At 63.2% G+C, this 54,685-nt stretch carries 57 protein-coding genes and 1 pseudogene (1 of these 58 cut by a window edge); 28 read left to right on the top strand and 30 right to left on the bottom strand.

The features are described from left to right. The 15 genes from ACF8FG_RS23360 to ACF8FG_RS23290 form a co-directional block, all read left to right on the top strand. Positions 1-652 carry the 3' portion of an MFS transporter gene (locus ACF8FG_RS23360; RefSeq protein ID WP_318077826.1) on the top strand. It extends 647 nt beyond the left edge of the window, so the window shows 652 of its 1,299 coding nt (coding positions 648-1,299); its start codon lies beyond the left edge, outside the window; it ends in the stop codon at positions 650-652. Between the two features lie 81 nt (positions 653-733). Beyond that, entirely contained in the window at positions 734-1,042 is a 309-nt protein-coding gene (locus tag ACF8FG_RS23355; protein WP_019438461.1) for a hypothetical protein, read from the top strand. Between the two features lie 48 nt (positions 1,043-1,090). Then, positions 1,091-1,642 carry a YbhB/YbcL family Raf kinase inhibitor-like protein gene (locus ACF8FG_RS23350; protein ID WP_081384700.1) on the top strand — a complete coding sequence of 184 codons (552 nt, stop codon included), beginning with the start codon at positions 1,091-1,093 and terminating at the stop codon, positions 1,640-1,642. Positions 1,643-2,196: 554 nt separating this feature from the next. After that, the gene (locus tag ACF8FG_RS23345; protein ID WP_014591068.1) at positions 2,197-3,258 is read left to right on the top strand and encodes a 3-deoxy-7-phosphoheptulonate synthase; all 1,062 of its coding nucleotides are present in this window, start codon (positions 2,197-2,199) and stop codon (positions 3,256-3,258) included. 80 nt (positions 3,259-3,338) lie between these two features. Further along, positions 3,339-3,620, top strand: coding sequence for a peptidylprolyl isomerase (locus ACF8FG_RS23340; protein WP_003248318.1), 282 nt, complete (start codon positions 3,339-3,341; stop codon positions 3,618-3,620). Positions 3,621-3,762: 142 nt separating this feature from the next. After that, on the top strand, positions 3,763-5,562 hold the full coding sequence (locus tag ACF8FG_RS23335) for an extracellular solute-binding protein (protein ID WP_318077829.1): 1,800 nt from the start codon (positions 3,763-3,765) through the stop codon (positions 5,560-5,562). After that, positions 5,559-6,617, top strand: coding sequence for a microcin C ABC transporter permease YejB (locus ACF8FG_RS23330; protein WP_318077830.1), 1,059 nt, complete (start codon positions 5,559-5,561; stop codon positions 6,615-6,617). The genes ACF8FG_RS23335 and ACF8FG_RS23330 overlap by 4 nt, the downstream gene beginning before the upstream one ends. After that, positions 6,617-7,633: an ABC transporter permease gene (locus ACF8FG_RS23325; RefSeq protein WP_010953975.1), complete on the top strand. Its 1,017-nt coding sequence runs from the start codon at positions 6,617-6,619 to the stop codon at positions 7,631-7,633. The genes ACF8FG_RS23330 and ACF8FG_RS23325 overlap by 1 nt, the downstream gene beginning before the upstream one ends. Before the next feature lie 59 nt (positions 7,634-7,692). Next, on the top strand, positions 7,693-9,075 hold the full coding sequence (locus ACF8FG_RS23320) for a sigma-54-dependent Fis family transcriptional regulator (RefSeq protein ID WP_081384699.1): 1,383 nt from the start codon (positions 7,693-7,695) through the stop codon (positions 9,073-9,075). Between the two features lie 224 nt (positions 9,076-9,299). Beyond that, positions 9,300-10,691, top strand: a complete 1,392-nt coding sequence (locus ACF8FG_RS23315; RefSeq protein ID WP_392519248.1) for a GntP family permease — start codon at positions 9,300-9,302, stop codon at positions 10,689-10,691. 10 nt (positions 10,692-10,701) lie between these two features. Continuing rightward, a complete protein-coding gene (gene hbdH / locus ACF8FG_RS23310) occupies positions 10,702-11,472 on the top strand; it encodes a 3-hydroxybutyrate dehydrogenase (RefSeq protein WP_019438467.1) in 771 nt (256 codons plus the stop codon). A 55-nt stretch (positions 11,473-11,527) separates the two neighbouring features. After that, on the top strand, positions 11,528-12,007 hold the full coding sequence (gene eco / locus ACF8FG_RS23305; RefSeq protein WP_014591074.1) for a serine protease inhibitor ecotin: 480 nt from the start codon (positions 11,528-11,530) through the stop codon (positions 12,005-12,007). A gap of 91 nt (positions 12,008-12,098) precedes the next feature. Beyond that, positions 12,099-14,051: an acetoacetate--CoA ligase gene (locus ACF8FG_RS23300; RefSeq protein WP_318081641.1), complete on the top strand. Its 1,953-nt coding sequence runs from the start codon at positions 12,099-12,101 to the stop codon at positions 14,049-14,051. Positions 14,052-14,139: 88 nt separating this feature from the next. Next, positions 14,140-14,415 carry a peptidylprolyl isomerase gene (locus ACF8FG_RS23295; protein ID WP_004576651.1) on the top strand — a complete coding sequence of 92 codons (276 nt, stop codon included), beginning with the start codon at positions 14,140-14,142 and terminating at the stop codon, positions 14,413-14,415. Positions 14,416-14,527: 112 nt separating this feature from the next. After that, entirely contained in the window at positions 14,528-17,002 is a 2,475-nt protein-coding gene (locus tag ACF8FG_RS23290; protein WP_318081642.1) for an autotransporter outer membrane beta-barrel domain-containing protein, read from the top strand. Here ACF8FG_RS23290 and ACF8FG_RS23285 read toward each other — a convergent pair. Beyond that, positions 16,999-17,622, bottom strand: a complete 624-nt coding sequence (locus tag ACF8FG_RS23285) for a LysE family translocator (protein WP_019438470.1) — start codon at positions 17,620-17,622, stop codon at positions 16,999-17,001. The two genes, ACF8FG_RS23290 and ACF8FG_RS23285, sit on opposite strands and share 4 nt — an antisense overlap. 131 nt (positions 17,623-17,753) lie before the next feature. Here ACF8FG_RS23285 and ACF8FG_RS23280 point away from each other — a divergent pair, with 131 nt between their 5' ends. Further along, positions 17,754-18,563, top strand: coding sequence for an AraC family transcriptional regulator (locus ACF8FG_RS23280; RefSeq protein WP_019438471.1), 810 nt, complete (start codon positions 17,754-17,756; stop codon positions 18,561-18,563). Positions 18,564-18,646: 83 nt separating this feature from the next. Beyond that, complete coding sequence (locus tag ACF8FG_RS23275) at positions 18,647-19,261, top strand: LysE family translocator (protein WP_014591078.1); 615 nt, start codon at positions 18,647-18,649, stop codon at positions 19,259-19,261. On the opposite strand, the gene ACF8FG_RS23270 is transcribed toward ACF8FG_RS23275, so the two are convergent. Next, positions 19,209-19,934, bottom strand: a complete 726-nt coding sequence (locus ACF8FG_RS23270; RefSeq protein WP_318081643.1) for a serine/threonine protein phosphatase — start codon at positions 19,932-19,934, stop codon at positions 19,209-19,211. The genes ACF8FG_RS23275 and ACF8FG_RS23270 overlap by 53 nt on opposite strands. 214 nt (positions 19,935-20,148) lie before the next feature. Between ACF8FG_RS23270 and ACF8FG_RS23265 the strand changes: the two genes are divergently transcribed. After that, positions 20,149-20,892 carry a carbon-nitrogen hydrolase family protein gene (locus tag ACF8FG_RS23265; RefSeq protein ID WP_318081645.1) on the top strand — a complete coding sequence of 248 codons (744 nt, stop codon included), beginning with the start codon at positions 20,149-20,151 and terminating at the stop codon, positions 20,890-20,892. Continuing rightward, complete coding sequence (locus tag ACF8FG_RS23260) at positions 20,889-21,131, top strand: hypothetical protein (RefSeq protein ID WP_014591082.1); 243 nt, start codon at positions 20,889-20,891, stop codon at positions 21,129-21,131. The genes ACF8FG_RS23265 and ACF8FG_RS23260 overlap by 4 nt, the downstream gene beginning before the upstream one ends. A 4-nt stretch (positions 21,132-21,135) precedes the next feature. On the opposite strand, the gene ACF8FG_RS23255 is transcribed toward ACF8FG_RS23260, so the two are convergent. From ACF8FG_RS23255 to ACF8FG_RS23215, 9 genes are all read right to left on the bottom strand, one after another. Next, complete coding sequence (locus tag ACF8FG_RS23255; RefSeq protein WP_019438474.1) at positions 21,136-21,636, bottom strand: methylated-DNA--[protein]-cysteine S-methyltransferase; 501 nt, start codon at positions 21,634-21,636, stop codon at positions 21,136-21,138. A 70-nt stretch (positions 21,637-21,706) separates the two neighbouring features. Then, complete coding sequence (locus ACF8FG_RS23250; protein WP_119713805.1) at positions 21,707-22,507, bottom strand: lipopolysaccharide biosynthesis protein; 801 nt, start codon at positions 22,505-22,507, stop codon at positions 21,707-21,709. 200 nt (positions 22,508-22,707) lie between these two features. Further along, positions 22,708-24,348, bottom strand: coding sequence for a fatty acid--CoA ligase (locus ACF8FG_RS23245; protein ID WP_026031935.1), 1,641 nt, complete (start codon positions 24,346-24,348; stop codon positions 22,708-22,710). A gap of 11 nt (positions 24,349-24,359) precedes the next feature. Further along, positions 24,360-26,138 (bottom strand): acyl-CoA dehydrogenase C-terminal domain-containing protein, encoded by a 1,779-nt coding sequence (locus ACF8FG_RS23240; RefSeq protein WP_318081647.1) that lies wholly within the window; start codon positions 26,136-26,138, stop codon positions 24,360-24,362. Beyond that, positions 26,131-28,596: an MMPL family transporter gene (locus ACF8FG_RS23235; RefSeq protein WP_318081648.1), complete on the bottom strand. Its 2,466-nt coding sequence runs from the start codon at positions 28,594-28,596 to the stop codon at positions 26,131-26,133. Before ACF8FG_RS23235 ends, ACF8FG_RS23240 begins: the two co-directional genes overlap by 8 nt. Beyond that, positions 28,596-29,606, bottom strand: coding sequence for a WD40/YVTN/BNR-like repeat-containing protein (locus ACF8FG_RS23230; RefSeq protein ID WP_392519247.1), 1,011 nt, complete (start codon positions 29,604-29,606; stop codon positions 28,596-28,598). Before ACF8FG_RS23230 ends, ACF8FG_RS23235 begins: the two co-directional genes overlap by 1 nt. A 21-nt stretch (positions 29,607-29,627) precedes the next feature. Continuing rightward, a complete protein-coding gene (locus ACF8FG_RS23225; protein ID WP_019438480.1) occupies positions 29,628-30,986 on the bottom strand; it encodes a DUF1329 domain-containing protein in 1,359 nt (452 codons plus the stop codon). A 38-nt stretch (positions 30,987-31,024) separates the two neighbouring features. Beyond that, a complete protein-coding gene (locus ACF8FG_RS23220) occupies positions 31,025-32,980 on the bottom strand; it encodes a DUF1302 domain-containing protein (RefSeq protein WP_134698465.1) in 1,956 nt (651 codons plus the stop codon). Positions 32,981-33,057: 77 nt separating this feature from the next. Beyond that, on the bottom strand, positions 33,058-33,633 hold the full coding sequence (locus ACF8FG_RS23215) for an alpha/beta hydrolase (RefSeq protein WP_318081974.1): 576 nt from the start codon (positions 33,631-33,633) through the stop codon (positions 33,058-33,060). A gap of 246 nt (positions 33,634-33,879) precedes the next feature. On the opposite strand from ACF8FG_RS23215, the gene ACF8FG_RS23210 reads away from it, so the two are divergent. Next, a complete protein-coding gene (locus tag ACF8FG_RS23210; RefSeq protein WP_064490590.1) occupies positions 33,880-34,911 on the top strand; it encodes an AraC family transcriptional regulator in 1,032 nt (343 codons plus the stop codon). Here ACF8FG_RS23210 and ACF8FG_RS23205 read toward each other — a convergent pair. From ACF8FG_RS23205 to ACF8FG_RS23180, 6 genes are all read right to left on the bottom strand, one after another. Next, positions 34,874-35,206: a Rieske 2Fe-2S domain-containing protein gene (locus ACF8FG_RS23205; RefSeq protein WP_020191133.1), complete on the bottom strand. Its 333-nt coding sequence runs from the start codon at positions 35,204-35,206 to the stop codon at positions 34,874-34,876. The genes ACF8FG_RS23210 and ACF8FG_RS23205 overlap by 38 nt on opposite strands. After that, positions 35,203-35,856: a DsbA family protein gene (locus ACF8FG_RS23200; protein ID WP_014591092.1), complete on the bottom strand. Its 654-nt coding sequence runs from the start codon at positions 35,854-35,856 to the stop codon at positions 35,203-35,205. The genes ACF8FG_RS23205 and ACF8FG_RS23200 overlap by 4 nt, the downstream gene beginning before the upstream one ends. Before the next feature lie 4 nt (positions 35,857-35,860). Further along, positions 35,861-37,141, bottom strand: coding sequence for an MFS transporter (locus ACF8FG_RS23195; RefSeq protein ID WP_119713811.1), 1,281 nt, complete (start codon positions 37,139-37,141; stop codon positions 35,861-35,863). A 127-nt stretch (positions 37,142-37,268) separates the two neighbouring features. Next, entirely contained in the window at positions 37,269-38,321 is a 1,053-nt protein-coding gene (locus ACF8FG_RS23190; RefSeq protein WP_135198982.1) for a 3-keto-5-aminohexanoate cleavage protein, read from the bottom strand. Between the two features lie 54 nt (positions 38,322-38,375). Further along, entirely contained in the window at positions 38,376-39,224 is an 849-nt protein-coding gene (locus ACF8FG_RS23185) for a TauD/TfdA family dioxygenase (protein ID WP_012052451.1), read from the bottom strand. A 13-nt stretch (positions 39,225-39,237) separates the two neighbouring features. Further along, a complete protein-coding gene (locus ACF8FG_RS23180; RefSeq protein WP_392519246.1) occupies positions 39,238-40,218 on the bottom strand; it encodes a quinone oxidoreductase family protein in 981 nt (326 codons plus the stop codon). A 226-nt stretch (positions 40,219-40,444) separates the two neighbouring features. On the opposite strand from ACF8FG_RS23180, the gene ACF8FG_RS23175 reads away from it, so the two are divergent. Beyond that, the gene (locus ACF8FG_RS23175; RefSeq protein ID WP_019438487.1) at positions 40,445-40,651 is read left to right on the top strand and encodes a hypothetical protein; all 207 of its coding nucleotides are present in this window, start codon (positions 40,445-40,447) and stop codon (positions 40,649-40,651) included. 42 nt (positions 40,652-40,693) lie between these two features. On the opposite strand, the gene ACF8FG_RS23170 is transcribed toward ACF8FG_RS23175, so the two are convergent. Beyond that, positions 40,694-41,053, bottom strand: a complete 360-nt coding sequence (locus ACF8FG_RS23170; RefSeq protein ID WP_318082233.1) for a hypothetical protein — start codon at positions 41,051-41,053, stop codon at positions 40,694-40,696. A gap of 169 nt (positions 41,054-41,222) precedes the next feature. On the opposite strand from ACF8FG_RS23170, the gene ACF8FG_RS23165 reads away from it, so the two are divergent. Continuing rightward, positions 41,223-41,423 carry a hypothetical protein gene (locus ACF8FG_RS23165; RefSeq protein ID WP_014591097.1) on the top strand — a complete coding sequence of 67 codons (201 nt, stop codon included), beginning with the start codon at positions 41,223-41,225 and terminating at the stop codon, positions 41,421-41,423. Positions 41,424-41,648: 225 nt separating this feature from the next. On the opposite strand, the gene ACF8FG_RS23160 is transcribed toward ACF8FG_RS23165, so the two are convergent. The 3 genes from ACF8FG_RS23160 to ACF8FG_RS23150 form a co-directional block, all read right to left on the bottom strand. Then, positions 41,649-41,957 carry a hypothetical protein gene (locus tag ACF8FG_RS23160; RefSeq protein ID WP_019438490.1) on the bottom strand — a complete coding sequence of 103 codons (309 nt, stop codon included), beginning with the start codon at positions 41,955-41,957 and terminating at the stop codon, positions 41,649-41,651. Between the two features lie 200 nt (positions 41,958-42,157). Beyond that, positions 42,158-42,526 (bottom strand): hypothetical protein, encoded by a 369-nt coding sequence (locus ACF8FG_RS23155; RefSeq protein WP_014591100.1) that lies wholly within the window; start codon positions 42,524-42,526, stop codon positions 42,158-42,160. 403 nt (positions 42,527-42,929) lie between these two features. Next, a complete protein-coding gene (locus tag ACF8FG_RS23150; RefSeq protein ID WP_012052457.1) occupies positions 42,930-43,217 on the bottom strand; it encodes a hypothetical protein in 288 nt (95 codons plus the stop codon). A gap of 215 nt (positions 43,218-43,432) precedes the next feature. Between ACF8FG_RS23150 and ACF8FG_RS23145 the strand changes: the two genes are divergently transcribed. The 3 genes from ACF8FG_RS23145 to ACF8FG_RS23135 all read left to right on the top strand — a co-directional run bounded on the left by ACF8FG_RS23145 (position 43,433) and on the right by ACF8FG_RS23135 (position 45,301). Further along, the gene (locus ACF8FG_RS23145; RefSeq protein ID WP_014591101.1) at positions 43,433-43,960 is read left to right on the top strand and encodes a DUF3455 domain-containing protein; all 528 of its coding nucleotides are present in this window, start codon (positions 43,433-43,435) and stop codon (positions 43,958-43,960) included. A 103-nt stretch (positions 43,961-44,063) separates the two neighbouring features. Further along, positions 44,064-44,612, top strand: coding sequence for a sigma-70 family RNA polymerase sigma factor (locus tag ACF8FG_RS23140; RefSeq protein WP_010953906.1), 549 nt, complete (start codon positions 44,064-44,066; stop codon positions 44,610-44,612). Next, on the top strand, positions 44,609-45,301 hold the full coding sequence (locus ACF8FG_RS23135) for an anti-sigma factor domain-containing protein (protein ID WP_014591102.1): 693 nt from the start codon (positions 44,609-44,611) through the stop codon (positions 45,299-45,301). The genes ACF8FG_RS23140 and ACF8FG_RS23135 overlap by 4 nt, the downstream gene beginning before the upstream one ends. A 51-nt stretch (positions 45,302-45,352) precedes the next feature. Here ACF8FG_RS23135 and ACF8FG_RS23130 read toward each other — a convergent pair whose 3' ends face one another. The 7 genes from ACF8FG_RS23130 to ACF8FG_RS23100 all read right to left on the bottom strand — a co-directional run bounded on the left by ACF8FG_RS23130 (position 45,353) and on the right by ACF8FG_RS23100 (position 50,132). Further along, positions 45,353-45,610, bottom strand: coding sequence for a hypothetical protein (locus tag ACF8FG_RS23130; protein WP_014591103.1), 258 nt, complete (start codon positions 45,608-45,610; stop codon positions 45,353-45,355). Between the two features lie 241 nt (positions 45,611-45,851). Continuing rightward, the gene (gene aroQ / locus ACF8FG_RS23125) at positions 45,852-46,289 is read right to left on the bottom strand and encodes a type II 3-dehydroquinate dehydratase (RefSeq protein ID WP_318081819.1); all 438 of its coding nucleotides are present in this window, start codon (positions 46,287-46,289) and stop codon (positions 45,852-45,854) included. A 4-nt stretch (positions 46,290-46,293) separates the two neighbouring features. Continuing rightward, positions 46,294-47,112: a shikimate dehydrogenase gene (gene aroE / locus ACF8FG_RS23120; RefSeq protein ID WP_318081818.1), complete on the bottom strand. Its 819-nt coding sequence runs from the start codon at positions 47,110-47,112 to the stop codon at positions 46,294-46,296. Further along, a complete protein-coding gene (locus tag ACF8FG_RS23115; RefSeq protein ID WP_014591106.1) occupies positions 47,109-48,341 on the bottom strand; it encodes a CaiB/BaiF CoA-transferase family protein in 1,233 nt (410 codons plus the stop codon). Before ACF8FG_RS23115 ends, aroE begins: the two co-directional genes overlap by 4 nt. After that, positions 48,338-48,793 carry a MaoC family dehydratase gene (locus tag ACF8FG_RS23110; RefSeq protein WP_060537967.1) on the bottom strand — a complete coding sequence of 152 codons (456 nt, stop codon included), beginning with the start codon at positions 48,791-48,793 and terminating at the stop codon, positions 48,338-48,340. The genes ACF8FG_RS23115 and ACF8FG_RS23110 overlap by 4 nt, the downstream gene beginning before the upstream one ends. Next, positions 48,790-49,188 carry a VOC family protein gene (locus tag ACF8FG_RS23105; protein WP_010953899.1) on the bottom strand — a complete coding sequence of 133 codons (399 nt, stop codon included), beginning with the start codon at positions 49,186-49,188 and terminating at the stop codon, positions 48,790-48,792. The genes ACF8FG_RS23110 and ACF8FG_RS23105 overlap by 4 nt, the downstream gene beginning before the upstream one ends. After that, complete coding sequence (locus ACF8FG_RS23100) at positions 49,185-50,132, bottom strand: ketopantoate reductase family protein (protein ID WP_134698456.1); 948 nt, start codon at positions 50,130-50,132, stop codon at positions 49,185-49,187. The genes ACF8FG_RS23105 and ACF8FG_RS23100 overlap by 4 nt, the downstream gene beginning before the upstream one ends. Before the next feature lie 93 nt (positions 50,133-50,225). Here ACF8FG_RS23100 and ACF8FG_RS23095 point away from each other — a divergent pair, with 93 nt between their 5' ends. Continuing rightward, positions 50,226-51,125: a LysR family transcriptional regulator gene (locus ACF8FG_RS23095; protein ID WP_070383903.1), complete on the top strand. Its 900-nt coding sequence runs from the start codon at positions 50,226-50,228 to the stop codon at positions 51,123-51,125. A 371-nt stretch (positions 51,126-51,496) separates the two neighbouring features. Here the strand turns inward: ACF8FG_RS23095 and ACF8FG_RS23090 are convergent, their stop codons facing one another. Beyond that, positions 51,497-51,928, bottom strand: a complete 432-nt coding sequence (locus ACF8FG_RS23090; protein ID WP_014591111.1) for a GFA family protein — start codon at positions 51,926-51,928, stop codon at positions 51,497-51,499. A 41-nt stretch (positions 51,929-51,969) separates the two neighbouring features. On the opposite strand from ACF8FG_RS23090, the gene ACF8FG_RS23085 reads away from it, so the two are divergent. Continuing rightward, positions 51,970-52,926, top strand: coding sequence for a LysR family transcriptional regulator (locus ACF8FG_RS23085; protein WP_134698454.1), 957 nt, complete (start codon positions 51,970-51,972; stop codon positions 52,924-52,926). Positions 52,927-53,036: 110 nt separating this feature from the next. Then, positions 53,037-53,656 (top strand): annotated as a pseudogene (locus ACF8FG_RS23080) (tyrosine-type recombinase/integrase). 92 nt (positions 53,657-53,748) lie between these two features. Here the strand turns inward: ACF8FG_RS23080 and ACF8FG_RS23075 are convergent. Further along, complete coding sequence (locus ACF8FG_RS23075; RefSeq protein ID WP_318081821.1) at positions 53,749-54,639, bottom strand: serine hydrolase domain-containing protein; 891 nt, start codon at positions 54,637-54,639, stop codon at positions 53,749-53,751. Positions 54,640-54,685 lie beyond the last annotated feature (46 nt).

Raw genomic sequence — 54,685 nt, 5'->3', positions numbered from 1 at the left:
TGCCGGCATCTATGCCCTGCTGCCACTGTACTTGCAGCGCATCGGCCTGGAGGTGGGTGAGGTCGGCAACATGATGGCCTGGGTGATCCTTGGCGCGATGCTGCTGCAATACCCGGTCGGGCGCTGGTCCGACCGCAAGGACCGCCTCGATGTGCTGCTCGCGCTGGCCGCGTTGTGCGTTGTCCTGTCGCTTGTAACGGTGTTCCTGCCATCGGACTCGTTCCTGTTGCCGGCCATGCTGTTCCTGCTGGGTGGTGGCGTGTTCACCCTGTACCCGGTGGCGGTCAGCCATGCGGCCGACCGCGCGCCGTCCGATGCGCTGGTACCGATGATCCAGGGCCTGCTGCTGATCAACTCGCTGGGCTCGGCCATGGCACCGGTGGCCATTTCGCCGATGATGACCGAGTTTGGCGAGGCTGGGCTGTTCTGGGCGTTTGCCGTGGTCAACCTGGCCATGGTGTGCTTCTTCATGTGGCGCCGCGGCAAGCGCCCGGCGGCAGAGCACCCGGCGCCGTTCACCGCTTCTACCACCTTCTCGCCAACCGGTGCCGAGTTGCGGGTGACCGAAGACCTGATGCATGCGGCGCAGGAGCATCCGCCGCTGGAGCCGGTCGAAACCCCGGCAACCGCACAGCGCTCGGAATCCTGTTGATTGCCACTCGTCGCCCAGAAGGCACCCCGCCAGCAGCTGCCAGCCAAACGAATGACAGATCTTGCACAAAGGAGAAGTCCCATGATCCGCATTCGCCCGCTGTCCCTGAGCCTGGCGCTGGCCCTGACCAGCCTCACCGGCGCTGCCTTCGCCGCCACCGACACCCATACCGACAGCCATCCGCAAACTGACCAATCCGGCGGCAAGACCGCCGGTGAAGGCAGCAGCGTCAACAGCCCCGGTAGCAGCAAAGGTAACGACAGCAGTGACACCGGCAGCAACGCCGATGCCGCCGACGGTGCCTCTGGCGGCTCCAACAGCACCGGCGAAGCCACCGGCTCTGGTGCCGGAGCCAGCGGAGGCACTGCCGAGGACCAGGACAGCCGCTGAAGCAGACCTGGACTAGACTGAGCCCTGACGCCCTGCCAAGGATTGACCATGCACCTCAGACACTGGCTGTTCGCTGCTTTGCTGCCCTGCACAGCGTCAGCCGCCGCAGGCGGCCAAGGCGCGATGTCGGTCAGTTCCTCGTCTTTCACCGATGGCGGCGTCATTGCCCTGCAACAGGTCGGCCAGGACCCGGCATGCGGTGCCGGTGAAGAGCGGACCCCGCAACTGAGCTGGGACAACCTGCCCGCAGGTACGCGGTCGCTGGCCCTGATCATGTTCGACCCGGACGGTGGCAAGGGTGTGGGTGTGGTGCACTGGGTGGCCTACAACATCGATCCGGAACAGGATGGGCTCAAGGAAGGCATGGCGGGCTTGAGCGGGCCCTACGTAACAGTGGGCCGCAACTCCCGTGGCACCCAGAGCTACCGCGGCCCCTGTCCACCCGCCGGCGACAACCCCCATCATTACGCACTGACCCTGATTGCCACCGACCTGCCCTTGGGTACCTTGCCCGAGGGGCTGGACCGCAGCGGCCTGCTGCAACTGCTGCAAGGCCACGCCCTGGGGGCGCAGAGCCTGGTCGGGCGCTACGGCCATTGAACCAGTCAGTACAAAAACAAATGATCGGCCCCATAGCATTTATCCATTGAATGGCCCGCACGAACTGAAGTAAGCTCGGGCTCATTCACTGGAGAGCAACATGCCGAAACACACCCGCAACCACGCCAACCACACCGGTCGCAGCCTGCGCCCTGTGCTGGCCGTTGCCGGCTGCGTGGCACCTGCCAGCTATTACTTTGGGTATTGGTTTAGCCACTAGGCGCCGATACCCACCCGGCGTCCACCTTCGAGGGGCCGCCGAACATGAGAATACTCAAACCCCCGGTCGGCTTCCCGACCGGGGGTTTTGCTTTTCAGGCCTTTGACCAACACCGATTCACCTTGAGGACAGATTCATGAACTACGCCACTTATTACTACGCAAACACCTGCGCCTGGCGATTTAGCCAATTCCGTTCGGGCCAGCCAGCCGCCTCCGATCGGTCTTCTACAGGTGGCAATGCAGCAGCCAATACGAATTCAACGATCTGTCGAACACCTCGATAGGGCCGACCATGCGGGCTTGAACCCGCTGTCCGCCCAGGGAAAAACGCCATGCACGCTTCCAGCCTCGCCCTGCCCCTGACCCAGCCGCAAGCGGCCAACACCACTGTCAGCAAACGCCTGCCCAGCCCACACCTGCTCAAGCAACAGATGCCACTGCCCAGCGAACTGGCCCAGCAAGTCCAGGCCCATCGCCAGGCCATCCGCAACATCCTCGAAGGCCGCGACCCGCGCCTGCTGGTCATCGTCGGCCCCTGCTCGATTCATGACCCGCGCTCGGCCCTGGAATACGCCGACCGCCTGGCCGCCCTTGGCCGCGAAGTCAACGACAAGCTGCTGCTGGTGATGCGCGCCTACGTCGAAAAACCGCGTACTACAGTGGGCTGGAAAGGCCTGGCCTACGACCCGCACCTCGATGGCAGTGACGACATGCACTCGGGTATCGCCTTGTCTCGCGGGCTGATGCTGAGCATGATTGAACGCGGCCTGCCGATCGCTACCGAGTTGCTGCAACCGATGGCCGCCGGCTACTTCGACGACCTGTTGGCCTGGGCCGCGATTGGCGCTCGCACCACCGAATCGCAAATCCACCGCGAAATGGTCAGTGGCCTGGAACTGCCGGTCGGCTTCAAGAACGGTACGGACGGCGGCATCGCCATCGCCAGCGACGCCATGCGCAGCGCTGCCCACCCCCACCGCCACTTCGGTATGGATGCACAGGGCCACCCGGCGATCATCGAGACCTTGGGCAACCCGGACACACACCTTGTACTGCGTGGCGGCCACAAAGGCCCGAACCACGATGCCAACAGCATCGCCATGGCCCGTCAGGCGTTGGCCAAGGCCGGTCTGCAGGCACGGATCATGGTCGATTGCAGCCACGCCAACAGCGGCAAGGACCCGGCGCGCCAGCCAGCGGTCTTCAATGATGTGCTGGAACAGCGCCTGGCCGGCGACCGTTCGCTGGTCGGCGTCATGATCGAAGGGCACTTGTTCGATGGCTGCCAGGCGCTGGGCAAGGGCACGCTGAAATACGGTGTGTCGATTACCGACGGCTGCCTGGGCTGGGCCTCGACCGAAACCCTGTTGCGTGAGGCGGCACAAAAACTGTAGGCCGAAGGTTGTAAGCCTGGCGAGACATACCCCGGACAAGTGCGCTAGGCTTGCCTTTTTACCCCCAAGGAGCAGTACCCATGGCCCGTGCAACCGCCCGCCACATTCTGGTCAGCAGCGAAGACAAGTGCAACGAACTCAAAGCCCAGATCGAAGCAGGCGCCGACTTCGCTGAAATCGCCAAAGCCAACTCCACCTGCCCGTCCAGCCGTCAGGGCGGTGACCTGGGCTCGTTCGGCCCAGGCCAGATGGTAAAGGAATTCGACACTGTGGTCTTCAGCGCCCCGGTCAACACCGTGCAAGGCCCGGTGAAGACCCAGTTCGGCTACCACCTGCTGGAAGTGACCAGCCGCCAGGACTGATTCACCCCTCCCGGTGATCAGCCCCCCTGTGGGAGCGGGTTTACCCGCGAAGAGGCCAGACCAGACAACCTCGTTGCCTGCTCCGACGCATTCGCGGGTAAACCCGCTCCCACAAGTATTGTGGGGGCTTGTATTTTCGTGCATGGGCTTTACGGTCCAGGCCGCTCCCACCCACGCCCTCACGGTCTACGGTGAAGCCCCCCGCTACGCCGCCAGCTTCCGGCATTTCGACTATGTAAACCCCTCCGCCCCCAAGGGCGGCATCTTGCGCCGCTCGGCCATCGAGATCGGCCAGTTCGACCACATCCTCCCCTACATCGACAAAGGCATCGGTGTCAGCGAAGTCGATGGCCTGCTGTACGCGCCACTGGCGGTACGCTCTTACGATGAACCCTATACCGTTTACGGCCTGATCGCCCGGCGCATGGAGCGCGGCCCCAATGATGAGTGGCTGCGTTTCGACATCGACCCACGCGCCACTTTTGCCGATGGCAGGCCGGTGCGCGCCGAAGACGTGCGTTTCACCTTCCAACTGCTGATGAGCAAGGGCAGCCTCAAGTACCGTACCCAGTTTGCCGACGTGGCCGGCGTGACGGTGGAAAGCCTGCACAGCGTGCGATTCGACTTGAAGCCCGAGCACGGCCGCACCCTGGCGCTGGACCTCGCCAGCCTGCCGGTAATACCCGAGCACGACTGGCAGCAGCGCGATTTTGCCAACGGTGCCGGCTTCGACAAGCCAGTCGGCAGCGGGCCATACCGCATTGGGCGCATCGACAACGGCCGCAGCATCACCTTCGAACGCGACCCGGCATGGTGGGCACGTGACCTGCCCGCCAGCCGTGGCCGCTACAATTTCGACAAGCTGCGCATCGAGTACTTCGGCGACACCGAAGTGGCGCGCCAGGTACTCAAAGGCGGTGGCTACGACTACAACCGCGAGTTCTCCGCCACGGCCTACACCTTGGGCTACAACGGTGCGCAACTGGACGACGGCCGCCTGCAGCGCGCCCACCTGGGCCCGGCCAAACCGCAGGTGGCCCAGGGTTTCGTGTTCAACCTCGACCAGCCGCAGTTCAAGGACCGCCGTGTGCGGCAGGCGCTGGGTATGTTATGGGACTTCGAGTGGAGCAACCGGCAGATGATGCGCAACCTGTACATCCGCCAGCAAAGCGTGTTCTCCAATACGCCGTTGGCCGCTCGCCAGTTGCCGGATGCGGGCGAGTTGAAGCTGCTCGCCCCCTTGCGCGGCCAAGTGCCAGATGAAGTGTTCACCACGGTGTTCACTGCCCCGGTCACCGATGGCTCGGGGATCATCCGTCAACAGCAGTTGCAGGCCCTGGCCCTGCTCGAACAAGCCGGCTGGCACCCCGAAGGCGACCGCCTGGTCAATAGCCAGGGCACGCCACTGGCGTTCACGTTCCTCAATGGCCAGGCGGGCCTTGAACGCCTGCTGCTGCCGTGGAAGCGCAACCTGGCCCAGATCGGCGTGAGCCTGAACATCCGCAATGTCGACTCGGCCCAGTACGTCAACCGGCTGATGGCGCGCGATTACGACATGATCGTCACCGGCTACCCGGTCACCCTGTCGCCGGGCGCCGAGTTGTACAACTACTTTGGCTCGGCGGCCGCTCACGACCCCGGCTCGAACAACCTGATGGTCCTGCAGGACCCGGCCGTGGACCACCTGATCGACGGCCTGGTCCGCGCCGACACCCAGGCCGACATGCTGCACCACGCCCATGCCCTGGACCGCGTGCTGCAATGGAATTACTACTGGATCCCCAACTATTACCCGCCGGGCAGCTCCACCGTCTGGTGGAACCGCTTCGGCCTGCCCAAGGTCCAGGCTACCTATGACGAGGGCCTGGACACCTGGTGGGAGGTAAGCCCTACCCCGCTGACCAACGCGCAGATGGCCGAACGCCGGAAGGCCTCGCCATGACCGCTTATATCCTGCGCCGTCTGTTGCTGATCATCCCGACGCTGCTGGCAATCCTGCTGGTCAATTTCGCCATCGTCCAGGCCGCGCCGGGTGGCCCGGTGGAACAAGCCGTGGCGCGCCTGCAGGGCATCGGTGGCGGCGCACCCGGCGCGCGAGCTGAAGTGGTCCATGGCGAATCCCGGGCCACACGCGGCCTGGACCCGAAACTGATCGAAGAGATCAAGCGCCAGTATGGCTTCGACAAATCCGCCCCCGAGCGGCTTTGGTTGATGCTCGGCCAATATGCCCGGCTGGACTTTGGCAACAGCTTCTTCCGCGGCGCCAAAGTCACCGACCTGATTCTCGACAAGTTGCCGGTCACCCTGTCGCTGGGCTTCTGGGCCACGCTGATCACCTACCTGGTGTCTATCCCGCTGGGCATCCGCAAGGCGATGCGCCACGGCAGCCGCTTCGATGCCTGGAGCAGCGCGTTGATCGTGATCGGTTACGCCCTGCCTTCGTTCCTGTTCGCCCTGCTGCTGATCGTCCTGTTTGCCGGCGGCACTTCGCTCAACTGGTTCCCGGTGCGCGGCCTGGTCTCGGACAATTTCGACGAGCTCAGCCTGCTGGGCAAGGTCGCCGACTACTTCTGGCACCTGGTGCTGCCGGTCGCGGCCCTGGTGATCGGTGGGTTCGCCACCCTCACGCTGTTGACCAAGAATGCCTTCCTCGACGAGGTTTCCCGCCAATACGTGGTCACTGCCCGGGCCAAGGGCCTCAGCGAACGCCCCGTGCTGTATGGCCACGTGTTGCGCAACGCCATGCTGCTGGTGGTGGCCGGGCTGCCACAGGCGCTGATCACCGTGTTCTTTGCCGGCTCGTTGCTGATCGAGGTGATCTTCTCGCTCGATGGCCTGGGCCGCATGAGCTATGAGGCCGCCGTGTCGCGGGATTACCCGGTGGTGTTCGGCACGCTGTTCATCTTCACCCTGGCGGGCCTGCTGATTCGCCTGATCGGGGACCTGTCTTACACCCTGCTCGACCCGCGCATCGACTTCGATACGAGGGCGCACTGATGCTATCGCCCTTGTCGCGCCGTCGCCTGCAACGTTTTCGCCGCCACCGCCTGGGCTGGGTGTCGCTGTGGTTGTTTGCCGGCCTTCTGCTGCTGAGCCTTTGCGCCGAACTGGTGGCCAACGACAAGCCACTGCTGCTGGGCTACAAGGGCAATGTGTACGTGCCGGCGCTCAAACGCTATACCGAGCAGCAGTTCGGCGGGCAACTGCCGTTTCAGCCCGACTACCGCAGTGCCTATGTGCGCCAACTGATCGCGGAACAGGGTGGCTGGATGCTGTTCGCACCAATCCCGTTCAGTGCCGACACACCTAATTACGACCTGCAGGTGCCCACCCCCAGCCCGCCCAGTGCCAGCAACTGGCTAGGCACCGACGACCAAGGGCGTGACGTGCTGGCGCGGGTGCTTTATGGCACGCGGGTATCGCTGCTGTTCGCCTTTGCCCTGACCGTGGTCAGTGTGCTCATTGGCGTGGCGGCGGGCGCCCTGCAAGGCTACCACGGGGGCTGGGTCGACCTGTTCGGCCAGCGCTTGCTGGAGGTATGGTCGGGGTTGCCAGTGTTGTATCTGTTGATCATCCTCAGCGGTTTCGTCGAACCGGATTTCTGGTGGCTGCTGGGGATCATGGCGCTGTTCTCCTGGTTGACCCTGGTCGACGTCGTGCGCGCCGAATTCCTGCGTGGGCGCAACCTGGAGTATGTAAAGGCAGCGCGGGCGTTGGGATTACCGGACAGTCAGGTAATGTTGCGGCATATCTTGCCCAATGCCATGAATGCCACGCTGACCTATGTGCCGTTCATGCTGACCGGGGCGATCACCACACTGACCGCGCTGGACTTTCTGGGCTTTGGCATGCCAGCGGGCAGCGCCTCGCTGGGCGAGCTGGTGACCCAGGGCAAGCAGCACCTGGAGGCGCCGTGGTTGGGCTTTACCGCGTTCTTTGCGCTGGCGGTGATCCTGTCACTGCTGGTGTTTATCGGGGATGCCTTGCGTGAGGCGTTTGACCCCCGACGATGAGTTTTCAGGCCAGGCCTTTTCGCGGGCTTGTGCCAATACATGATTCAGGATGTTCACCCATGCACGACAGCAACAGCCTCAAGGACTACCCCCAGGTACGGCAACTGGCGATCCGCTCGCTGTTCGAGATCATCGAACAGTCCAGCGAAGGCACGGTGATCGTCGACCGCCAGGCACGCATCGTCTGGATGAACGAACGCTATGCCCGACGCTTTGGCCTGGCCGACGCTGCCAGTGCCATCGGCCAACCCTGCGAAACGGTGATCCCTGGGAGCCTGATGCGCGACGTGGTGAGCAATGGCCGCCCCATCCTGCTGGACATGCTCGACACGCCGAACGAGCCATTGGTGGTCATGCGCCTGCCCATCCACGACGACCAGGGCACGCTGATCGGCGCCATCGGCTTTGCCCTGTTCGACGAACTGCGCAGCCTGTCGCCGCTGCTCAAACGCTATTCCAGCATGCAGCAGGAACTGGCCTCGACCCGCTCGCAACTGCGCGCCCGCCAGGCCAAGTACAGCTTCGCCCAGTTCGTAGGCAGCAGCGCGCCCAGCCTGGAAGCCAAGCGACGCGCCCGGCGTGGCGCCGGCAGCGATTCACCCGTATTGCTGCTGGGCGAAACCGGCACCGGCAAGGAGCTGCTGGCCCACGCCATTCACGCAGCGTCAGCACGGGCACACAAAGCTTTTGTCAGCATCAACAGCGCAGCCATCCCGGAGACGCTGCTGGAAGCCGAATTCTTCGGCACCGCGCCGGGTGCTTTTACCGGCGCCGACCGCAAAGGCCGTAGCGGCAAGCTGCAACTGGCCGAAGGCGGCACGCTGTTCCTCGACGAGATCGGCGACATGCCGCTGGCCCTGCAGAGCAAGCTGCTGCGGGTGCTGCAGGAAAAGGAATACGAACCGGTAGGATCGAACCAGATGCTGCGCAGCGATGTGCGCATCATTGCCGCCACCTCCATCGACCTGCAGGCTGCCATGGCCCGCGGGGCCTTCCGCGCCGACCTGTATTACCGGCTGAATGTGCTGCCGATCGATGTCCCGCCGTTGCGGCAACGGCTGGAGGACCTGCCCGCGCTGTGCGAGGCCATATTGGCTGAGCTGGGCAGCCAGTACGAGCTGGAAGCTGAAGCGCAGCAACTGCTGGCCAGGCATGCGTGGCCGGGGAACATTCGCGAGCTGCGCAATGTGCTGGAGCGCGCGACCTTGCTGGCGGATCAGCCCCGGTTGGGGGTGGCGGACCTGCGTGCGGCATTGGGGCCATTGAGCCCGCTGGCTGAAGCGCCCGTACGGCAGCGCTACCGTGACGCGTGCGAGGCCTTTGAACGCGGCCTGATTGCCGGGGCGCTGGCCGAACAGGGGGGAAAAGTGCCAGAGGCAGCAGCGGCGTTAGGGCTGGGGCGGTCAACGCTGTACAAGAAGATGGCGGCACTCGGTCTCTAATTGGAGACTTTTGTTTCTTTTTTGAGATTACAGCGAGGGCCCGCCCTTGATCACAGGCAAGCCAGCGATGGGCTGTAAAGCAGCCCCTGGCGTCTCTGAATGTAGACATAGACTTCTAACAAAACCCTTTAACCCTTACAAATCAGCCAGTTAGATACTTGGCACGATTCCCGCTATCTCCTGTTCAACGATAAAAACAAGACTCACCCAGGAGACCCACCCCGATGACCGTGCTCATCGCACTCGCCGCTCTGGCCTTGCTGATGCTGGCCGCCTACCGCGGTTACAGCGTGATCCTCTTCGCCCCCATCGCCGCCCTCGGCGCTGTCCTGCTCACCGACCCTGCTGCCGTCGCCCCTGCGTTCACGGGGGTGTTCATGGAGAAAATGGTCGGTTTCATCAAACTGTACTTCCCGGTATTCCTGCTGGGGGCGGTGTTCGGCAAGCTGATCGAGCTGTCCGGCTTCTCCCGCTCGATCGTCGCCGCGGCCATCCGCCTGCTCGGCACCCGCCAGGCGATGCTGGTCATCGTACTGGTCTGTGCCCTGCTCACTTACGGCGGTGTTTCGCTGTTCGTGGTGGTGTTCGCGGTGTACCCGTTCGCCGCCGAAATGTTCCGTCAGAGCAACATCCCCAAACGCCTGATCCCGGCCACCATCGCCCTGGGCGCATTCTCGTTCACCATGGACGCCTTGCCCGGCACCCCACAGATCCAGAACATCATCCCCAGCACCTTCTTCAACACCACCGCCTGGGCCGCGCCGTGGCTGGGCCTGATCGGCACGCTGTTCGTGTTCTTTACCGGCATGGCCTACCTGCAGCGCCAGCGCAACAAGGCCCTGCGCGCCGGTGAAGGTTATGGCACCGACTTGCGCAACGAACCGGAAACCGCTGCCGACCTGAGCCTGCCCAACCCCTGGCTGGCGCTGTCGCCGCTGATACTGGTGGGGGTGATGAACCTGGTGTTCACCCAATGGATACCGCAATGGTACGGCCCCAGTCACAGCCTGCAACTGCCAGGCATGAGTGCGCCGGTACAAAGCGACGTGGCCAAACTAACAGCCATCTGGGCAGTGCAGGCAGCATTGCTGGTGGGCATCCTTATGGTCCTGGTGTGTGCCTTTGGCACCATTCGCACGCGCCTGGCCGAAGGCACCAGAAGCGCGGTGGGTGGCGCCTTGCTGGCAGCCATGAACACCGCTTCGGAATACGGCTTTGGCGCGGTAATCGCCTCGCTGCCGGGTTTTCTGGTGCTGGCCGATGCCCTGCGCGGCATCCCCAACCCCTTGGTGAACGAAGCCATCACCGTGACCTTGCTGGCCGGCATCACCGGCTCCGCTTCGGGCGGCATGAGCATCGCCCTGGCGGCCATGGGCGACACCTTCATTGCCGCCGCCCACGCGGCCGACATCCCGCTGGAAGTGCTACACCGGGTAGCCGCCATGGCCAGCGGCGGCATGGACACCCTGCCGCACAACGGCGCGGTGATCACCTTGCTGGCGGTGACCGGCCTCACCCACCGCGAGGCCTACAAGGACATTTTTGGTATTACCCTGATCAAGACCCTGGCGGTGTTCGTGGTCATCGCCACGTTCTACGCCACTGGCATCGTCTAAGGAGCATGGCATGACCCTTGAAGGCAAAACTGCACTCGTCACCGGTTCCACCAGCGGCATTGGCCTGGGCATCGCCCAGGTATTGGCCCGGGCTGGCGCCAACATCGTGCTCAACGGCTTTGGCGACCCGGGCCCCGCCATGGCGGAAATCGCCCGGCACGGGGTGAAGGTTGTGCATCACCCGGCCGACCTGTCGGATGTGATCCAGATCGAGGCCTTGTTCAACCTGGCCGAACGTGAGTTCGGTGGCGTCGACATTCTGGTCAACAACGCCGGTATCCAGCATGTGGCACCGGTTGAGCAGTTCCCGCCAGAAAGCTGGGACAAGATCATCGCCCTGAACCTGTCGGCCGTATTCCATGGCACACGCCTGGCGCTGCCGGGCATGCGCACGCGCAACTGGGGGCGCATCATCAATATCGCTTCGGTGCATGGCCTGGTCGGCTCGATGGGCAAGGCAGCCTACGTGGCAGCCAAGCATGGTGTGGTCGGCCTGACCAAGGTGGTCGGCCTGGAAACCGCCACCAGTCATGTCACCTGCAATGCCATATGCCCGGGCTGGGTGCTGACACCGCTGGTGCAAAAGCAGATCGACGATCGTGCGGCCAAGGGTGGCGATCGGCTGCAAGCGCAGCACGATCTGCTGGCAGAAAAGCAACCGTCGCTGGCCTTCGTCACCCCCGAACACCTCGGTGAGCTGGTACTCTTCCTGTGCAGCGAGGCCGGTAGCCAGGTTCGCGGCGCCGCCTGGAACGTCGATGGTGGCTGGTTGGCCCAGTGACGGGCGGCCTGGGCCTGGCGACGGTCCCGCATTCGTTTATCAGCAAGGAGGCCTTATGCGCCCTACCCCAATGACCGCGATTCTGGCCCTGAGCCTGGCCGCCGCCGCACCTGCGATGGCCGCCAGCCTGAAGGACATCGCGCCCTACCCCGAGGCGGAAAAAGGCTTTACCCGGCAGGTTATCCACCTGCCGGCACAGGCCGACGAGTCGGCTTATAAACTGGAAATCCTCGCTGGCAAGACGCTGCAGGTCGACTGCAATCGTCAGCGCCTGGGCGGCAACCTTGAAGCACGCACCCTGGAAGGCTGGGGCTACAATTACTACCGCCTGGACAACGTCAGCGGCCCGGCCAGCACGCTGATGGCCTGCCCGGACGGCAAGAAGACCGAGGCCTTCGTGCCGGTGGTCGGCGATGGCTTCCTGCTGCGCTACAACAGCAAGCTGCCGGTGGTGGTGTATGTGCCCAAGGATGTCGAAGTGCGCTACCGCGTGTGGGCGGCATCGCAGGATGTGCAGAAGGCTAAAGTAGAGTAAGCAGGACCGCTTTCTCGGCAGGGTCAGCCTCTTCGCAACACAAGGCTGATCCTGCCCTGAGCCTGCTTTGTTCCGGTAAAGGAGATTCGGCATGAACGATGTGCTCTGGCGCCCGTCCACAACGCAGATCGAGGCCAGCCGGATGGATGCCTTCCGCCGCCGGGTCAACCTGCGCTACAACCTGCAACTCAACGACTACCAGGCCCTGCACGCCTGGAGCATCGAACAGCGGCCCGCCTTCTGGCAAACCCTTGCCGAGTACTTCCACGTGCATTGGCATACCCCGCCCAGCCAGGTGCTCAGCGAAGGGCCACAAATGCCCGATGCACAGTGGTTCGCCAATGCCACCCTGAACTTTGCCGAACACCTGCTGCGCCGCCGTGACGACCGCCCGGCCGTGGTCGCCGTACGCGAAGACGGCCAACGCGAAGTGTTCACCCATGCCGAACTGGCCGCACAGGTGGCCGGGCTGCAAACGGCATTCAAGGCTGCAGGTATCGTCCCGGGCGACCGGGTAGCTGCCATCATGCCCAATACCTGGCAAACACTGGTGGCCATGCTCGCCTGCACCAGCCTTGGCGCGGTCTGGTCTACCTCTTCGCCCGAGTTCGGCGTGCATGGCATCATCGACCGCTTCGGCCAGATCGAACCCAAGCTGCTGATCGTCTGCGCCGGTTACGAGTATGCTGGCAAGGCCATCGACCAGGTGACCAAGGTCAACCAGGTGTGTGCGCAGTTGCCGGGCCTGGAGCAGCTTATCGTGGTGCCCCATACCCGCAAAGGCACGCGTACCGACGAATTCCAGGCAGCCAACGTCAGCCTGTGGGATGACTTCTTCCAGCCCGGCGGCGAGCCCCGTTTCACTCCGCTGCCGTTCGACCACCCGCTGTACATCCTCTATTCCAGTGGCACCACCGGCGTGCCCAAGTGCATTGTCCATCGCGCCGGAGGCGTGCTGTTGCAACACCTCAAGGAACACGGCCTGCACAACGACCTGAAGGCCGATGACGTGCTGTTCTACTACACCACCTGCGGCTGGATGATGTGGAACTGGCTGGCCAGCGGCCTGGCGGTGGGTGCCACGCTGGTGCTGTACGACGGCTCGCCGTTCCACCCAGGCCCCGGGCGCCTTCTGGACCTGATAGAGGCCGAGGGTATCCACGCTTTCGGTACCAGCGCCAAGTACCTGGCGGCACTGGAGCAGGCAGGCCTGGAACCTGCCACCAGCCACTGCCTGACCAGCCTGCGGCTGCTGCTGTCCACCGGTTCGCCGCTGTCACCACACAGCTATGACTATGTGTACGACAAGATCAAGGCCGACCTGTGGCTCGTGTCCATGTCGGGCGGTACGGATATTGTCTCCTGCTTCGTGCTGGGCAACCCGACCCTGCCCGTGCGTCGTGGCGAAATCCAGTGCAAGGGCCTGGGTATGGCGGTGGAGGTGTGGAACGAGCAGGGTCAGCCTGTGGTGGACGAAAAAGGCGAGCTGGTGTGCACGCGCAACTTCCCCTCGATGCCACTCGGTTTCTGGAACGACCCGGACGGTCGCCGTTACCACGATGCTTACTTCAGTCAGTTTCCGGGGGTGTGGGCCCAAGGCGACTACGCCGAGCAGCGTGCCAGCGGGGGCATGGTGATCCACGGTCGCTCCGACGCCGTGCTCAACCCGGGCGGCGTGCGCATTGGCACGGCGGAGATCTACCGCCAGGTGGAAAAAGTCGAACAGGTCGTGGAAAGCGTGGCCATCGGCCAAGACTGGAACGGGGATGTGCGGGTGGTGCTGTTCGTGCGCCTGCACGACGGCCTGCAGCTGGATGAAGCCCTGCGCCAGCACATCCGCCAGGTGATACGCCAGTACACCACGCCCCGCCATGTGCCGGCGGTGATCGCCCAGGTCAGCGACATACCGCGCACCATCAGTGGCAAGCTGGTGGAACTGGCGATTCGCGATGTGGTGCATGGGTTGCCGGTGAAAAACACCGATGCCCTGGCCAACCCGGAGGCGCTCGATCAGTTTCGCGATCGCGCAGAGCTGAAGAGCTGACATTCATCGCGGCCAGTTGGGCGCGATCGCTACAACGGGACTCAATCAGGCATAATGCCGCCTTTTTTCCCCGATGCACAGGTAGCCCATGAAAGCCCAAGCCCGCCACATACTGGTCAAGACCGCTGACGAAGCCGAAAAGCTCAAGCAGCGCATCGCCAACGGCGAGGCTTTCGACGTGCTCGCGAAAAAGTGCTCTCTCTGCCCATCGGGCAAGCGCGGTGGTGACCTGGGCGAAATTCGCCCCGGGCAGATGGTCGGCGCCATCGACCAGGTAATCTTCAAGAAGCCTTTGCGTGTGGTACACGGGCCGATCAAGAGCAAATTCGGCTACCACCTGGTGCAAACGTTCTACCGCGACTAACGCGCTAGCCCTTTGCCACCTGACATTTTTGCCAGTTGTGGTCGTGACGCACTCCTCTATACAACCCCGGTAACCCTGCGCGCCACGCTTGATGCGCAGGTCTCCCTGGAGAATGGAGGATTTCCTGATGCGTCTACGCCTGCTGCTGACCCTGGGTTCGCTCCCGCTGCTGGGCATGGTCACGCCCGCCCAAGCAAATTGCACCTTCGCACCCGGCCCGGGTAACGACGCCCACACCTGTGACAGCGGTACCGCCCCCGCATTGGTGGACACCAGCGGCGATAACCGCCTGGTATTCCCGGCATCCGGTAGCGGCGCCATTACCGGCGACGTAACCTTCGGCGCCGGCAAAGACAGCATCGACATGGCCTCCGGCAGCATCGGCGGCAACGTCAACCAGGGCTCCGGCATCGATGACTTCGTCATGAGCGGCGGCGTCATCGAAGGCAACCTCAACCAGGGCGATGGCCTGGACACCTTTCACCTGACCGGCGGCTGGATCAAGGGCACGTTCGACAGCGGCGACTATGCCGAAATGGACGACGGACGTATCGGCAACGTCAACATGCGGCTGGACGAGAACACCTTCATCATGCGTGGCGGCAGCGTCGACAGGAACGTCATCACGGCCTTCGACAAGGACTACATCGAAGTCTTCGATGGCAACATCGGCGGCAACATCAGCGTCAGCGGTGGCGACGACCAGGTGCTGGTGCACGGTGGCCAGGTTGGCGGCGATGTGTTGCTGAGCACTGGCAACGACCGCTTCACCTGGGACGGCGGCCGTATTGGCGGGCGCGTGGATGCCGGGCCAGGTGATGACACGGCACTGCTCAAAGGCCTTACGCCCGAGGTGCTGAGTATCACGTTGGACGGCGGCGAAGGTAACGACAGCCTGACGTTCGATGCCAGCCAGCCGGCAGGCGGTGCCCACTATGTGAACTGGGAGCGCGTGGCGCTGAACAACGGCAGCCGGCTGGCACTGGATGACACGCTGGTACTGGGCGATAGCAACAGCGGCACGGGCAGCCTCACCCTCGACGCCAGTAGCAGCATCACTTCACGCCAAGGGGTGATCACCGCGTTTGTCCCAGGCCAGCGCACCTCGGTCAGCAACGCAGGTACACTTGACCTCACAGCCGGCAATGATGCCATGGGCCGCTTGAACATCGAGGGCGATTACACCGGCAACAACGGCACCCTGCGCCTGAACAGCGTGCTGGCCGGCGATGGCGCTGCTTCCGATCGCCTGGTGATCAGCCGCGGCGCCATCGCCGGCTCTACCCAGGTGCTCATCAACAACCTCAACGGCGCAGGTGCGGCGACTGCGCAGAACGGCATCCAGGTGGTCGAAGCCCGTGACGGCGCCACCAGCACGGCCACCGCCTTTGTACAGACCCAAAGGCTATCGGCCGGTGCCTACGACTATCGGCTGTTCAAAGGGGGCGTCACTGCCGGCAGTGAAAACAGCTGGTACCTGCGCTCGACGCTGGTTGCGCCACCCGCTCAGCCCCCTGTGCCGGCACCGGGCGAGCCACCCGTGATCGCCCCGGCCGTCACTCCGCCCGTCGCTGCGCCAGCGCCCGGCCAGGCCGAGCTGCCTGCGCCGGTGCAGGGCCAGAGCCTGCCGCTGTACCGCCCCGAGGTCCCGGTTTATGCCGCAGCGCCGCGGGGTGCCGCGATCATCGCCCGTCAGGCACTGGGCACCTTCCACCAACGCCAGGGCGACCAGCTGTTACTGCAGGGTGAAAGCGCCATGCCCGCCAGCTGGGGGCAAGCCTACGGCGGCACGCTGCGCCAGCAATGGAGCGGCACGGTCAGCCCGAGCCTGGACGGCGACCTGTACGGTTTCAAGGTGGGCCAGGACCTGTATGCCAAGGTTGGCGACAACGGTTACCGCCAGCATGTTGGTATCTACGTAAGCCATAGCCGCCTGGACGCCGACGTCAAAGGGTTTGCCCTGGCCGTTCACGACCGCAGCGTGGGCGACCTGAAGCTCGATGGCGACAGCGTGGGCACCTACTGGACGCTGGTCGGGCCACAGGGCGCGTACCTGGACGCGGTGTTGCAATACACCCGCCTGGATGGCCGCGCCCGCTCCGATCGTGGCGACACGCTGAACGTCGACGGCCACGCCTGGACAGCTTCACTGGAATCGGGCTACCCCATCACCCTGTCCGAGCGCTGGCGCGTGGAACCGCAAGCTCAGCTGATTGCGCAAAAGGTCGCGCTGGACAGCGCCAGCGACAGCGTCTCGCGCATCAGTCATGACGCCCAGGTCGAGCTGACCGGCCGCCTGGGCCTGCGTCTGGAGGGTGCGTTCACGGGAAGCAGCGGGCGCCTGTTGCAGCCCTATGCGCAGGTCAACCTGTGGCACGGCGACGGTGGGCGCGACACCTTGACCTTCGATGACGCAGACAAGATCAAGACCGACTACCGCTATACCTCAGTGCAACTGGAAAGCGGTGTGGTAGCGCAGGTCAACGAAGTGCTGAGCCTGCATGGCGGCGTGCAGTACACCGCCAACCTGGACAGCCGCCAGCAGGAAGCCAGCGGCGTCAACCTGGGCGTGCGCTGGCAGTTCTAGCGGCGCGCAGCCAACAGACCAAGGCCCGCGCAACCCAGCAAGGACGCGCTGACCCGGTTGAACATCCGGCGTGGGCCGGGCTGGCTGAACCAGCGCTGCATGTAGGCGCCCAGGCCTGAGTAGATGGCAATGGCCGCCCATTCCAGCAGCAGGAACAACGCACCCAGCCAAAGGAACTGCTCACTCACCGGGGTGCTGCTACCGACCGAGACGAACTGCGGCAGGAAGGCGGTGAAGATCAGGATGGCCTTGGGGTTGCCGGCCGCCACCCAGAACTCCTGGCGCGCCAGGCGCCAAGTACCGCCTGGGTGATCGCTTGCCACCACGGTCTCGCTCACGGGTGCGCGCCACAGTTGCCAGGCGATGTAGAACAGGTAGGCCGCGCCCACCACCTTGATGGCCAGGAACAGGTATTCGCTGGTATGCAACACCACTGCCAGGCCCATCGCTGCCAGGGCGATCATGCCGCAGAAGGCAAGGATACGGCCGGCGCCGGCCACGCAGGCGGTGCGCAGGCCGTAACGGCTGGCGTTGTGCAGTGACAACAGGTTGTTAGGCCCTGGTGCCATGTTCAAGGCGAAGCAGGCGGGGATGAAGAGCAGCAGGCTTGAAAGGTCCATTCTCGTTTTCCTCTGACAACAGCCCTCTATTTCGGTGGGTTTCGGGCCCTGCGGTCAAGTAACAGCCAGCGATAAAAACTGTACGGGTGCGCGGCACCTGTTACCCTGCCGACAATACCGAGGAGCCTGTAATGCCCCGTTCCCACGCCGCCCTGTGGCGCGACCCGGCCCTGGCACATGTCGAAAGCCGGCGCGCCTGCCACAGCCGGGCCTGCTACAAGGCTCACAGCCACCCGACGTTTTCCATCGGTGCGGTGGATGCTGGCCGCAGCCATTTCACCGGGGCTGCCGACGGGCAGCATCACTTGGCACCCGGCACGCTGGTACTGGTCCCGGCCCACCGCGTGCATGCCTGCAACCCGGCCCCCGGCCTGGCGTGGAGCTATCAGATGCTGCATGTGGATGCCGACTGGCTGACGCAGTTACGCCTGGAGTCGGGCCTTGGCGGTATCGAAGCCGGCGAACCGGTGCGTATCTGCAGGGAGGCTGAGGTATATCGGCAGTTCTGCGATCTGAACAGGTTACTGTTTTCCAGTGCCTGCAACGGCGAGAAAGATGCGGCGCTGATTGCTTTTCTTGGGGACCTGGATTTCTCCGCGCACCCACCGCTGACAGCGGCCCCCGCCCTGGAACCAGCTACCTTGAGCGGGTTGCTGGCACGCATCGAACACCAGGACCCTGCGCAATTGAGCCTGGAGGTGTTGGCGCGGGAGGCGGGGCTTGGGCGCTATCAACTGATCCGCGCGTTTCGAGCGGCTACCGGGTTTACACCGCATGCCTACCTGCTGAATGCCCGGGTCAATCGCGGGCGGCAACTGTTGAGTGAAGGGCTGGCCCTGGCGGAAGTGGCCTACCAGCTTGGGTTTGCTGACCAGAGCCATTTCCAGCGGGTGTTCAAGGCCCATGTGGGGGTTACGCCGGGGCAGTACCGAGGAAACTGAAGGCTGCTGCATGTGCAATATTGTTCAATACGCCAGAACAGGCCCGGCAGCAGACTGCGGTTTTTTCCGTAGAGCAGCCCCCAATGCAACAATTCATGATCATCGCCCTCGCCCACTTCCTTGCCCTGCTCTCACCCGGCCCGGACTTTTTCCTGGTCGCACGCAACTCGATCAACAGCGGCTGGCGCATCGCCAGCGGCGCCTGCCTGGGCATAGCGCTGGCCAATGGCGCGTTCATCCTCATAGCCTTCACCGGGCTTTCAGTACTGCAGGAGGGCAGCCCGCTGTTCACCGCCCTGCAACTGGCCGGCGCCAGCTACCTGCTGTACATCGGCGTGCTGTTCCTGCGCCATGCCGGGCAAACCAGCCTGGGCACAGTAGCAGGCAGCCAGCGGGTTCATGGCTGGTGGCGCAGTTTGGGCATGGGCTTCTTGTCCGGCATCCTCAACCCCAAGAACGGGTTGTTCTATGCCAGCCTGGCCAGCATGGTCGCCAGCGTCAGCGCCGGCTGGAAAATGGCCTACGCCGTATGGATGTTCAGCATCGTCCTGCTCTGGGACTTGCTGGTCGCCGTGGCCATCGGCAACCAGCGGGTACTGCGGCGATTCGCCCGCAGCCTGGCGTGGCTGGAGCGGGCCTCGGGGATCATGCTGGTGATGTTGGCAGGGGCGTTGTTGCTGCATCTGGCTCGGGGCTGACCCGTTGCAAGGTGCGCATGTCGACCAAGGTGAAATGGCCGCTGGCCCATCCCCCCGTATCCAGGTGCCACACATTGCCCAGCAGCTTGGCCTCCAGCACCGGGGTGTGGCCAACCAGCAGGGCTCGCAGGCCCTGCACCGGTTGGGTGTCACCCTCTTTCAGGCGCCGACGCGACCACTGGCACACTTGGCGCACCTCAGGGTCGTCATCCAGTTCCAGCCAGGAGCGTAATACCGCCCAGTCGGCAAACGGACTGTCTGCATGCAGCAGGCCTACCAGACCATCCGCACTCTCCACTTCCATGGCAATCGGCAACTGCTCGAAACGCTCCACGAAACGCAGTTGCTCGCGCCGCGGCAAGTCGAGGAACCAGCCTCCCCCGGCGGCGCGGTACATGCCCAGGTCGAGCCGCCCACCACGCACGCGGGTGATTGCCAAGGCCTCATGATTGCCCTGGACGGCATGGAACCAAGGCTGGGCCAGCCAGTCCAGCGCTGCCTCGCTGTGCGGCCCACGGTCGACCAGGTCGCCCACGCTGAACAAGCGGTCCACCGCCGGATCGAACCCTACCGCCTCCAGGCATTGTTGCAGGCGCTGGAAGTGGCCATGGATATCGCCCACGGCCAGATCCCGTCCCCGGATATTGGCGATCAGCCGCCGAAACCGTGCCATTACAGTGTTCCTCCGCTGGTAGCACCCTGCCCGCCTTTGCGCGGGCCGTGCTCATGGCGCTGTCACTGGACAGCATGGCACAAGGTACCGTGGCTGCGCAGGTCGGGGGGCGTTTTGCTGCGCATCCCAGGCTTCCTGAAAAACCCTTCACTGGAACAGGCGTTGGTGCCGGTAGTATGCTCGGCACGTCAATCTTCACCAGGGAATGGTTCTGATGAAACTGTGCGCCGTACAACTGGCGTCGCTCAAGGGCGATTTGCCAGGCAACCTCCAGCGCCATCTGGTTTGCATCGAGCAGGCTGCGGCCCTGGGTGCCGAACTGGTGGTGTTCCCCGAGCTGTCGCTGACCGGCTATGAGCCGAGTGTGGCGCGCCAGGCCGCCCTGCCCGTCACCTCCGCGCGCCTGGACCCGCTGCAGGCAGCCTGCGACCGCCTGGGCATTACGGTTGCCGTGGGCCTGCCATTGCCGACGCCCGACGGCATACGCATCGGCATGCCCATCTTCTGCCCTGAGGCGCCGCGCCAGGTCTATGCCAAGCAGCGCTTGCATGATGATGAGCTGCCTTACTTCACCCCAGGTAATCAGGCATTGCTGCTGGAGGTGGGTGAGCACCGCGTGGCGCCGGCGATCTGCTACGAATCGATGTTCATGGCGCATGCCGCCGTGGCCCGCGAGCGCGGTGCCGACCTGTACCTGGTCAGCGTTGCGAAAACCGCCAAGGGTATCCGCGAGGGATATGCGCACTACCCAGAGGTGGCACGCGAGCTGGGCATGCCAGTGTTGATGGCCAACTGTGTGGGGCCGGCCGACACCTTCATCGGTGCCGGCGGTTCTGCAGCATGGGACAGCCAGGGGCACTTGCTGGCCAGCCTGGATGGCCACAGTGAAGGGCTGATCGTACTCGACACGCGCAGTGCCAGCGCGATCACCCTGCCCTTGAACACGTACCCTGCATGATCTATCTGTTTCTAGCGTTGCTGAGTTACGCCAGCACCTACTGCCTGGTCGGCTTGCTGATTCAGGGTCAACTTGCCGATGTGGCCGAGGGCTTGCGCCATCGGCCCGATGCGCCTACGCCCGGCGAGTACCTGCGTGAGGTCGAGCCCCGCGCACGTCAGGCCCGGCGGCAATACACCCTGATCGCCGGCTCGGTGCTGGCCGTGCTGGCCTGCCTGATCGCCAGCGGGTTCGGTTGACGCCTTACAGGTCCAGCGCCAGGCTTTGCCGCCCTTCCAGCGCCAGCAGATACTGCTTGGCCGCCAGGCCACCGGCAAAGCCGGTCAGGCTGCCCGACGCGCCGATTACCCGGTGACAGGGGGCGATGATTGAAATCGGGTTGCGGCCATTGGCAGCGCCAACCGCGCGTACCGCCCTTGGATTGCCGAGCTGCCGGGCAATGTCGCTGTAGCTGCGGGTTTCGCCGAACGGTATCGCCAGCAATGCGGCCCACACCTGGCGCTGGAACTCAGTACCGGCAAAGTCCAGCGCCAGCTCGAAACGCTGGCGCTTGCCGTCAAAGTACTCGCCCAGCTGGCGAGCGGTTTCCCGCAGTACCGGGCACTGGTCGTCCCGGTGCAGGGTGCCCAGGCGTACGCGGTTTTCCCGCTCCTCTTCCCACAATACGGCTGCCAGGCAATTGCCACGGGCCACAAGGGTCAGCATGCCGACGGGCGATGGCATGATCGTGAATGCGCTGGACATAGCAGGCTCCTGCAGGTTGCGATCGGCCCACTGTACGCATCCACAGTCTTTGATGCACCCGCTTTCTTGCTCAGTTCATTGCGCAGCCGGCAATGCGTCGCGCCTGGCTGAGCGTGACCTTGGGTATCAGCTCAGCGGGAATGCGTGATGTTGCCGACAGGTTGTAGACGTGGAAATGCTCGCTGACCACTTCCCTGGCCATCAGCTTCAACGACGGCAGGATGCGGCTGTCCCAATGCTGGTCGAGCCCGCACGGCGAAGACGGGCCCTGGCCGTCCTCGTAAAAGCGCCCGACGCTCTGGTCGAGGTCAACCCCCACCAGCAACACTTCCTCGAAGCCCAGGTGGTAGGCCAACTGCAAGGCTACGTAAGCCACCGTGCGGGCATCGAAAAAGCCATGGGCCATGTCTTTACTGAAGGCGATCGAGCGGCTGCGTTTGCTCCACAGTGCCCGGTTGCACACGCAACTGTCACCATGGCCGCGCAAACCGTCCAGCAGGCTCGGCGTGTCGGCTTTGTGCAAGGCATAACACTGGGTGTGGGCTGGCACATCGGCACGCGCATACTGCTCTGGCCACAGGGCCAGGCGTTCGCTGTCGCGCACGGCAGTGGCAAACAAGGCCGGCTGTTGCTGGCAAAAGCTTTTGTCGGTGCACACGTAGAAGAAGGGTTTGACGCCGTGTTCGGCGGTCATGGCGACCGACCCATTCATGGCGATGATGGGCAAGTGCGCAAACTCGCCCAGCGGAAAATGTTTGGCAGAAGCGCCGGAGGCAAGGATCACCACGGGGCCCTGCTGGGAATTGCGACACGCCTCGAAACCGGAGAACGCCCCGCGTTCAGCGCTTGGCTGCGACGGAAGTGTGTTCATCAATGGCATCTTTAACTGGACAGTACAAACCACAATACTGATCCGTGTATATGCCGTGGCCGCTTTTACCTAACTTTACCTGGGTGAACTTAATTCAACCGCCATTCCCTTGTTTGGCGGGGTTTTGGGGCTGCGCGCTGGCAAAGACCACGTCAGCAACAAGACGGGGCGCAAGGCGCCCCCAAGCATCGCAGCCACCTCTACATTGCAGTCTGGCGAATGCGTTTCTTGTCGATCTTGCCCACACTGGTCCTGGGGATCTCGTCCACACACCGCACCTGCCGTGGTACGGCCCACTTGGCCAGGTGCCCGCTGTCAACGTACGGCTGCAGGTGCCTGGCCAATGCCGGCTGGTCCAACTGCACACCGTCATGACAGACCACCAAGGCCAAAGGTTGTTCCCCCCACTGTGGATCAGGAATACCGATCACCGCGACCGAGGCGACGGACGGGTGCTGGCTGATCAGGTTCTCCAGCGCCACCGAACTGACCCACTCGCCACCGGTCTTGATCACATCCTTGATGCGATCGCGGATGCGCACCACGCCCAGCGGGTCGATACAGGCCAGGTCACCGGTGTGCATCCAGCCACCCAGCCACAGCGCCGCGCCTTGCTCCGGTTCGTGCAGGTAACCCTGGGTCAGCCAAGGCGCGCGCACCACGATTTCGCCAAGGCTTGCACCATCGTGCGGTACTTCCCTGCCCTCGCTATCGACGATACGCAGGTCCACCAAGGCAATTGGCACACCGGCATCGATGCGTAGCGGCAGCTGCTGCGCCATGGGCTGTGCCAGCAAGTCGGTGCTCAAGTGGGTGATGCTGAGCAGCGGGCAGCTTTCCGACATGCCGTAGCCACAATGCACACTGATGCCGCGTGCGCTGGCACGCTGGGCCAGGCTCAGCGTCAGGGCGCTGCCGCCCAGCAGCATCTTCCAGCCGGTCAGGTCGGTGCAGCGCCCTTGCTCGCTGTCGAGCATCATTTGCAGCACCGTCGGCACGCAATGGGAGAACGTCACTCCCTCGTCATGGAACAGGCGCACCAGGCGGTTGGGCTCGTATCGCCCGGGGTAGACCTGCTTGATGCCCAGCGCCGTGGCCACATAGGGCACGCCCCAGGCATGCACGTGGAACATGGGCGTGATCGGCATGTACACATCGCCGCTGCGCAGCAGCGGTACCTCGCCACACGCGGCCAAGGTGCCCTGCTCGACCAGGGTATGCAAAACCAGTTGCCGGTGGCTGAAGTACACCCCCTTGGGGTTGCCGGTGGTGCCGCTGGTGTAGAACAGTGTGGCCAGCGAGTTTTCGTCGAAGTCGGCAAATTCGAACTGTGGCGCTGCAGCCGCCAGCATGGCTTCGTATTCGCCCAGCAAAGGCACTGTCTGCGCGGCGGCAGCGCCGTCGCTGAGGCGGATGATGCCCTCGACTGCCGGCAGGTCGGCGCATAGCTGCTGCATCAATGGCAGGAAGTCGTCATGCACCAGTACCCACCGATCCTCGGCGTGGTTCATGGTGTAGCGCACCTGCTCGCTGGACAGCCGCACGTTTACCGTATGCAACACTGCCCCCAGCATCGGTACGGCAAAGAAACATTCCAGTGCCCGGTGGCTGTCCCAGTCGAGCAATGCCACCGTGTCGCCAGGCTTGACCCCGGCCGTGGTCAGCACGTTGGCCAGCCGTTGGATGCGTTGCAGCAACGTGGTGTAGGTGTAGCGCAGCTTGTCGGCGTAGACGATTTCCTGGTTGGGCTGGTAGCGCACACCCGACAGCAGCAGGCGTTTGATCAGCAGCGGATAGGCATAGGCCTGCTCGGCCCGGGGCATGACGCGAGTGGTGAGCATGTTGGCGGCCATCACAGTTGCTCGGCCTTGAGCAGGTACAGGCTATCGCTGCCGGCCCTGACACTGGCGCTGAGCGAGTGGATGCGTGGTAGCAGGCGTGCAAAGTAGAAGCGTGCGGTGCCGAGCTTGCTCAGGTGGAACGGCTCTGGTGCCGCCTGGCCCTGGCACACCACGGCCATGCGCGCCCACAGGTAGGCGTAGAAGGTGTAGCCAAACACGTGCAGGTACTCCACCGCCGCCGCGCCAAGCTCGCGCGGGTTGCCTTGGCTGCGGTCGAGCAGCCAGGCACTCAGTTCGTCAAGGTTGTGCACGGCAGCCAGCAGTGGCGCACTGAACTCGGCGTGCGCCACTGGCAGCGCCTGGGCAAAGCTGACGATTTCGTCAGACAGGCCACGGTAGGCCTTGCCACCATCACCAAACAGCTTGCGCCCTACCAGGTCGAGCGCCTGGATGCCATTGGTGCCTTCGTAGATCTGGGTAATGCGGCAGTCACGAATCAACTGCTCCTGGCCCCACTCGCGGATATAGCCGTGGCCACCCAGCACCTGCTGGCCGTGCAAGGTAGTCTCCAGTCCCATGTCGGTGAGGAAGGCTTTCGCTACCGGCGTAAGCAACGCCACCTTGGCCTCGGCATTGGCGCGTGTAGCCGGGTCGTCGCTGTATTTGGCCATGTCCAACTGCAACGCCACGTAGGTGGAAAATGCCCGCCCGCCCTCGTTCAGCGCTTTCATGGTCAGCAGCATGCGGCGTACGTCCGGGTGGACGATGATCGGGTCGGCATACTGCGACGGCGCTTCAACACCCGACGGCGCGCGGCCTTGAAGACGATCACGGGCATAGGCGATGGCCCCCTGATAAGACCGCTCGCCCAGCGCCAGCCCCTGGATACCCACGCCCAGGCGCTCGTAGTTCATCATGGTGAACATGGCATTGAGGCCCTTGTTCGGCTCGCCGACCAGGTAGCCGATGGCGCCGTCGAAGTTCATCACGCAGGTGGCCGAGGCCTTGATGCCCATCTTGTGCTCGATCGAGCCGCAGCTCACTGCATTGGCCTCGCCAAGCACACCGTCGGCGTCGACCAGCACCTTGGGCACCAGGAACAGCGAGATGCCTTTGGGGCCGGCCGGTGCATCCGGTAGCCGCGCCAGCACCAGGTGGATGATGTTCTCGGTCAGGTCCTGCTCGCCGCCAGTGATGAAGACCTTGGTGCCGCTGATGCGGTAGCCGCCGTCGGCGAGGGGTTGTGCCCGGGTGCGGATCAGGCCCAGGTCGGTGCCGGCGTGGGGCTCGGTCAGGCACATCGAACCGGCCCAACGCCCTTGGTACATGGGTGGCAGGTACAGCGCCTGCAAAGCCTCACTGGCATGGTTGAGCAGTGCCAGGCAGGCCCCGGCGGTCAGCATCGGGTACAGGCCAAACGACAGGTTGGCGGCATTGAGCATCTCTTCGAGTTGGGCGCCGATCACCTTCGGCATGCCCATGCCGCCGTAGGCCGGGTCCCCGGCCACACCGACCCAGCCGTCAGCGGCAAATGCCCGGTAGGCATCGGCGAAACCGTCGGGCGTGCGTACCTGGCCAGCCTCCCAGCGGCAGCCCTGCTCGTCGCCACTGCGGTTGAGCGGCGCCACTCGCTCGGCAATCAGCTTGCCGGCCTGCTCGAGTATGGCCCGGGCAGTGTCATCATCGACCACCTCGGCCAGTTCGGGCGTTTGCGCCCACCAGGTCGGGATGTCGAACACTTCGTTGAACAGAAAATCCATGTCGCGCAGTGGCGCAAGGTAATCAGACATGAGGCGAGCACTCGGTTTCTTGGGTTTGCGAAAGCGCCGGCGCCTGGGCATCGGCAGCTGCCGGGGCGCCCTGGCCGCGCAGGAGGAAGTGCGACAACGCGGGTATCAGCACCAGCGCGCCGAGCATGTTCCACAGGAACATGAAGGTCAGCAGCAGGCCCATGTCGGCCTGGAACTTGATTGGCGACCATGCCCAGCCGGCTACGCCAGCGGCCAAGGTGATACCGACCAGCCCCACCACCCGACCGGTGAAGGCCAGGGCTTTCTGGTAGGCGTGGGCCAGGCTCAGGCCGGCGCGCTGGTAGTGCAACTGCACGCTGAGCAGGTACAGCGCGTAGTCCACGCCAATGCCCACCCCCAGGGCGATCACCGGCAAGGTGGCGACCTTGACGCCGATGCCCATGGCCACCATCAACGCCTCGCACAGCACCGAGGTAAGCATCAGCGGCAGGATTGCCACCAGCGTCGCTCGCCAGCTGCGGAAGGTGACCAGGCAGAACAGGGTCACCGCCAGGTACACCAGCAACAGCATGCGGTGGTTGGCCTCGCGCACCACCTCATTGGTGGCGGCCTCGATGCCGGCGCTGCCGGCGGCCAGCAGGAACTGGTGGTCAGCATTGCTGTTGGCCTGGACGAAGCGCTCAGCCGCTACAGCCACCTGGGCCAGCGTGTCGGCGCGGTGGTCCTTGAGGTAGGCGATCACCGGCATCAGCGAACAGTCGTTGTTGAACAGCTCCGGGGCGTTGACCGAGGCTTGCTGGGCGGCGTAGTTGAGCACGTCCTGGTTGCGCTGCAGGCTGTTCAGGCGCGCGTTGCCTTCGTAGGTACCCGCAGTGATCTGGCGCACCGCGTTTGCCAGCGACACGGTGGTCTGCACACCCGGCAGTTGCTGCAGCTCCCAGGCCAGGCGGTCGGCGAGGATCAGTGTCTGGTATTGCAGGCAGCCTTCGGGGGCCGTCTTGACCATGACCGCGAAGGTATCGCTGGACAGTGCGTAGTGCTGGGTGATGTAAGCGTTGTCGAGGTTGTAGCGCGAATCCGCACGCAGCTCGGGGGCGCCACTGTCGAGGTCGCCGATTTTCAGCTGGAGGCTACCCCAGGTGCCAAGGGCGGCCAACGCCAGGGCAGCCAGCAGTGCAGCACTGGCCCACTTGCGTTCGGTGAATCGGTCAAGCAGCGCCCACAGCCGGCCGAAGCCACGGTGCTGATCCGCGCGAGCATCGATACGTAGCGCTCGCTCGGCAGCCTTGCGGCCTACACCGACATAGGACAGCGCCACCGGCATCAACAGCAACGAGGTAAAAATCAGCACCGCCACACCAATGCTGGCGGTGATTGCCAGGTCCTGGATCACCGGAATATCGATCAGCATCAGCACCGCAAAGCCCACGGCATCGGCCAGCAGTGCGGTGACCCCGGCCACGAACAGGCGGCGGAAGGTATAGCGGGCGGCAATCTGCCGGTGCGTACCGCGGCCTATGTCCTGAAGGATGCCGTTCATCTTCTGCGCCGCGTGCGACACGCCGATGGCAAAGATCAGGAACGGCACCAGGATCGAATACGGGTCGATGGCATAGCCCAGCCAGGCGACGATACCCAGCTGCCATACCACCGCAGTCAGCGAACACACCACCACCAGCAAGGTGCTGCGCACACAACGGGTATAGCAATAGATGATCACCAGGCTGGTCAGCACAGCCAGCGCGAAGAACGCCATCACCTGGATCAGGCCGTCGATCAGGTCGCCCATCAGCTTGGCGAAGCCGATCACATGAATGCGGTACTGGCCGCTGGCCTGGTACTGACTGCGCAACTGTTCGAGCTTTTGCGAAAAGGCATGGTAGTCCAGGCCTTTGCCGGTGGCTGAGTCCTGGTCGAGCAGCGGCACCACCAGCATGCTCGACTTGAAGTCGCGCGCTACCAGGCTGCCGACGATGTTGGCACGCTCGATGTTCTGCCTTAGCTGTTCGATATCACCGCCTGCGCCTTGATACCCGTCAGGCATGACCGGCCCGCCCTGGAAACCCTCCTCGGTAACCTCGGTCCATCGCACCGCCGGGCTCCACAATGACTTCACCCATGCCCGGTCCACGCCTTGGCTGAGGAACAGTTCGTCGTTGATATGACGCAGGGTCTGCAGGTAACCCGGGTCGAAGATATCGCCGTGGTTGTTCTCTACCACCACCCGTACCGCATTGCCCAATCCGCGCAGCGAAGCGCGGTTTTCCAGGTAGTTCTGTATGTAGGGGTGGCTCTGCGGCAGCATCTTGTCAAAGCTGGGGCGCAGCTCCAGGCGCGTCGCCGCCATGAAGCCGAGCACCAAGGTTGCCAGCAGCATGCACAGCAGAAATGGCCAGCGATGGTTGAACACCAGGCGTTCCAGGCAATTGCCCGAGCGTGGGTCGAAATCGGCGAGGTTGCGGATTACCGGAAGCGTATCTTGGCGGGTAGCGGCCATCAGGGTCTTCTCTTGTCAGGATGCGGCGTGGGGTTACCGGCCTGGTTGCGCACGCCACGCTCGCCCACCAGCACCAGGCCGTTACCGGCATCGCTGACGAGGGCGGTGACTGGGCTGCGGGGGCTGTGGGCTACCGGCTTGAAGCTGGCGCCGTCATCGCGGCTGAGCAACAGGTCACCGGCCTGGCTGGCAAGCCAGAACTGCCCGTCACGGTCGATACCGGCGGCGGCGAGGCTGGCGTTGATTCCGGTGTCGATCAGTTGCCACTGCTGGCCGCCATCGGTACTGCGGTAGGCGTGGCCGCGCAGGCCGTAAATCAGCAGCACACCGGGCTTGCCAACGACGCCGAACAGGGTGCCGGCGTAGGGTGTGACGACGCGGACGAAGCGCTTGCCGTCCCACTTCAGCAACAGGCCCTGCTCGCCCGTGATGAACAGCTCGTCGCCCACCGCGGCCAGGCTGGTCAGGTGCAAGCCTTGCGGGTTGTCGCTGTGGTCGAGCCACGGCTGCCAGTGCTTGCCGCCATCGGTGGTGCGAAGCAGCAGGTTGAACACCCCCACCGCGTAGCCCGTGCGGGCATCGCCGAACCACACATCGAGCAAGGCATTGTCGGTGCCCGCGCCTGGCAGCTGCTCGGCCAGTACCCGGCCGTCCAGCTGTTTTTGCCAGTGCATGCCACCGTCACGGCTGTGCAGGACCACACCGTCATGGCCCACCGCCCAGCCCAGCTCGGGCGTGGCGAAGCTCACCGCATTCAGGTCGGCGCTGACCGGCACCTGGGCTTGCTGCCAGTGCGCGCCGTGGTCATCGGAATACAGGATGTGCCCGCGCGGGCCGACCGCGACCAGGCGCTGCCCGGCCAGGGTCACATCACGCAGGGCGCTGCTGCTGGCAAGGGCGCTGGGCATGGCGGGCACATCCAGCACATCGGTGAATGGCGCTGCCTGGGCCGCGCCATGCAGCGCAGCCAGGGCCAGCATCACCACGCTGCATCGTTTGAAGACAGACATTGGAACCTCTGCTCCGTGCGTTCAGCGAATGCCGTTGCCGGCCAGCGAATCGGGCGACCATTGGGTTTTCGACAACGGGTCGATGTAACGGATGCCGCCGTAGGCACCGACCACGCCGTTGAGGTTGTAGGTGCCGCCGATGAGGTCGTAGATCATGAACGGCGTGGCGTCCGGGGTCTGCTTGTCATAGCTCTGGGTAAGGAAGGCGAACGAACCCCGGTACAGCTGGCCACGGGCGTCGTACTGGTCCGAGGCCAGCGCGATCCAGCTGTCCTCATCGAGGTAGAAGCGGCGCTTGTGGTAGATGTGACGCGCGCCGTCCTTGAGCTTGCCTTCCACCACCCACACGCGGTGTTTTTCCCAGCGTACAAACTGCGGCGCCAGGTGATTGGGGGTAATCAGCTGCTTGACATCGGTGTTGTAGGTCAGCCGGTAGGTGTTGTAAGGCACATACATTTCCTGCTTGCCGACCAGGGTCCAGTCGTAACGGTCCAGCGCGCCGTTGAAGACGAACACGTCATCGTAAGTGCCAGAGCCGGAGGTGCCCGGGTTGGGCGTGTCGTAGGCCAGGTTAGGCGCCAGCTTGACCCGGCGCTGGCCCGGCAGGTACTGCCAGGCGCTGCGCGGCTGCACCAGCGGGTTGGCAGCGTCGCGCAGCATCATTGCTTCACCGGCACGGCGTGCGGGCCCGGTGTACACCAGTTTCATCTGGTAGTAGGTGTCCTTGGCGCCGATCGGCTTGGCCATGTCCTCGTAGATCGGGTAGCTGATGTGGGCCTGGCCGGTGGTCGACAATGTCGGTTTGCCGGCAGCATCGACGTTCCAGGAGTCGTATTTGGCGGTCATGCTCACACCCTGGTAGCGCAGCAGGAAGTTCCACATGGCCTCGGCGCCGTTCTGCGGAATGGGGAACGGAATGCCCGGCAGCACGTTGTCCACTGCGGTGCCGCCCTCCTGGCTTCTGGCGCCGGTGGCGTTCTTGCGAGTGTTGTCCAGCACCGCCTGCGGCAGCGCGACGCTGCGGTGAGTCGGGTACACGTCAACGTGGTAGCTGGGGTAACGCTTGAGCAGTTCGAGGGTAGTGGCGGTCAGTTGCCCCTTGTACTGATCGGCATTCTTGCCATTGATGACCAGCAACGGTTTCTCGCTGGCAAACGGGTCGGGGCGCATGCTGGCGCCGCTCTGATAGCTGGCCGGCGGGGTAAGCAGGCCACCTTGGTACGCCGGGATAGAGCCGTCGGCATTGCCGGCCTTTTCGGCGCCGAGGGTGGTCAGGTTGTTGCCCAGGTGTGCAGCCTGGTCAGGGGAAACGGCAGCCTGGGCGGCGTTGAGCGCGGCCAGCGACAGGCACGAGGCCAGCAGGGTACGTACGAAGGTCATGATGGTTGTCTTCCTGTGTAGGCGGTAGGAAACAGGACTCAGAAGGTCGTCTTGACGGTCAGGTACAGCGCGCCACGGTCTTCGGTGGTGGCGCCACCGCCGGAGAAGGAGGCGTAGCCGCCGCCGTAGCAGGTGTAATCCTGTTCGCCGTCCAGGGCATTGGGGGTGCTGCCGTCGGTCTGGCCGTCCTTGCAGGCCTTGGTCTCACCGAAGCTGTCGACGTACTTGAGGTCGACGAAGTACTGGTTGTAGATCGCAGCGCTGAAGCCCACCGCGTAATTGCCGGTGTTTTCGGCGCCGCCGCCTTGCACCGGCGAGACACCGTCCAGGCCGACGTTGACCGACAACGGCATGCTCAAGTCCATGCCCGGCAACACCTGGTACCAGGTGGGGGTGAAGTTGACGGCGATACCCCAGTTGTCGCGGGTCGCCTTGTCGATGCCGCGGTAGCTGCCCTTGCCTTTGTACAAAGCCTCGTTATGGCTATCGAGCTTGAGCAGGTTGCTGTAGAACAGCTCACCCAGCAGGGTTGCCGAGTCGAACAGTGGCGTGTCACCCATCGTCATCAGGCCGTTGACCGTGAAATGCAGGGTGTCGCCAGTGGCGCTCAGGCTGTCACCATCCTTGGGTACGTCGTAGACCACCCCGCTGCCGGGCAGGCGCGACGGCAGTAAACCGAAGCCACCACCCAGGCCACCTTGGCCGGGGGCACTGACGATTGCCGGGATACTCGCCAACGGCATGTTGTGGCGGATGTTGAGGTCGCTGCCGACGCTGATGCCACCCACATCCTTGGACAGGCTCAGGCCATAGATGTCGATGTTGTCGGCGTAGGCGAACTGGTAAGTGGTGCTTTGCAGCGAGTTGTACAGGTTACCGACCGCCCCCTGGCGGCTGCCCGGCGGGTTGCCGAAAGGGCCACTGGCCACGGTCATGCCGCGCGCATCAAGCCAGGCCTGGGGCAGAATCTCGGACGTCTTGCGGTAGTAGAAACCGAGGGTGCCGCCCAGCCATTGCGGCGACCACCTGGCCATGATGCCCCAGTCGCCGCTCTTGCCGGGCGTCAGGTCATGACCGCGGCGGATGGTGGTCAGCGCTCCGCGCACCGGGATCAAGCCCGGGGTGCCGGTGTGGCCGAGCAGGAAGCTCTGCGCGCCCTCGCCTACCACATCCGCGCCGCCATAGTAGGTGCCCGCTTCGGGCAAGCGGGCAGCATCCCAGTCGAAGAAGTACTGCGCCCCCAGGGTGAGTTCGGAGTTGACCAGGAACGAGGTCGACAGCTGGTTGCGGGGGACGAACAGCTCCTTGGCCTCGGTGCCTGGCGAAGCCGCCAGCTTGGCCAGGTCCAGGCCGGACTGGCCATAGCTCAGCGAATGCACGGGGTTGAGCAAGGTTTCCCCCCAGAACAGGTTGTGCTGGCCCAGCTTGGCACTGACCTGCGACGCTTCGCCCACGTCACGGCTCATGAATACGAACGCATCCAGCACTTCGCCCGATGGGCCGTTGTAGTATCGCTGGGCGTAGTTGCTCAGGTGCGGGCTGCCCAGGGGTATGCCAGTACCCGGCAGGCCATTGAGGCTGGGGCTGATGCCCGACTGATCACCGTTGCCATTGACGAACGGGTTGCTGTTGGAGCCGGTGTTGTCGTAGGCCTTGTCGTACCAGCTGGCAGTGCTGACGCGAAAACCGGTGTTGCCCTGATACACCACATCCAGCTCGGTCAGCAGGTCGACCCGGTTTGTGATGTTGGTGCCGGCCTTGCGGAAGTTGTAGTCACCGTCGTTGCTGTTGGGCGTGCCCAGCATGCGCTTGTCGGCGCTTTCCGTGCGCACGCCATAATTGTATTTGACGGTATTGTCCAAGCGCACGGCCCAGTCTTCATTGCCGGTCTGGACTTCAACGGCCTGGGCGGCGGGCAGCGTGAGCAGGGCGACGGCGCAGGCGAGCAGGCAGCGCTGTGGCTTCACGGCATGGTGAATGCGGTGTTCTGGCATTACGATGGCTCCACGTATTGTTATTGTTTTTTACGCCGCCCGTCTGTTGCGGGCGTGGCTGGGGCGTCCATGCGTTACTACAGGGTTTCGGCGTCCAGACGGCGGATCAGGGCCTCGGCCAACGGCCAGGGGCCAAAACCGGAAGCCGGGTTGAGATGGCCGACGGCGCCCAGGTTGACCAGCTCACTGCCCCAATGGCGGGCAAGTTCGCTAACGGCGGCGTAGCTGGCCAGGTGGTCATTGCTACTGGCCGCGACAATGCTCGGGAACGGCAGCGCCGTGGTTGGCAACGGCGACCAGCCCTGGGCGGCCAGGCTGGCCGGGCTTGGGTAGTGCGCCGGCCACTGGGCGTCGAGGTCTGGCGGGGCAGCCAGCAAAGCCCCCTTGATCGGCCACCGGTAGCGCGCGGCCCAGTGGGCGACCATCAGTACGCCGGCACTGTGCGCCACCAGCAGCACCTGGCCGTCGATCTGCTCCAGTTCGCGCTGGATCGCCTCGACCCGGGCGTTGCAGCAAAGGCCGTCAACCTTCAGCGGCGGTACGCTGCGCACCTTCGCCAGGCGGCTGGCAAGCAGCGTCTGCCAATGATCGGCGACGTGGTCGCGCAGGCCAGGGACGATCAACACGGTGGCAGTGGTTTGCAGTTTTTCCACGGTGAACCTCGTGTGCGGTGTAGCTGTTGAGGTTCACAGTAAACAGCCCTCCCCCCGGGTGCTTCACATTGGGCGTCAGGTACTTTTCATTTGATGACAATGGCCCGAACAGGGCTTTGCTTTTCAATTGATGACACGCAGGCTATAAAACCCGTGCACCTGCAAGCCAAGTGCTTTTTGTCGCAACAGCCTTGTGCTGCTGCCTGAAAGCGCCAGGTTGCCTGAACAATAGGGATAACAATAAAAATGCCTGCCCTCGTCCGCGCCGCCAGCTTGACCAACTACCTGGAAGTGTCCCGCCACCTGGGCCTCAACCCCCACACACTGCTGGCACAAGTGGGCCTCAGCGCGGCGTTGCTCGACGATCCCAACCGGCGTATCCCGGTGGCCAGCGTGATCAACCTGCTGGAAGCTTCCGCCAGCGCCAGCCACTGCGAGAGCTTCGGCTTGCGCATGGCCGAACTGCGCCAGTTGTCGGACTTCGGCGAAATCAGCCTGCTGCTCAGCCACCAACGCAACCTGCGCGACGCGCTACAGGTGATCGTGCAGTACCGCCACCTGCTCAATGACGCGCTGGCCATTCATATCGAAGAAGCTGGCAAGACCGTGGTCATTCGCGAAGAGGTGATCAGCGAGCGCGCGCCCTGTAGCCGCCAGGCCACCGAGCTGGCTATCGGCGTGATGATGCGCTTGTGCGCGGCGCTGCTAGGCACGCACTGGCACCCGATCAGCGCCAATTTCACCCATGCGGCCCCCGCCGACCCCGCCATTCACCGGCGCATTTTCGGCTGCACGCTGGTGTTTGGCAGCGAGTTCAACGGCATCGTCTGCCCTGCCGCCGACCTCGACAGTGCCAGCCCGCTGGCCAACGAAGCCATGGCCCGCCTGGCCCGGCGCTACCTGGACACGCTGCCGGCAGGCAGCGAGCCATCGCTGGAGCTGGAGCTGCGCAAGACCATCTACCTGCTGCTACCCATGGGGCGGGCCACCCTCGAGCAAGTGGCGCAAACCCAGGGCATGAACGTACGCACCCTACAGCGGCGGCTGGAAGACAGCGGCTTGACCTTCAAGGACCTGATCAACAGCGTTCGACGTGACCTGGTGATGCGCTACCTGGAGAACCCCAGCTATTCGCTGGGTCGCATAGCCGATATGCTCGGCTACTCGATGCCCAGTTCGTTCACCCGCTGGTTCATCGCCCAGTACGGCATGCCGCCGGCCAGCTGGCGGGCACGCAGTGTCAGCCCTGCTCCCCAGGCCCGTCACCATCGAGGGTGATGAACACCGCATCACCCTCCTGCTGCACCGGGTAGCTGGCCACTTTCAACGCCTTGGAATTGACCAGGTAGCCGCTGGCCAGGTCGAAGCGCAGGCCGTGGGCACAGCACTGGATCACCCGCCCTTCCAGGCGCCCGCCACACAGCGACGCCCCTTGGTGCGGGCAGCTATCGTCGATGGCATAGAGCGCACCGGCGACATTGAACAACGCTACGCTGCGGCCCTCGCAGGCCAGCAGCACCCGGCCATTGCGCTCCGGCAGCTGGCTGGGGTTCAGGGCGATACGCAGGCTCATGCCTGCACCCTCTCTGACAAGGCGTCGGTCATCGCGGCAAACAGCGCCTCGGCTGGCCGCACCCCGGCAATCAGAGGGCCCAGGTTGAAGCGATAACGTGGCACGGCACTGCCTGCACGCCCTGCACCTTCGAGGAACGGGCTGCCATCATCACGCAGACAATCGATTACCTGCGCGGCCTTTAGCCCGCAACTCTCGGCGATGCCGAGCAACGTGCGGCTATCACCGAGGTCGCGGCCTTGGTGGAAATAGGCAATGAACAGCCGCTCCAGCAACGCTTGCTGTTGCGACGCGCCAAGCAGACTGCCGGCCCGCTGCATCAACCGGTGGGCGTTGCCGGTGTTTGGCATGCGGCAGATGCGCGAGAAGTCGATATCCTCCCCCACCACGCGGGCAGCGGCGCGCACCTGAGCCTGGCGCTCGCGCACTGCCTGCTCGCTGCCCAGGCGTTGAAGGTAGAACTGTTTGAAGGGTACTCCATTGGCTGGCAGCCCCGGCAGCAACTGCACGCCCTGCCTGTGAACCTGCACTTGCACGTGTGGCTGCTCACGCTGCAACAGCAACAACGCAGCCTGCAAGTGCCGCTGGCCAATCAGGCACCAGGGGCAGACGAAATCGAAGAACACCTCGACGGACAATTGCTGTTTCACAGTTTCAACTCCTGGCGCGCAGACGATCCATGTCGCGGTGGTAGTGACGTTTGGCAACCCAGAACACAGCCGCCGCTGCAATGCTTGTCAGTGGCACCCACTGCAGCGCCGCCTGAAGCCCGATCAGGTCAGACACCCGACCGGTGATCAGCGGACCGGTGGCCAGGCCCAGCAGGTTGTTGGCCAAGGTCAGGGTGGCGAATGCCGTGCCATGCACAGCAGCGTGGGTAAGGTTGGCGACCATGGCACTGGACGGGCCATTGGTGCCGGCGGCTATCATCATGCCCAGGCAGATCAGCACCAGTTGCGCGGTACCGGCAGGCAACGCAAAGGCTATGCTCAGGAGCGCGCAACTGCCCAGGCAATAGCCGATGGCCAGGCTGATCTTGCGGTCCGGGCGCTGCCGCCCAAGGCGATCGCAGAGCATGGCGCAGAGAATCATGCCGATACCACTGCACAGCACGATGACGGCGGCGATCGCCCCGGCGCGGTCGGTGCCCATGGCGTAATAGCGGTTCAGGTAGCTGGGCATCCACACGATCAGGGTGCCGCCGACAAACAACTGCAGGCCACTGCCGACATAGGCGGCGATGACCGAACGGCTGCTGTACAGGGTGCGCAGCGGGTGGCTGGCCTTGTCCAGCGCCTGCTGCGCGCACTTGGGCGCAATGCGCCCCTCTTTGACGATGACGGGGTAGAGCATCGCCAGCACCAGGCCGAACAATGCCATGCCGGCGAACGCCCAGCGCCAGCCCAGGTGCTGGGCCAACACCCCGCCCAAGGCCATGCCAAGCACCGAGCCGAACATGCCGCCCGCCATGAACGCCCCGGCCAGCGTCGAGCGCATGTCGCGGGGGAATACCGCGACCACCACGGCAATGCCGACACTGCCATAGGCGGCCTCGCCGACCCCGACCAGGAAGCGTGCAATGAACATTTGCGAGTAGTTTTCCGCCAGGGCACAGCCAAGCGTGGCAAGGCTCCAGAGCACGGCCATCAGCACCAGGCTGCGTACCCTGCCGAAACGGTCGGCCAGCAGCGACAACGGGAAGGTCAGCAGGCCGACCATCAGCGCGACGATGCCGCTGAGCAAGCCCAACTGGCTGTCGCTCAATGCCCATTCGCTTTTGAGCAGCGGAAACACTGCATTGAGCACCTGGCGCGACATGTAGTCGGAGATCAACAGGCCGAAGGTCAAGGCGAAGACGACCCAGGCATAGCGCCGGGGGATGCTGTTGGCAGTGTCGGTGCCGGAGTCTTCGGCGCTGACGAGATAGGTGGCCATGTTGCCTCCTTGGGTGTGAAGCGTGGGTGTTGTTTTTGTTGTTATGGGTAACAGCCAGAACTCACGTTGCGTTTTGTGGCCTCTTCGCAGGTACGCCCGCGAAGAGACCGGGCCTGCCATGGCCGCATCAAGTGCGCTGCGGCACGCCTTTCTCACCCGCCTGGCGGTTCGGCGCCATGCCATTGGCTTTCAGCGTCTGCTCGATACTGTCGTACTGCTGCCCGATGCGGTAAATGACGCGGGCCTCCTTGCCGCTGGCAATCTCGCGCCCCAACTCATGGGCCACGCGCACGGTCTGCTGGACCTGCTGCACCGAGGTGAAGCGTTTGCCGTGCTGGTCGATGATGGTGTCTTCGTTGCCGCAGCGCGGGTGCAGGCCCATGGCCAGCGCCATGGTGTTGAACGGCAGCACGTTCTTGAGCAACGATTCGGCAGTCAGGGTGCAGCCGTCCGGCGCGCGGTGGATGAAGTTGAAGAAGTTGAACGGGTTGGGGCCGTCGAAACCGCCACCAATACCGATCCAGGTCAGGTTCAGCGGCCCCATGTAGTCACCCCGGCGCACGAGGCGTTCGAGGGTTTCCAGGGCATGCATGCCGGTCAGCTGGAAATGCGGCTGGATATGGCTGGCCTGCAGGCGGCGCAAGTGCTCGCGGACCCAGGCCGGGCCGGCCGGCACGGTCATTTCGCTGTAGGCGGCATGGATTGCGGGGCTGGCCAGCGAGGTGCCTTCAAGGTACTCGGGGTACAGCAACTCCATGATATTCATCTGCGTGGTGTTGATGGCCACGGTCACCTGGTCGGGGCGCGGCGTCAGCTCGGCAAGCATGTGCCGGGTGTCATCCGACAGCCATTTGGCCGCCTCGCCTTCGCCTTCCGGGGCGAAGGAAATCGAACCGCCAACTTGAATGATCATGTCCGGCACAGCTTCACGTACCCCGGCGATCAGCTCATTGAACTTGGACAGGCGCTTGGAGCCTTTGCCGTCCAGCTCACGCACATGCAAGTGCAGCACGGTGGCGCCTGCCTCGTAGCAGTCGACGGCCTTCTGCACCTGCTCGTCCATGGTCAGCGGAATGTCTTCAGGGAAGTCTTCGGGCATCCACTCCGGGCCATAAGGGGCGACGGTGATGACCACCTTTTCCATGTTTTCCGGGTGCAACGAATCGTCGAAGAATTGCATGCTGTAGTCCTCGCTATTGTTATTGTGCGGTTACCGCCAGTGACGGCGGCAGGCTTAGAACGTGCGGCTGCCCTTGATCCCGGCACGCTCCATCTTGCGATGGCATGGCGGGTAGTCCATGACCGCGTAATGCTGGGTGCTGCGGTTGTCCCAGATCGCCACGCTGTTGGGCTTCCAGCGCCAGCGCACCTGGTATTCGGGCAGGTAGGCCTGGCTGATCAGGTAACGCAGCAGGTCGCCGGCACCGGGGTTCGCATCCTGGCCGAAACGCACCCGCTGCGGGGTGTGGTAGTTGCTGAAGTGGGTGGTGAAGGCGTTGACGAACAGCACCTGCTCGCCCGTTTCCGGGTGGGTGCGTACGACCGGGTGCTCGGCGTCGGGGAACTGCGCCTTGAGTGCCAGCCGTTTGTCCAGCGGCATTGCAGCGCCAAAGCTGGCCTCGATGCTGTGGCGGGCGCGCAGGTCTTCGATTCTGGCCTTTACATCGTTTGGCAGGTTTTCATAGGCCAGCACCATGTTCGCCCACAGGGTATCGCCGCCTACCGGAGGGCATTCCACACAGCGCAGCACACACCCCATGGGCGGTGCCTCACGCCAGGTGGCATCGGTGTGCCAGGCATTTTCATAGCGGTCGTTGGGCTGGTCCGGGCGCTTGTAGATCTGCACCAGCCCCGGGTGCTCCGGGTCGCTACCGGCCACCGGGTGGTCCTCCAGCTCGCCGAAGCGGCGGGCGAAGGCCACGTGCTCGGCACGGCTGAAATGCTGGTCGCGCAGGAACAGCACACGGTGCTGGAGCAACTGCTGGCGCAACTGGGCGAACAGTTCGTCATCGTGAATCGCATCGGCCAGGTTGACGCCACTCACCTCGGCACCGATCGCGCAGGTCAGTTGTTCAATGTGCATGCTGTTGCCCTCTTCAGATGACGAAGATCGACGAGCCCGTGGTTTTGCGGGTTTCCAGGTCACGGTGGGCCTGTACCGCGTCCTGCAGGGCGTAGTGCTGATTGATTTCGATACGAATGCGCCCGCTGCTGACGTGGTCGAACAATTCGCCGGCCAGGTCAGCCTTTTCTGCCGGATCGGCGATGAAGTCGGCCAGTGCCGGGCGGGTAAGCTGCAACGAGCCCTTGATGGCCAACAACTGCGGGTCGAACGGCGGGATGCTGCCCGACGCCGTGCCGACGCAAACCATCAGCCCGCGACGCTTGAGCGAATCAAGCGAGCCGGTGAAGGTGGTCTTGCCGACACTGTCGAACACGACGTTCACCCCTACCCCGTCGGTCAGTTCGCGTACGCGGCTGGCGACGTCTTCGACGCTGTAGTTGATGATGGGGTTGCAGCCATGGGCGCGGGCCACCTCGGCCTTGGCCTCGGTGGATACCGTGCCGATCACGTTCAGCCCAAGCAGCCGCGCCCACTGCGCGACAATCAGGCCCACCCCGCCAGCAGCCGCATGCAGAAGCACACTGTCGCCGGGTTTGAAGTCATACAGCCGGCGTAACAGGTAGGCCGAGGTCAGGCCACGCATGGTCATGGCGGCAGCAGTCTCGAAGGCAATGGTTTCCGGCAGCTTGATCAGCGCCGCTGCGGGGATCAGGCGCTCGGTGCAATAGGCACCCAGGGTATTGAGGAAACCGGTATAGGTGACCCGGTCACCGACCACCACCTGCGTCACGCCTTCGCCCACCGCCTCCACCACCCCGGCAGCTTCCACGCCGATGCCATTGGGCAGCGTGATCGGGTAAGTGCCGTTACGAAAGTAGGTGTCGGCATAGTTCAGGCCCACCGCCACCTGGCGCAAACGTACCTGCCCAGGGCCGGGCTCGCCAACCTCGGCGTCCTCGTAGCGCAAAACCTCGGGGCCACCGGTCTGATGAAAACGTACCACTTTGGACATGCTTGTCTCTCCAATCATCGATCTGGACGTCAGGCGTCAGTGCTGGTGATTGGACTGTATGCCCTTGGCTTGCGGGGTGCTTCGCATCGGACGACAGCGGGTTTTCATTTGATGACAGTACTGTCGACCCACCGGCGTTCGGACCAACGCCTTTATTCATGAGGCTGCTTGATGGTTACCTCTTGCGAGACTAATACTTAAATCTCTGCCTGGGGAGGCACGAAAAATGCAACCAAGATTCGTTATCGTTCCCGCTGTACCGATCGAAAAGGAATCGTTCCGCGTTGGCAGCCGCTACTACGCCGCTACCGTGTGTGGAGGGTTCGACATTTATGACAATCAGGCAAAGGAGCGGCTCAAGCCCAGCTATCCGAGCCGGAAGGAGGCGCAGGTGAAGTGCGAGCATTTGAACAAGCGGGATGAGTTGGGTTAACTGCAGGCGATCGGGGCGGCACAACCCGCTCGGGGCACGGGTTCAATCCAGGCATTGCTTGGCAGCCTGGCGCAACTTGTCGCCAGACAGAAAGCTGCCCTTGTAGAAGGTCGCACGGCTGCCCTCGTGAGCGTCGACCACATCAAGCACATCGTCACTTGCCACGGCGCTTGGCGCCGTGAGCCGGTAGCCGTGGGCTATTGACTTCTGCGTGGCCTGTGGCGCCAGCGCCTGCCATTTGGGCAGGACACAGGCGGCGTACTGCTGCGGCGATTTCCTGGTCAGTTGGCTGCCAGTGGGTTTGCCGGGGGTTGCGCAACCAGCGAGGCTGGCAACCAACACAGTGGCGATAAAAATACGAAAGTCAGGCATTTGCAATCGACCGTTATGGATGCGCTGCATTCTAACGGGCGTGACGCCGCGTTACTAATCAACCAAAGTCTTGCTGCAGGACGGCGCCCAAGCGGGATCTGTGCAGCGCACCTGATATTTCTGCCAGTAGCAGGGTCACGCCGCAACAGTGAAACTGCCCATGGCACATCACACCACGACTCGGCAGGGGCTTCAGACCATGCAAACCAACGTCAACAACACTCAGTTCTTCTATCAGAACGGCAAACTCGTCACCCTTAAAACCGGTGAACAAGGCCGTAGCATCTTTCGCTCGCCGGACGTACCTCTTGCCGAACGACAATCAGACGACACCGACGCCGGCGGATTGCTGGTAACTGACGACAAGGGTTCGGTGCTGCAGGTACAGCAGAAAAGCTGAAGACCTCATGATGTTCCGGCCCCATTGCGAACCAAATGCGGGCTCAGGGCTTGGCTCCCCTGTACAACACGATGGCTGCTATATCCAGGGCCAGCACACTACCGACAATCACGAACATGATGTACAGATCTTCAGAGAGCATTGCTGTATCCCCCAGATGCACCGGTTTCAAAAGGGGTAAGCAAATACTGATCCAGTCAGTGCATCAGGAATGCGAGCTGAGACTCAGCTGAACTTCAACTTGACCACTTTGCTCAGCGCCCAGCCACTGAAGACATAGAACGCATCCAGGTAGAAACGCCCTGCATAGTTGGGCAACGGTGATTGATTCAACAGCACATCCGGCTCGGGCGCGGGAGGAAACAGTGCATAAAAGCCGTTGGGCAGAACGGCCAGTACCAGCAATAACAGGTAAGTCGAGGCTTGTAGCAGGGTGGCACGATTACTGGATCTGGCGGACCACTTCAGCCCGTAGTAGGCAACCAGGCCGGCAACAGGCAAAACCCAGAAATGCGTCGGAATCCCAATGAACATTTCGGCGACTACGCTTCTTGCTTCCACCTGCGACTCTCCATCCAAATACAACGATTATTACGGGCGGGGCCGGCAAATGCAAAGCAACGCTGCTCAGGCCATACCGGCCCCACCCGCCCTTTTTTGAACGTTGCCGGTCAGGCGATCGGCAGACTAAAAGCCCGCTCTCGACGGCGGGCTATTGGTGTGGGGTTGGATGATTAAGCTTTTGAACACATCAGTGCAGCATCCAGCAACCTGCCATGGTCGTACCAGGCATCACGTTGATAGGCCGTGAAGTGGCGCTCGCTTCCCGTGCCCCGCAACTCTACCAGACCCTCTGCCTTGTCAGGGTCAGTGCTTTCGACGAAAAGCCTGACCGCGTTATCACCCTCGACTTCATAGGTTTTCACATTCCCTTGTAGCTCGCCTTTGACGCAGCCCAGATAGGCGGGTGAGCTTTTCACGGTAGTGCCAGCGGTATAATCGTGGCTGTCACGCACATCAGGGTTTTGTGCGCAGCCTGCGACGAACAACGAGGCTGCCCCGATTACCAGTATTGCACCTGCTCGCGAACTTGAGTTTTTCACGCGACACGCTCCTGCAGCCCCATCGAAAACTGGGAAATGTTGCCAAGCAGCCTGCCCTTTTTTTGGTTTTGTCCTGCCCATGTTACTGCTCAACGACAACAGGGCATCAGGTTTGTTTGCTATATAGGGTTCGGGGCGTTTTCCTCACGCCCTGCCTTGCCCCCGATTACGAGTAAGGCCTACCCCATAACCGGGGTCAGGGAATGGCATTGAGAAACACATAAGTCGCCGCCAGGTCGAGTACCAGCACAGCAACCACGCTGAAAATCATGTAATAGCGGTCATCCTGAGTCATTTCTGCGCACTCCGCATGATCAATGTCTCAGGGGTCACAGCAATTCCCGTTCCAGCGCCGTGATGCAGCCCGCTGACACCGCGCCAGCCAAACAGCGCGATCGCGCAGTCAGTCCTTGATCTGGCATACGCCATTGGCTTTGTTCTTACCGGTATACGAGACGTCAGGCGAGCCGTCCGGGTTGATCGACAACGATACGGTTACCCCGCCACCTTTGGCCTCGAAATAGTTGTCATTGAATTTCTTCAGCGTGGCTTCCTTGCCGTTGATGTAAACAGGCCCACCTTTATCGGCATGGACCTCGATATTGCCGGGGCATGTTGCGTTCAACAGCGGAATACCGGCGTGGGCAGCGCCCGATGCGGCAAGCAACAGGCCTAGTAACAAACGCTTCATTTGCAGTGTCCTCGTGGGGTTGTCGGGGTGCGCGCGTTAAAGCAGTCCTGCGATGGCGAAGAGGCTCATCGCTCGTTCGAGATGGTAGGCAAGCACATGCAGGGTCATCTCGCTACGCATTTTTTTCATTCCGTGCATCCAGTCCACCCGTTGGCGGGTATTGCTAGTGGGCGGCCTTTGACTGCCCAGCCCAATGACTTTCAGGAGCACTGCAAATGAACTTGAAATATTCCGCCTGCCTGCTTGCCTGCAGCCTCGCCCTTGCGCTGCCGCCCGCCCACGCCCAGACCGCGCTGCCAGAAGCGGTCAAAGTCCCTGATGGCCATCGCGTCCTGCTCGAAACCGTCGGCGTCGGCGAGATCACCTACGAGTGCCGCGACAAGGCCAACACCCCCGGTCAGACCGAATGGACTTTCGTCGGCCCCAAGGCAGTGCTCAATGACCGTACCGGTAAACAGGTGGGCGACTACTTTGGCCCACCCGCTACCTGGCAGGCCAAGGATGGCTCGAAGGTCACCGGTACCCAGCTGGCAGTGGCACCGGCGGACAAAGGCGCCATCCCCTATCAACTGGTCAAGGCCAACCCGGCCGAAGGCAAAGGCGCCATGCAAGGTGTCAGCTATATCCAGCGCCTGGCCACCCGCGGCGGTGTGGCGCCGTCAGTCGACTGCACGGCGCAGAACAAAGGTGCCAGGCAGGTCGTCCAGTACCAGGCTGACTATGTGTTCTGGACAGCCAAGTGACACGCACCTGACCCTACGCCCTGCGAGTGATGATCTACGCTCGATGGCAAGCCCCCCGGCTGGATGGCCGGGGTACTTGCCTTACACAAGGAAGCCACACACGTTGAACTCGCCGGCCGCCCCCTTCGACTTCCACCGCTGCCTGTTAGCCTGTGCACAGGGTGACCGGCGGGCCCTGCAGGCGCTCTACGATCACGAAGGCGCGCGCCTGCTGGGCGTTGCCCGGCGTATCGCACGTGACGACGCCACCGCAGAAGACATCGTCCACGATGCGATCATCCGCATCTGGACCCGCGCAGCCAGCTACGACCCGGCGCGCGGCTCGGCTCGAGGCTGGATCTACAGCATTACCCGCCACCTGGCGCTGAATTCGATACGCGATACCCGCCGTGAAACTGTACTGACCGATGCCGACACCGAAACTGCGTCAACATTGCACGGGAGGGTTGATGACCTTGACCTCTGGTCCGGCTCAGCAAAGATTTACCGCTGCCTGGAACAACTGCAGCCCGCACCGCAACGCTGCATCCTGCACGCCTACGTGGACGGCTGCAGCCACGCCGAGATAGCCGGTTTATTGGGCGCGCCACTGGGCACTGTCAAGGCCTGGATCAAACGCAGCCTCAAAGCGCTACGGGAGTGTCTGGAATGAAGCCCGATTCTGCCGAAGAACTGGACAGCCTCGCCGGGGAATACGTGCTGGGGACCTTGTCGCCGGAGCAATATGCCGCAACAGCCGAACGCCTGCGTACCGACCCCGCGCTTCGCGCCGCCGTGGATGCCTGGGAGGCCCGGCTGCTGGAGCTGACCGCGCTGTCTACCCCGCAGCCACCGAGCCCCCGCCTGTGGCGCCGTATCCAGCGCAGCCTCGATGAGCTACCCGCACCGCGCACGCAGGCTCGCTGGTGGCAACGCCTCGGCCTGTGGCAAGGGCTCAGCGCCGCAGGGCTTGCTGCAAGCCTGCTGCTGGCGTTTACCTTGCTGACCACGCCCCCCCCTACCACGGAATACCTGGTGGTACTGGTGGCGCCGAACAGCCAGGCCCCCGGCTGGGTGGTGCAGGCCAGCGACAGCCACATGATCGAACTGCTGCCGCTGGGTAAGGACAAGGTCCCCGACGGCATGGCCCTGCAGTTCTGGACCAAGGGCGAGCAATGGCGTGCTCCGGTTTCGCTTGGCCTGGTCAAACCGGGCGAACCCTATCGGGTTCCGCTGGAAAGTTTGCCACCCCTGGAGGCCAATCAACTGTTCGAGCTGACGCTGGAGAAAGCCGGTGGCTCGCCGACCGGTCTGCCGACAGGGCCGGTGAAGTTCATTGGTCGCGCGGTGAAAGTGATATGACACGACAGGGCCGCAGAACGCGACTGCGGCCTTCGCAAGCTGGACCTATGGTCAGGCGCGGATCACCTCAAGGCGATCCCGCCCAGCCTCTGTGATGGCGTTCTCTCCTTCATCGCTGATGCGATAACGTCCTGACACCATTTTGGTAATTGAGAACCGGACCAGCCCGCTTTGGGACAAGGCTTGGCCTGCTTCGAAGCTCATTGCCTGCTCCAGGTCGAAGATCTTGATTTCTCCGATTTTGTAGCGTGCAAACGCGACCAAGGCGTTATCCAGTTCTTGTTGACTGATCGTTGTAGCGACGTCCATTCGACCTCCCAGGTCATGAGAGCCCCGGTCCGTGGGGTTGGAGGCAACGAACCGGGTGGCTTGTTGAAGGCGGACCGTACTATGCAGTCACGGAAGTCGCTACTGGCTTTCCATCCATGCTGGATGGGTAGGCAGCAGGACACCCGCCACACCTACGGTCACTTCAGGCGCCGTCACCGCATGCCCCGTGTCACCTGCTTCGCGGGTAAACCCACTCGCAGAGCCGACCCCTGCGCCCTGCTCAGACCATGCTCATCGCCGCACGCAGCGCCAGCAGGTAGGTTTCGACACCAAACCCGCAGATCTGCCCGCGCACCACCTCGGCAAATACCGAGTGATGGCGGAATGGCTCCCTGGCATGAATGTTGGACATGTGCACTTCAACCACCGGCACTTCGATAATGGCCAACGCATCACGAATGCCGTAGCTGTAATGGGTCCAGGCACCGGCATTGATCAGCACGGCATCCACCCGGTCCTCATGGGCCTGATGGATGCGCTCGCACATGGCGCCCTCGAAGTTGCTCTGGAAGCTCTCGACCTGCGCCCCCAGCTTCTCGCCCAGGGCCTGTAATGCCTGGTCGATGTCGGCCAGGGTCGCTGTGCCGTACTGGCGCGGGTCGCGCTTGCCGAACATGTTGTAGTTGATGCCGTGCAGCATCAGTACATTGGCGACCATCGACCTACTCCAGGGGAATCGTCAGCTGATCGATCACCGCACGTGTGTCGGGCCGCACCCCGCGCCACCAGGCAAACGCCTCGGCGGCCTGCTCCACCAGCATGCCGACGCCATCGGCCAGGCGCGCCTGGCCCTGCTCGCGGGCCAGGCGCAGGAAAGGCGTGAGGCCTTTGCCATAGGCCAGCTCGTAGGCCAAGGCCGCCTCGCCCAGCACATCGGCCGGCAGTGGCGGCAAGTCAGCGGTCAGGCTCGCCGAGGTGGCGTTGACCACGATGTCGAACGATTGACCTTCCAGCGCTTCGTAGCGGCTGATGCGCAGACGCGAGTGATCGAGCTCGTTACGCAGCGCCAGCGCCTTGGCCATGTCCCGGTTGGCGATCACCAGCTCGCGAGGCCCCGCCTGCAGGAACGGCAGCAACGCCCCGCGCACCGCGCCGCCAGCACCCAGCAGCAGCACACGGCGGTTGCGCAGCGGCTCGCCAAGGTTCCGCTCGATGTCCCGCAGCAAACCGATGCCATCGAAGTTCTCGGCGACGATGCGGCCATCCTCGAACTTCAGCGCATTGGCCGCCCGTGCCAATTGCGCCCGCTCGCTGCGCCGGTCAGCCAGCTCGAAGGCACGCAGCTTGAACGGGGCAGTGATGTTCATGCCCTTCCCGCCTTCGCTACAAAACTGCAGTACCTGGGCTTCGAAGTCGTCCAGCGAGCCCTCGATAGCCCCGTATTCGAGCTGCTGGTTGCTGGCCTGGGCGAACAGGCCATGAATCAGCGGGGACTTGGTGTGATTGATCGGTCGGCCGATCACTGCGTAGCGGTCGCTCATCGTGCATCTCCGTGGGTAAACAACACGCCATCCGCCTGCAAGGCAGTGATTTCTTCAGTACTGAAGCCAAGCCCGGCGGCCACTTCGGCGTTGTGCTGGCCAAGGTCCGGGGCTACTTGGTGAATCGTGGTGTCGCAGTCGGAAAAGCGGAACGGCAGGTTGGCCAGGCGCAGCGTGCCGTAGCGTGGGTGCTGTTGCTCGATGACCATGTTGCGTGCCTGGATCTGCGGGTCGGCCAGCACCTCGTCGATGCGTTGGACCTTGGCACTGGGGATGTCGATGCCATCGAGCAACGCCAGGATCTCGGCCACCCGGCGCGCGCCAACCCAGTCGCGGACCACCGCCAGGATCGCCTCGCGATGGGCGTTGCGGCCGTTGAGGCTGTGGTAGCGGCAGTCGCTGCCGAACCCGGGCGGGCCGCCGTTAGCTTCGAGCATGGCCGCGAAGCGCTGCCAGGCATCGTCGACCTGGGCGGCGATCACCAGGTCGCCGTCGGTGGCGCGGAACACGCCGTACAGGGTCGAAGTGGGCATGTCGTGGCCGGTCTGCTGGGGCAACACAGTGCCACCGGACAGCGTGTAACACTGCACCGCGTATTCGTGCATCGACACCAGGGTGTCGTACAGCGCCATGTCGATGTGCTGGCCACGGCCACTGCTCACCCGGCCGAGCAGCGCGGCATTGATCGCCGCCACCGCGTGGATGCCGGTGTACATGTCGCCCAGGGAAATACGCAGCAGCGGCGGTGCCTCGCCCGGTACACCAACCATCTGCATGATCCCGCTCTTGGCTTCGGCGATCAGGCCGAAGCCGGCGCGGTGGGCGTCCGGCCCGGTATGGCCGTAGGCGGAAATCGAGCAGTACACCAGGCGCGGGTTGCGCGCCGACAGCTCGGCGTAGCCCAGGCCCAGCTTGTCCAGGGCGCCGGGGCGGTAGTTCTCGATGAACACGTCGGCCGAATCGGTCAGGCGCTGCATGAACGCCTTGCCGCGCGGGTCCTTCATGTTGACGCTGACGCCCTGCTTGCCCATGTTCAGCTGCAGGAAATAACCGCTCTGCTGGTCGTCCAGGGTGAACGCATGCTGGCGGCCAGCGTCGCCGCTACCCGGCCGCTCGACCTTGATCACCTCTGCGCCGAGCGCCGCCAGGCAACGGCCGACATAGGGGCCGGCGAGGAAGTGGCTGTAGTCAATGACGCGGATACCCGCCAATGGCAATGCCTGGCTCATGCTGCTGCCCTGCGCGGCACCATCAACCGGTGCTCGCCACGTTGCACGACTTCACCGTGCTGGTTGATCAGCTCCGAAGGCAGCACCACGATGCCCCAGCCAGGCCGGCTGTTGCTCGGGCGCATCGCCCCCACCCGCATGCGCACGTGGAGCACGTCGTTGACCTTGATCGGCAGCACGAAGTCCCAGGTCCAACCCAGCGACATGCCCGGCACGAAGCGGTACTCGCACTGGGTCTTCAGGCCGTCGGCGATCGACAGCCCGAACAGGCCGTGGGCGACCAGGCAGCCAAAATGGCTGGCGTTGGCGTAGGCCTCATCGACATGCACCGGGGTGTGGTCGCCGGTGAGGTCGGCGTAGGCCAGGATGCGTTCGCGGGTTACGGTGTAGGTCGGGCTGATGCACTCATCGCCTTCGCGGGCATCGTCCCAGTACTTTTCAATCACGCTCATGCCTGCACCTCCGCGCGCGGGTCGATGGCCAGTGCCTGGGCTACGCATTTGGCCGGCAGCGCCTGGATGAACTCCACCGCCAGGCCATCAGGCAGGCGCAGCCAGTTGCGGCCCTGGGGCATTTCGCTGACGCCAAAGCGCTGGGCGGCGGCCAGTGCCGCTTCCAGGTCTTCGCACATGATGCCCAGGTGCGCCAGGCGCCCTTCCGGGCCAGCGAAGTCCGGCTGGTGAATGAACTGCAGGCCGCCGAGTGTCCAGTACTGCGCCGGTTGCTCGACGTCACCCTGCACTTCACGCATGGTCATGCCGCACACCTCGCTGAAAAAGCGGATATGCCACTGAATGTCCTGTACCCAGAACGCCACGTGTTCGAGGTAGGCTTTTGGCTGGCTCATGGGGTTTCTCCCTTCTGGTGATCGGCCATGGCGCGCTCGATACCCTTGATGCAGGCCACCAGGGTCGCGTTGACCGGCGTGGCCACGCCATGGCGCTGGCCCCAGCGCACGACGGAGCCGTTGATGAAGTCGATTTCGGTGATCGAGTTTTTTTCCAGGCTCTGCAGCATCGAGGTGCGGAAGCTCGCCGGCAGGCCTTCGGCGGCCAGTGACCAGGCAGCCTCAGGGCTGGTCAGGCTCAAGCGGATGCCGGCGCGCTCGGCTACGGCGATGGCCTCGGCCACGGCGGCCTTGGCGGTGCTTTCCAGCAGCGGCTCGCTGTACAGCTGGCCGTAGCTGAGCATGGTGATGCCGCTCAACGCACCGGTGGCGACGTTGACCAGCAGCTTGTCCCACATGGTGCCGAGGATGTTGTCGCTGACCGTGGTGGCCAGCCCGGCATTGTTGAACGCTTCGGCGATGGCCTGCGCGCGGGGCGTCAGCCGGCCGTCGAGCTCACCGATGAAGGTCTGTTTGCCGGCCACACCGGCGCGGATCGAGCCCGGCGCGAGGAGCACGCCGCCGACATAGGTCTTGCCAGCCAGCACCCGCTCGCGACCCACCACTTCGGCCAGGATGTCCTCGTGGCCGAGCCCGTTCTGCAGCGACAGCACCAGCGTCTGCGGGCCTATCAGCGCGAGGGCACCGGCGATGGCCTCGGCAGTGTGAAACGACTTCACCAGCACCACCACCAAATCGGTCACGCCAACGTCTTCGGCTTCGATGGCTGCGTTGACCGGTACATAGCGCTCGCCCCGTTCGTCCTGCACCCGCAGCCCATGCTGGTTCATCGCCTCGACGTGCGCGCGGCCGCGGTTCAGCAGCCAGGTTTCATGCCCTGCCTCGCTCAGGGCCGCGCCAATGGCGCAACCCAGTGCACCGGCGCCCAGAATGCAGATTTTCACGTCGCAGACCTCCTGTGATTTGCGATCACCTTATGCAGCAGGGTTTATTTGCGCTATACAATGGCCTCAATACAGCTATTGAGATTTTCAATAATGACTCGCCTGGAGGCCCTGCCCGAACCCAAGCTGCTGCAGCTGTTCGACGTGCTGTACCAATGCCGCAGCGTGACCCGTGCCGCCGAACAGCTGGGGCAGAGCCAGCCGACCATCAGCATCTGGCTGGCGCGCCTGCGCGAGCAATTGAACGACCCGCTGTTCGTGCGCACGCCGGGCGGCATGGCCCCTACCCCGCGCGCCGATCAGCTGATAGGGCCGTGCCGCGAGGTGCTGGAATCGCTGCGCCGGCTGACCGCCTGGGAGCCGCAGTTCATCGCCGCCACAGCGCAGCGGCGTTTTCGCCTGTGTGTCAGCGATGCCAGCCACATCACCTTGCTGCCCAGCATCCTCAACCATCTGCGCAGCCATGCGCCGGGTATCCGCCTGGAGGCGGCGCGGATCGACGGCAATACCGAGAGCGCGCTGGAATCGGGTGAAGCGGACCTGGCCATCGGCTTCGTGCCCTGGCTGGGCGGGGGGATGTATCAGCAGGTGCTGTTCGAGCAGGACTGGGTGTGCCTGAGCAACCCGCAGCATCCGCGCCTGGGCAATGGCATGAGCCTGGAGCGGTATCGGGCCGAGGGGCATGTGCAGATCAGTTTCGGCACCGGGCAGAAGCTGCTGGAAGCGGGATTGGCGCGGGCCGGGATCGAACGGCGGATCATGCTGGAGCTGCCAGCGTTTCTCGGGTTGGGGAAGATAATCGGAACTACCGACCTACTGGGCACCTTGCCGCGGCATATCGGGCAGACACTGGCCGATATGCATGGGCTACAGGTCCATGACTGCCCGTTCGAAGTGGAGGGATTCACGGTCAAACAGCATTGGCATGCCCGCTATCATCAGGACAATGGAAATCGATGGTTGAGGGAAGTCGTTCGCGGATTGTTTCAGTAAGCCCGCCAAGCATGATCCCGTTTCGGCTTAGATAACAGGTCTGATTTAGGCCATCCGCTCTGGCCGCACGCCTATCTTCGCGAAGGATGGGCTTGGGTCGTAAATTGGCATTCACGACCGGCAGCTCTCGGCCCAGACTGTGTGAAAACGCTTGGCGCGATCCGACTGGTAAGAAAACGACCAGAATTTCGCGCTCCTGCGCGAAATCTGGGTTAGCTGAATAACCAATCCATTTCAGATTTCACGTACGCTCGCGCTCTTCAGAGAACCGCTTGGGTTTTCACACAGCCTGGACCCGAAGCGGACGTAGTCAACCCTGATAATTTGCCGCTTGGCGAGCGACACCTTCACTTATGGAAGAGCAAGCTCTTTTACCCTAATGCGGCGGCGAATGCTTCTGGCGTGGGGCTCTCCTGCCATTGTGCGATAGCTCCCGGCAGCACCAGCCATGGCTGCTTTCGCCGAGTCCAGATATGCGCAACCGGCTCGAAGCGCTCAGCCCCTTCCAGGATGCCGGCCCGTACCACTCGCATGCCGGGTACTGCCGTCGTCTCGTTGAACAGCCGGGTATGACATGTACCGCAGGCATGTTGGGTAGACGTTTGACCTTGGTGTTCATGCTCAAAGATCGCCGTTTCGCCAGACACCTGAACAGCCGAAGCCGCGCTCAGCATGTGCAGACCAAACGCACTGCCGCTCCAGCGCTGGCAGTTCAAACAGTGGCAGGCATACAGCGGCGGCAATTGCCGCGCCACGATCTCAAGGGTGACTTGCCCACATCGGCACTGACCGGTGATTCTCATGCGTTAGTTCCTTACAATGACGCCCGGAAAAATGTGGGCGAATGATCGCTTTTCACAGGCTCGGGCAGAAGATCAAATTAGGAGCAACTGTTGGCCAAGAATGTATGAGCGGTATTGAATGGGAAAGCCAGCGTGTATTTCTCGCCGTGGTGCGCTCTGGTAGCCTGAGCGGCGCCGCGAAGCTGCTGGGTATCGCCCAGGCCACTGCGCGCCGGCGCCTCGACTGTCTTGAACACGCTCTCGGTGTGAGTCTGTTCACCCGCACACCTCAAGGACTGACGCCTACTGCCGGAGCGCAGCGCCTGATCGAACATGTGGAGGCCATGGATCTGGCCGCGCAAACCTTCAACCGCATGGCCAGCTCTGAAGCGTCGATGGATCACGGTACAGTCCGGCTTGCCTGTGGCGAGTTGCTTGGCGTCGAAGTATTGCCCGACCTGCTGCGCCCTTTCCATTACGAATACGTCGGACTCAAACTTGAGCTGAGCATAAGCGATGCCCTTGAAGACATCGCCAGGCTGCAATCGGATATTGCGGTGCGGCTGATGCGGCCCAATGAAGCGGATATCACGGTGCGGCGTGTCGGCAGTTTGCAGATTGGCATCCATGCCAGTGCCGGGTGCCTGGAGCGCTACGGTAATCCAGCCTCCCTGCTGTCGCTGCGCCAGCGACCGCTGATCGGGCCAGACAGACGCTCAGCGGATTTGCGTCGGTTTATCGACTCTGGTCTGTGCGATGCCGACCAGCATTTCGCCATTGCCTCTGATCATCACCTTGCTCAGCTGGCCGCTCTGAGAGCGGGCTTAGGCTTCGGACTCTGCCCGACGCAAATCGCAAAATCGCACGGCCTGGTACATGTGCTACCACACGATTTTGGATTTGAGGTTGAGGTGTGGATCGCAATGCACAATGACCTGCGCAAAATTAACAGGATCGCTCAGGCGTTCGAGGTTCTTGGAGAGCAGTTACATCAGTATCTATGCTTGGCCGATCAGTGAGCAGCGTAGGCCGTGGCATCCACTGCTTTGTCTAAACGGCTGCAATGGGTCGGTTAGCGCCTCTGGGCCGAGTTGGCCATCCTTGCCCTCCCTCAGATGGAGGACAAGCCATGAAAGCTATTACAACCAACAGACGTCAGCCTTGGAACAAAGGGAAACTGGTCGGGCAGAAAGCCCCGCTTCGACTGAAAGATATCTGGGCCATTCGGGTGAGGCTTCAAATCGCGCAAGACACTCGTGATTTAGCTCTCTTCGATTTGGCCATCGACAGCAAGCTGCGAGCCTGCGATCTGACCAAGCTTCGCGTACGCGACGTTGCTCATGGGGAGCACGTGTCATCACGAGCAATGGTGATGCAGCAGAAAACCCAGCGCCCCGTACAGTTTGAGATTACAGAGCAAACGCGGCTGGCCCTTGAGGCCTGGATACATCAAGCTCGTCTTCATAGCGAGGATTGCCTTTTTCCAAGCCGGCTACACGCCTCAGTGCATCTCTCCACTCGGCAGTACGCCCGAATCGTCAAAGCGTGGATAAAGGCTATTGGCCTTGACCCAGCAATGTACGGTACCCACACGATGAGACGTACGAAGGCATCATTGATCTATCGCAGGAAAAAAAACTGAGGGCAGTTCAACTCCTGCTCGGCCATACGAAGCTTGAAAGCACGGTGCGATACCTAGGTATTGAAGTCGATGACGCATTGGAGGTGGCGCAGCAGACGGAGGCCTGAGAGGCCTACAGCGGCGGTCGAGTTATGACCGTCGCTGTCCGACCCATAGCGGACGTTGCGAAGAGAGGCCGCACCGAGAGGCACGCGTAACTTCAGCGTGTCACTGCCAGCACCGCTCGTATTTCTTGAACTACCAGCTTTTCGACGCCTGCCTCATCCGCCCGAATCGAGTGAACTGCACAGCATGCGGCGGAGTTACCAACGGAACATCGATAGACCGCGATAACACTGCCTGGCCCCAATCCGGTATGCCCAGCCAACATCAGATCATCCTCGATTCCGCCTCGCATCATGCCGAGCGCGTAACCAGGCGCCAACCAAGGCCGACCTGTCATTGGGCCACCCAGTACTCGCGTCGTCTGCATTTCCCGAAGCAGATTGTCCGGTAGGAGATCTCCAGCAAGCACGCCATCTAGGAGCCAGGCAGCTTGTGAAACAGGGCCAATCAGCAATCCGTGATATACCCAGCCGGGGTCGTAACTCAACGACCTGTCCAGGTACTTCCCATTCAGATCAGCACGTTCCGTTGCCAAGCGAACCGTCGATATGTCGAGCGGCCTCAGTACTTGCTGCTTGAGAGCGTCTGCGAGCGACAGATCGGCAGCACGCTCGATGATCTGGGCTACCAGCATGAAACCAACATTCGAATAATGCCAACCCGTACCAGGGCTGTATCGGAGTCGGTGCCCATCCAGGCGCTCCATCATTTCGCCTACGGGCCATGCAGACTCATGATTGGCTACGGCGGCGTGATACTCGGGAAGTTCGCCATAGTCCGCCAGGCCCGCCTCGTGACGCAGAAGTTGGCGCAAAGTGAAATCACCCTCGGGAAGCGAAGCATCCAAGTCGAGCCTACCGTCGCGCACTAACGTCAGGGCTGTCGCGGCTAACACCGTTTTCGTGAAACTCCACCAGGGTAAGAGAGGTTCGTCCTGCAGGGGTGGCGTTATCAATCGGCCGTCGATAAGGGTAGAGATCAGCATCGAGTACTCGGGCGAGAATGACAGTTGAGTCTGGAGATTGGGCGAC

This window comes from Pseudomonas sp. YQ_6 (assembly GCF_043103245.1).
GTDB lineage: Bacteria > Pseudomonadota > Gammaproteobacteria > Pseudomonadales > Pseudomonadaceae > Aquipseudomonas > Aquipseudomonas alloputida.
This window is presented reverse-complemented; position numbering and strand designations above follow the sequence as displayed.

What these genes read in the sequence shown, in the direction of transcription:
- ACF8FG_RS23225 (WP_019438480.1), bottom strand. Translation starts at nt 30,986, where the DNA reads ATGACCTTCGTACGTACCCTGCTGGCCTCGTGCCTGTCGCTGGCCGCG.
- ACF8FG_RS23180 (WP_392519246.1), bottom strand. Translation starts at nt 40,218, where the DNA reads ATGTCCAAAGTGGTACGTTTTCATCAGACCGGTGGCCCCGAGGTTTTG.
- ACF8FG_RS23295 (WP_004576651.1), top strand. Translation starts at nt 14,140, where the DNA reads ATGAAAGCCCAAGCCCGCCACATACTGGTCAAGACCGCTGACGAAGCC.
- ACF8FG_RS23235 (WP_318081648.1), bottom strand. Translation starts at nt 28,596, where the DNA reads ATGGCCGCTACCCGCCAAGATACGCTTCCGGTAATCCGCAACCTCGCC.
- ACF8FG_RS23290 (WP_318081642.1), top strand. Translation starts at nt 14,528, where the DNA reads ATGGAGGATTTCCTGATGCGTCTACGCCTGCTGCTGACCCTGGGTTCG.
- eco (WP_014591074.1), top strand. Translation starts at nt 11,528, where the DNA reads ATGCGCCCTACCCCAATGACCGCGATTCTGGCCCTGAGCCTGGCCGCC.
- ACF8FG_RS23270 (WP_318081643.1), bottom strand. Translation starts at nt 19,934, where the DNA reads ATGGCACGGTTTCGGCGGCTGATCGCCAATATCCGGGGACGGGATCTG.
- ACF8FG_RS23265 (WP_318081645.1), top strand. Translation starts at nt 20,149, where the DNA reads ATGAAACTGTGCGCCGTACAACTGGCGTCGCTCAAGGGCGATTTGCCA.
- ACF8FG_RS23195 (WP_119713811.1), bottom strand. Translation starts at nt 37,141, where the DNA reads ATGGCCACCTATCTCGTCAGCGCCGAAGACTCCGGCACCGACACTGCC.
- ACF8FG_RS23340 (WP_003248318.1), top strand. Translation starts at nt 3,339, where the DNA reads ATGGCCCGTGCAACCGCCCGCCACATTCTGGTCAGCAGCGAAGACAAG.
- ACF8FG_RS23175 (WP_019438487.1), top strand. Translation starts at nt 40,445, where the DNA reads ATGCAACCAAGATTCGTTATCGTTCCCGCTGTACCGATCGAAAAGGAA.
- ACF8FG_RS23190 (WP_135198982.1), bottom strand. Translation starts at nt 38,321, where the DNA reads ATGCAATTCTTCGACGATTCGTTGCACCCGGAAAACATGGAAAAGGTG.
- ACF8FG_RS23250 (WP_119713805.1), bottom strand. Translation starts at nt 22,507, where the DNA reads ATGAACACACTTCCGTCGCAGCCAAGCGCTGAACGCGGGGCGTTCTCC.
- aroE (WP_318081818.1), bottom strand. Translation starts at nt 47,112, where the DNA reads ATGAGCGACCGCTACGCAGTGATCGGCCGACCGATCAATCACACCAAG.
- ACF8FG_RS23300 (WP_318081641.1), top strand. Translation starts at nt 12,099, where the DNA reads ATGAACGATGTGCTCTGGCGCCCGTCCACAACGCAGATCGAGGCCAGC.
- ACF8FG_RS23350 (WP_081384700.1), top strand. Translation starts at nt 1,091, where the DNA reads ATGCACCTCAGACACTGGCTGTTCGCTGCTTTGCTGCCCTGCACAGCG.
- ACF8FG_RS23090 (WP_014591111.1), bottom strand. Translation starts at nt 51,928, where the DNA reads ATGAGAATCACCGGTCAGTGCCGATGTGGGCAAGTCACCCTTGAGATC.
- ACF8FG_RS23260 (WP_014591082.1), top strand. Translation starts at nt 20,889, where the DNA reads ATGATCTATCTGTTTCTAGCGTTGCTGAGTTACGCCAGCACCTACTGC.
- ACF8FG_RS23170 (WP_318082233.1), bottom strand. Translation starts at nt 41,053, where the DNA reads ATGCAGCGCATCCATAACGGTCGATTGCAAATGCCTGACTTTCGTATT.
- ACF8FG_RS23285 (WP_019438470.1), bottom strand. Translation starts at nt 17,622, where the DNA reads ATGGACCTTTCAAGCCTGCTGCTCTTCATCCCCGCCTGCTTCGCCTTG.
- ACF8FG_RS23355 (WP_019438461.1), top strand. Translation starts at nt 734, where the DNA reads ATGATCCGCATTCGCCCGCTGTCCCTGAGCCTGGCGCTGGCCCTGACC.
- ACF8FG_RS23110 (WP_060537967.1), bottom strand. Translation starts at nt 48,793, where the DNA reads ATGAGCGTGATTGAAAAGTACTGGGACGATGCCCGCGAAGGCGATGAG.
- ACF8FG_RS23095 (WP_070383903.1), top strand. Translation starts at nt 50,226, where the DNA reads ATGACTCGCCTGGAGGCCCTGCCCGAACCCAAGCTGCTGCAGCTGTTC.
- ACF8FG_RS23275 (WP_014591078.1), top strand. Translation starts at nt 18,647, where the DNA reads ATGCAACAATTCATGATCATCGCCCTCGCCCACTTCCTTGCCCTGCTC.
- hbdH (WP_019438467.1), top strand. Translation starts at nt 10,702, where the DNA reads ATGACCCTTGAAGGCAAAACTGCACTCGTCACCGGTTCCACCAGCGGC.
- ACF8FG_RS23230 (WP_392519247.1), bottom strand. Translation starts at nt 29,606, where the DNA reads ATGTCTGTCTTCAAACGATGCAGCGTGGTGATGCTGGCCCTGGCTGCG.
- ACF8FG_RS23160 (WP_019438490.1), bottom strand. Translation starts at nt 41,957, where the DNA reads ATGTTCATTGGGATTCCGACGCATTTCTGGGTTTTGCCTGTTGCCGGC.
- ACF8FG_RS23115 (WP_014591106.1), bottom strand. Translation starts at nt 48,341, where the DNA reads ATGAGCCAGGCATTGCCATTGGCGGGTATCCGCGTCATTGACTACAGC.
- ACF8FG_RS23210 (WP_064490590.1), top strand. Translation starts at nt 33,880, where the DNA reads ATGCCTGCCCTCGTCCGCGCCGCCAGCTTGACCAACTACCTGGAAGTG.
- ACF8FG_RS23330 (WP_318077830.1), top strand. Translation starts at nt 5,559, where the DNA reads ATGACCGCTTATATCCTGCGCCGTCTGTTGCTGATCATCCCGACGCTG.
- ACF8FG_RS23150 (WP_012052457.1), bottom strand. Translation starts at nt 43,217, where the DNA reads ATGAAGCGTTTGTTACTAGGCCTGTTGCTTGCCGCATCGGGCGCTGCC.
- ACF8FG_RS23320 (WP_081384699.1), top strand. Translation starts at nt 7,693, where the DNA reads ATGCACGACAGCAACAGCCTCAAGGACTACCCCCAGGTACGGCAACTG.
- aroQ (WP_318081819.1), bottom strand. Translation starts at nt 46,289, where the DNA reads ATGGTCGCCAATGTACTGATGCTGCACGGCATCAACTACAACATGTTC.
- ACF8FG_RS23185 (WP_012052451.1), bottom strand. Translation starts at nt 39,224, where the DNA reads ATGCACATTGAACAACTGACCTGCGCGATCGGTGCCGAGGTGAGTGGC.
- ACF8FG_RS23325 (WP_010953975.1), top strand. Translation starts at nt 6,617, where the DNA reads ATGCTATCGCCCTTGTCGCGCCGTCGCCTGCAACGTTTTCGCCGCCAC.
- ACF8FG_RS23145 (WP_014591101.1), top strand. Translation starts at nt 43,433, where the DNA reads ATGAACTTGAAATATTCCGCCTGCCTGCTTGCCTGCAGCCTCGCCCTT.
- ACF8FG_RS23335 (WP_318077829.1), top strand. Translation starts at nt 3,763, where the DNA reads ATGGGCTTTACGGTCCAGGCCGCTCCCACCCACGCCCTCACGGTCTAC.
- ACF8FG_RS23205 (WP_020191133.1), bottom strand. Translation starts at nt 35,206, where the DNA reads ATGAGCCTGCGTATCGCCCTGAACCCCAGCCAGCTGCCGGAGCGCAAT.
- ACF8FG_RS23245 (WP_026031935.1), bottom strand. Translation starts at nt 24,348, where the DNA reads ATGCTCACCACTCGCGTCATGCCCCGGGCCGAGCAGGCCTATGCCTAT.
- ACF8FG_RS23165 (WP_014591097.1), top strand. Translation starts at nt 41,223, where the DNA reads ATGCAAACCAACGTCAACAACACTCAGTTCTTCTATCAGAACGGCAAA.
- ACF8FG_RS23220 (WP_134698465.1), bottom strand. Translation starts at nt 32,980, where the DNA reads ATGCCAGAACACCGCATTCACCATGCCGTGAAGCCACAGCGCTGCCTG.
- ACF8FG_RS23280 (WP_019438471.1), top strand. Translation starts at nt 17,754, where the DNA reads ATGCCCCGTTCCCACGCCGCCCTGTGGCGCGACCCGGCCCTGGCACAT.
- ACF8FG_RS23085 (WP_134698454.1), top strand. Translation starts at nt 51,970, where the DNA reads ATGATCGCTTTTCACAGGCTCGGGCAGAAGATCAAATTAGGAGCAACT.
- ACF8FG_RS23240 (WP_318081647.1), bottom strand. Translation starts at nt 26,138, where the DNA reads ATGTCTGATTACCTTGCGCCACTGCGCGACATGGATTTTCTGTTCAAC.
- ACF8FG_RS23345 (WP_014591068.1), top strand. Translation starts at nt 2,197, where the DNA reads ATGCACGCTTCCAGCCTCGCCCTGCCCCTGACCCAGCCGCAAGCGGCC.
- ACF8FG_RS23130 (WP_014591103.1), bottom strand. Translation starts at nt 45,610, where the DNA reads ATGGACGTCGCTACAACGATCAGTCAACAAGAACTGGATAACGCCTTG.
- ACF8FG_RS23075 (WP_318081821.1), bottom strand. Translation starts at nt 54,639, where the DNA reads ATGCTGATCTCTACCCTTATCGACGGCCGATTGATAACGCCACCCCTG.
- ACF8FG_RS23105 (WP_010953899.1), bottom strand. Translation starts at nt 49,188, where the DNA reads ATGAGCCAGCCAAAAGCCTACCTCGAACACGTGGCGTTCTGGGTACAG.
- ACF8FG_RS23315 (WP_392519248.1), top strand. Translation starts at nt 9,300, where the DNA reads ATGACCGTGCTCATCGCACTCGCCGCTCTGGCCTTGCTGATGCTGGCC.
- ACF8FG_RS23135 (WP_014591102.1), top strand. Translation starts at nt 44,609, where the DNA reads ATGAAGCCCGATTCTGCCGAAGAACTGGACAGCCTCGCCGGGGAATAC.
- ACF8FG_RS23255 (WP_019438474.1), bottom strand. Translation starts at nt 21,636, where the DNA reads ATGTCCAGCGCATTCACGATCATGCCATCGCCCGTCGGCATGCTGACC.